The organism is Sphingobacterium sp. UT-1RO-CII-1, assembly GCF_026711005.1.
Classification (GTDB): Bacteria; Bacteroidota; Bacteroidia; order Sphingobacteriales; family Sphingobacteriaceae; genus Sphingobacterium.
This window is the reverse complement of the sequence record NZ_JAPPVJ010000002.1, coordinates 115,344-173,014: the sequence shown is the minus strand read 5'-3', so window position 1 is coordinate 173,014 and position 57,671 is coordinate 115,344. Positions and strand designations below refer to the sequence as shown.

Here is a 57,671-nt window from a genome sequence, read left to right as displayed (position 1 = left end):
AGCTTACAAAACTTAAAGACGAAGTTGAAGCTGAAGGAAGTGTGCTTAATCTATTGATCGCTAATCAAAAAATAAGTAATGAAGGTGGTTCTACTACCATGGATGCTATTTCTAAAATGGCTGATTTTCATCGCACAAAATATTTGGCATCTAAGGAAACTATAGCTAAACTGACAGAACAGGTAGAAAAACAGCAAATTAAAGTCGATCGTGAGAAAGAAATTCTTGACGAAATGGAAGGGCAAAATACCGCAGGTGCTGGTCAGTTGATCGTTCAGGTGATGAGCAGTCAAGCGGGCGAACAACCTTTTAATATTAGCTACGCTACTCCTTCTGCATCATGGGGAGCATCTTATGATTTGCGTGCGGCAGATGTTAGCAGTCCTTTAGATATTATCTATAAAGCTAATGTGACTCAGCAAACAGGGATCGACTGGCATAATGTTAATCTGACATTAGCTACCGGGAACCCATCGCAGTTTGGTTCTATTGCAGAATTGACACCCTGGAGTTTATATTTTCAGCAACCCAAAGCGCCTACAGCCAAACTTCATCGAGGTGCGCTCAGTGCGGATGTAGCTTATCTTGAGGAGGTCGTTGTGAGCGGCTACAATAGCAGTAGCTACACCACTATGGATGAAAATCAATTGAATAGTACATTTAAAATTGATATCCCGTACAATATAGCTTCCAATGGTGTTTCGCATGCTGTTACCTTACAAGAATATAGGCACCCTGCTACTTATACTTATCAGGCAGTACCTAAGTCCGACGAGCAGGTTTATCTTGTCGCCGAACTGATCGACTACGAAAAATTAAATTTATTGCCGGGTTCGGCAAATATTGTATTTGACAATATGCTCGTTGGAAAAACGTATGTTAATCCGCAAACTAGTAGCGATACTTTAAAATTAAGTATGGGCCGCGATAAAATGATTGCTGTTAAACGGGAGAAAGTAAACGACCTCTCGCAAACGAAAACATTTGGTAGTAGCAAAAGGCAAACCTTAGTCTATGAAATTACCGTTAAAAATAATAAAAAGTCAGCTGTTCATCTTCAGCTCAAAGATCAGTATCCACTTTCTACTGATAAGTCTATGGAAATTAATTTAGAAGAGTCTTCGGGAGCTACGGTCGATACGACTACAGGACTATTGACATGGGATGTAGATTTAAAAGCCGGTGAAACAAAAAAAATACGTTTCAGTTACTCTATAAAATATCCAAAAGATAAAACGATTCAGCTCTATTGATAAAATAGCTCTGTACAACGCAATAGCGTTTGCTCCATCACTTTTAATCAACCTATATGGTAATTAAAAGTGATGGAGTTTTTTTTGCTCATTTCTTCCCTTTTGCTATTGGTTTTTCATTTCTTGACCACTCGCTCCACGACCCTACATATAATGCAGGTAAAGGTAGGCCTGCTATTTTTAAAGCGAGTAAAGTGTGGCAGGCGGACACACCTGAGCCACAATGTACGGCGGTCTTGTTTATATTTTGGTTCTTAAAATAAGGCGTATAAAGTTTTCTCAGCTCCTCAGCTGTTTTAAATCTTCCATCAGCATCTAAATTCAGGGACAGTGGGATATTTATTGCTGTCGGTATATGTCCTGCTATCAAATCAATGGGTTCGTGCAAACCTTGGTATCGGTTTTCGTCGCGCACATCTATAATCACGCTACCTTGCTCTTGGGTATATTTTTCTATTGTACTTATATCCACCTGCGGTAAAGTCCACTGGTCTGCTTGGTAGCTACTGGGCGCTCTTGGGGTCTCCTGTCCGTTACTTATTGGGTAGTCTAATGCTTTTGCTATCTGAAAGCCACCATCTATTACCTGTACTTTTTCATGTCCTAAAGCCGATAGCATCCACCAAAAACGAGCTGCTGCATTTATGCCCTTAGCTCTGTCATAAACGATAACATGACTGGAGTTATTAATACCCAGTTTGTTTAATAGGCTTACAAAATTCCTCACTTCAGGTAAAGGGTGTCTGCCTCCTTTCGCAGGATTGCCGTGAACAGAAAGGTCGTTGTCCATATCTACGAAAAGAGCATCTGCTAAATGTTCTTTTCTATACGTTTCTAATGCTTGCTCACCTGTTGTAGCATCGACAAGTATAAGATTTGCTGTTTCTTGCAACTCTAATAATTCAGCTGTACTGATGATTGGTTTTATAGCGTTCATTCTGTATATCTTTAATTTCACACTAAAGATAGTTATAATTGAATAAGGTGGTCGTTATTCAATTATAGGCCCGGCCAAATATAGACGAGTATAGGATGTTTAGAATTAAGGTAGGTTAGGTCATAAAAAAACCGACTATCTTTTGTAGAATAGCCGGTTTTTTATTTATCTAATTAGCAAAATTAATTAGACTCTTGATTAAGAGCTTGTTTATAGATTGCTTTTTTTCTTTGTATACGATTTGCAACGGATTTCTTCTCGTATGCTTGACGAGAACGTAACTCACGTAATACGCCAGTTTTTTCGAATTTCTTTTTGAAACGTTTCAACGCTCTGTCTAAAGATTCACCTTCTTTTACATTTACGATAATCATGTTGTTTTGATACCCCCTTTCGTTGCTTTTATATTTTGTGTTGCAAAGGTACAGAAATTAATCAAAAAACAAAACCCTGCTGTGAAATAATTGAAATATTTTTAATTTACAATTGCCATTTCTCTATTATTGCTTCTAGCGGGAGTTCTTTTGTACAAAGTTCAGTATGGAAACCCAATATTTTTGCTGTTGCCAGGTGTTGAGGGCTATCGTCAACAAATAAAGTTTGCTGGGGCAGTATCCCTGTTTCTTCCACTACTTTTTCAAAAATCTCTTTATCGGGCTTACGCATTCCCATGAGGTGAGAATAAAATGTTTGTTCAAAGAAAACAGAATTGTCTTTTATGCCATAGTTCTCCTGTATATGCTGCATACATCTGTCGTAATGTATCTCATTATTGTTGCTAAGTAGAAAAGATCTATAGTTGGCATTTAATTTTTCTAAAATTTCATGCTTTCCTTCCGGAACTCCAATCAATAAAGCATTCCAAGCATCATCAATTTGTTGGTCTTTTAGTGTTGGCGAGTTGGTCCGCTGTCTAATTTCTTCACGAAATTCTATTCTATCAATTTTTCCCTTGTCAAAAGCGTCAAAAAGTGGATCTTGCCCAGCATGGCCAAAGAAATCATCTACGTTTTTGATACCCAATAACATAAAAGCTTCACGTGCTCTCAAAAAGTCAATCATGAAGATTACATTTCCATAATCAAGAATAATATTTTCAATTTTTTTCATCATAAATTTTGTTTTATCAGAACAAATATCGATGTTTGCATCGTCAAAAGGAAACAAACTTACTTTTTGACAGAGCAAAAAAGCTGCGCCTATAGCTCAGTTGGTTAGAGTAGAAGACTCATAATCTTTTGGTCCCTGGTTCGAGCCCAGGTGGGCGCACAAAAATCCTCATAGCAATATGAGGATTTTTTGTTTTAAAGCATTTTCCTTTCTTTCATTGTGCTGTTCGGAAATGAATAGTTAAATATTTTAAATACTTTGTTACATTGCTGTTTTTAATGCCTATTTTTAACTGTAAACAGTATTTTACTAAGCAACTATACAGTTAAACAGGCAATTGAGCAATTTCTTCTTATTGTTATACTGTTTTAAAGTTTTTAAGAGAGTCTTAAAAATTCACACAGCATACATTAATTAAGCCAAGAGCATGAATGCAATAAATTGTGAAGATGAAAAAATTCAATTCCTCGGATTGATTCAAAATCTTGGGTGTCTGATCGTTTTTAACAGGGAAGGTATTGTTGAAGCTGTCAGTGAAAATATAGACACCTATTTCCCCTCAGCTGGTTTTGTCATTGGGAGCAGGTTTTCTAAAATTAGCTTACCAGATTTTAATGGGTTTGATTTTCTGCAGAATGCATTAGAGACTTTTAATAAAACTAATACCTATAAAAAAACAACCCATATCGTAGAAGTCAATGGTTTTGCACATTACCTAACGTTATCCAGTTTCAACAATTTACTTTATGTCGAACTTGAAATATGTAGTAATAACGAAGCTGTGAATGTCGATATAAACAATAATAAATTGCTGGATCTACAACAAGCCGACGAAGATATCTGGACCGCACTAACAAGTATACTATCAGAAACATTAGCTATAGATCGCGTCATGGTCTATCAATTTAATGAAGATCAAAGCGGTGTAGTTATCGCCGAGAGCTTAAAGGATAACAAGCTAGACTCTTATTTAGGTATACATTACCCTGAGTTTGATATACCCCAGCAGGCCAGAGCTTTATATAAAAAGGTGCATTGCCGATATATAGCAGATATTCATGCAGACCCCATCCCTGTTGTCCATCAAAATGATAATCTTATTAATCTCGAAACTGTAGGTATACGCAACCTCTCTCCTATTCATTTACAATATTTAAGTAATGCAGGTTTTAAATCGAGCATTAGCTTCTCTATTCTGGTCAAAGGTGAACTCTGGGGACTTGTTTGCTGTCAGCACACTCAATCTAAACATGTTGATCTAGGTTTGCGCAATTTTTCCTTATTAGCGGTTCATGTTGCCGCCAATAAATTTCAGCAATTGGAAGAAGAGAAAAAAACAATATACCTGCAAGAAATTCAGGAGTTAGAACTGATGTTGCAAGAAAAGCTTCTTTTGAAATACAATTTTTTCCCAGAGCTAAAGACTTTCGCTCCCGAGCTCATGCATTTATTAGATGCCGACGGTATTGCTATCGGTTTTGAAGATGCTATTTACTTTGAGGGGTTACAACCTGAAAAAGAACATTTAAAAAAGGCATTGCCGGAGTTACGTAAACGATCTACTGACCGTATATTTACCAGTCATTCATTATCCGATCAAACAACACTTCATCAAGCTATGGGTAATAGTCCTATTGCGGGCATTGCGTTTGCAGAGATTGATCGAAAAAGTGATTTTTTCATTGCTTGGTTTCGTAGAGAAGTGATTACCGACCGTAATTGGGCGGGTAAACCTGAAAAATTGTATGAAGAAGATAAAGTACAGGGTTTGATCAAACCATCCCCACGTACTTCTTTTCAGATATGGCGTGAACAAATAAGTGGAACATCAAGCCAATGGAGCCAAAAACAGTTACATTTTATGGTGCGAATCCGCGAAGTCCTTCGTGACTCGCTTGTCAACAAAGCTGTAGAGATCGATAATCTCAACACACAATTGATCGAAATGAATACAGCACTGGATACCTATGCATATACCATCAGTCATGATCTGAAAAATCCTTTATCTGCGATCAAAATATCGTCTGAATTTCTCAAATATAAAAATGATCTAAAACCCGAACTCATCAAAAAAATGAGCACCAATATTCTTGATTCGGTGCATACCATTTTAAATATGCTCGAAAAGATACATTTATTCTCCAAAGCCAGTTCTTTTAATTTTGTTCCTGAACAGGTAGAACCTGAAAATTTCATTCATGAAATTATTGACACTAGTAAGCTTCGTTTTGGCGCTCCGGATATGGAGGTTCATGTTGATAGGCTTCTTCCTGTTATGGGTGAAAAAACCTTACTATATCAACTTTTTTTAAACTTAATAGGCAATGCCATTAAATATTCAGCTAAGGCTGATAACGCTGCGGTATATGTTAGTTCTATGCGTACCGAGCGTGGCATAAGCTACAGCATCAGCGACAATGGTATTGGCATTGACGAGCATGAATTAGCTTCTATCTATGAAATGTTTAAACGGATGTCTAATTCCTCTGGCTATGAAGGGTCTGGTGTCGGCATGGCTATCGTAAAACGTATTGTCGATAAACTTAACATCGATATTTCTATTCAAAGTATTATAAATAGAGGAACCACTGTTACATTGTTGTTTCTAGATACATAGATTTAATTGTACATAAAGGGTGTCAAAATTTGATCTAGGCGTTATACTGCAGCAACAAAAAATGCTCTCCCTAATTCAACTAATTAGCAATATAACATTGTCATGAATCAGCAAAAAAATAGTCCATAAACGAAATGATTATGAACTATTTTCTTGAAACAGATTAAAAAACTGTGGTCCGTATACTCTAATTAAGCACTACATCGGCAACAACAGGATAATGATCTGAAGGATACCGATTTTCTTTAGAATCAGTTAAAACACCATATTTTAAAACCTTTATATCTGATGAAACAAAAATATAATCTATCCTTGAATCAAAAGAAGAGTTCCACTTAAATGCATTAAATGTGCCTACAGGGCCATAAGGAGGTTCTTCACTATGCTTAAAAGCATCATTAAAGTTGTCTTGCAACAACTTGATTTGCTCGGTATCCGGTGTCGAATTAAAATCGCCCGTAATAATCACTTTTTCTCCTTTAGCGATTTCTTCTATTTTACTTACCAATAGCTTTCCAGACTCTTCCCTTGCTTTTACCCCTTGATGGTCGAAATGAGAATTAAATACGTAAAAAACGTGATCTTTAGCCTTATCTTTAAACTTAGCCCACGAACATATACGATTACAACAAGTAGCGTCCCAACCTAAGCCTGGTGTTTCCGGATTTTCACTAAACCAAAAATCTCCTTTATCCAATACTTCAAATTTTTCACTATTGTAAAATATTGCAGAATGCTCTCCAGCTTCTTTACCATCATCACGGCCTGCGCCTACATAATCTAAATAAGGAATCTTTGCTATGTCTTTTAATTGATGAATAAAGCCTTCTTGCGTGCCCATAATATCAAAATCATGGTATACAATTAAACTATTAACCATTTCTTTTCTATTTGGCCAAGCATTGATACTATCTCTTTCTGTATCCATCCTTAAGTTATAACTAGCTATTTTATAGGTAGTCTTTTCTTCTTTCTGAGGTGCAGTGCAACCTGTTACTAAAAACAGAGTTGCTATCAACAAATTAAAACAAATATTACGCATAACTTATTTTTTTAAAATTAACCATATTCGGCCCACTGGGCCTTTTTTTGAAAAATTACCAATCTTTATTTTGTCCTAGTGCAGGATTTCTTTCAAAGTCTGTTTTTGGTATAGGATATAAATATTTTTTATCCTGCCATTCTCTTTCCCCCGGATTCCAAATCAATTCACCATGGTCACCTTCAGAAAGCTGTACTTGCCCAGCAGAATTACCCGTAGAAATCTGCACATATGCAATATTCTTGGTTGTCGACTGTGGTTTTGTCCCCTGATAAAAACAAACATCCATTATCCCATCACCGTTTAAGTCATACTCGCCTAATGCAGGTATAAATATTCCATTAAATTTAACATTCTGAAACATGTCTCCTAGTCGCCAGCGAATAAGATCGTCTGTTCTTAAGCCTTCAAATATCATTTCCACGGCTCTCTCACGCATAACCTCTAGCATAATTGCATTTGTGAATTTCCCATTATAATACTTAACCAGGTAAGGGTCAGCAACAGTGGGTAGCGTATTTGCTATGTTTTGCGGTATGCCTGCTCTCTTTCGTAAAGCTCCTATAGTTACAGCCCATTCAGATGCGGTCATTTCATTAAGTTCTGCAAGAGCTTCTGCTTTGTTTAACAGCACTTCCGCCCAACGCATAATAATGTGTGCATTATCATTACGACTTTCATCATCAAAAGGAAACCTCTCATCATACGACCATTTTATAGGTTGATACCCTGTATATGTTTGACTAAAATTCGGAGGTGAAATAACCGGGACACCATTTTCTGTTCGGGCATAATCACCTGAGCGTATCGTTTGTTTTAAACGGAGGTCCCGTTGTTTTACTTCGTCTGAAAAAGTCTGCGTTTTATATCCCGGATTGTCCGTATAGCGCGAGCCATCAATATTCAAATACATATTTACAAAGTTTCTCGTTAAGCTCGGTCTATTACCAAAAGTCGGGCTAATAAAGCGTCTGTTTGCAGAGCTAAAAACTTGAAGGTTTGCATCAAGTGTGACAGCAAGAATTGTTTCATCAGCAAATGGTGCTTTTGTAATAAATAGTGATCGATAAGACTTTTCTATATCAGCCGACTCGTGTAAAAAGAAACCTTTAATAGCATTTGCCTCTTTTATCACCTCTTTATACCAAGTCTCTGCTGTACCTTCCTTTTGATAGCTCTTATGGTATTTTCTAAAAGATGCTTCATACAAACATATCCTTGTTTTATATGCACGTGCAACATTTGATGTAATTCTGGTCGAAGATGGGTCAGACTCTAATTCTATGTTATCGATAGCAAAATTAAGGTCGGCTAATACTTTGTCCATAATATCAAAACGACTATCCCGCCCGGCATACAAAACTGCATCATTGTCAATATCAATCGTTTTCTCTACCCACGGCACATCACCAAATCGTTTAACTTTTTCAAAATAGAATAATGCTCTAAAGAAACGCGCTAAACCAATAAAATTGTTTTTATTAGAGACTGTACTTTGTTCTGCATTTTCTAAAAAATAATTAATGTTTCTCAAATCTTTCCAGCTCCACCCTGTACTTGTAATAGGGCTTAGAGCTCCGGGTGCTAAAAGATTATCGACACCATTCCGTGCCACTAAATCAGACAAGTCGTCTTTAGTGAATACGCCTTCATCTGGAGAAGGTAAAATATCATAAAATGAGTTTGCATAAAGCTGCATTCCATTTTCACTATCAAACACGGCCTTCTTAGTAGCTGTATCAACAGGTATCTCATCCAGCTTACAACTTACTACTGTTGTCAGCAATAACAACACATATATATATTTAACTGTTTTCATGGTTCAACATTTTAAAAGCCTACAATAATTCCAAAAGAAAGTGCTTTTAGCATTGGGTAATTATAGCCATCCCCACTGCCGCCACCGCCCAAGTCACGATCTGATCCATAGATATTTGTTACATCGGTATCTTTTGTCCATTTGTACATAGGCGACCAAGTCCAAAGATTTTCCCCCGACACATATACTTTAAGCGCAGAAGCACTAATTTTAGAGGCTATTGAACTAGGTAAACTATAGCCTAGCTGAATATTCCTTAAACGAATGTATGATGCATTCTGCAAATAACGATCGTTGGGAACATTTAATACCCGACCGGATCCTTGAGCTATATACCCCACCAAGCGAGGTAAATAGGCATCATAATTACCGAGCTCTTCTCTAAACATATTGTTTTCGTGCCAGCTTGGATAAGCATTGTACGGCCTATTGTATTGTCCCCAAAAACGTGATTCGGGTGCTGGGTACCAATCTTGTTTTAATACTCCTTGAAAGAATGCGGAAGCAAAAATTCCATTCCAATCCCCTCCTAAATTAATCCCGAACGAATATCTACTTGTCGAATTACCAATAATAGATTTATCTCCCGAATTACCTGCCTGATTTAATCCGTGGTAAATTTCATCATCACCATCTAGATTTTTAAACTTTAAATCTCCAGGGTAATTTTTTCGGGTGTTTGTATTCGGAATATTCGACTGATTGGGAGAGTTTCTGATTTCGTCTTCCGACCTGAAAAGACCTTCTACCTGATACCCCCATATTTCGCCTATTTTTTGGCCAACGTAGTAATCCGTTAATAGCTTGTCTATGTTATTATATTTAGTTACTTCAGATGTATAATCAGATAGTACGATTTTCACATCGTAATTAAATGGCTTTTCTTTAAGCTGGAACTTATCTCTCCAAGTTGCAGTAAACTCCCAGCCTTTCGTGTCCATATCCGCATAGTTGCCTTTCGGAACATCTGTACCAAAAATAGCAGGAAGTGTTGGCCCCACAGTAAACATATCCGTTGTTGTCCGAATATAATAGTCGCCCACAAATTGCAAACGGTTATTCAGTAAGCCAAATTCAAGACCAATATTTTTGGTTGTAGACTTTTCCCAGGTTAAGCCTGATGGCACTACATTGGGCTGTCCAGTCTTTTGAGGTCTGGTACCATTTATAATCCTGCCTGATTGAGAAATAGCAAAGTTTTCCATAAAAGTGTATGGATCTATGTTTCCATTCCCAAGCATTCCGTAAGAAGCTCTAATTTTTACATTCGAGACATGCTTAGGATCTACCTTCCAGAAACTTTCTTCCGATAGTCTCCAGCCCATTGATGCAGAAGGGAAAAATGCCCACTGTTGGTCTGACGGAAACTTAGAAGAACCGTCGTATCTGCCATTTACTTCTAACAAATAACGTTCTTTATAATCATAATTTACCCGATAAAACCCACCAGCTATAGCCCACTTTTTATACCCCCCGGTCGTCACAATACTTTGCCCCAATGCTAAATTTATATCTCCGGCATCCGGGTAAACAATTCCATTCCTCCGTGCAGTTAAGTTTTTATATTTCGACTGCTCATAGTTATAGCCTAGCAATAATGATAGGTTATGATCTTCATTAATAGACGTCTTATAATCTGCATAGATATTTGTAGCTATATAATCTGTATTTCTTCTTCGCTCTTCCAAATCATTCGTATTAGTACCCGTATAACCTATCACGCCTTCATACCTACTGTAGGGCACTTGTACTCTATTTTGCTGGGAAGAGATATCCGTCGTCTGAAAGGTGAAATCGGCTCTAAAATTCAATGATTTATCTAAAAAACTCGCTACGGCACCTGTTCTGTTTTTTAAGAAACGCTGATCACTATCAACTCCATTGCGGCCGATATAATGATCACCCACTGTATAAGCAGAAGAAAAAGATAAAGTTCCGTCGGGGTTCAGTAACGGTGCCAAGGGGTGTCCTTCATCGGCCATATTACGCCATATACCACTGCCTTCGCCCACATTCAGTGGCTGGAAGTAACTCATTCTAGAATACTCCGTATTATTATCTACTTCGAGCCAGTTTGTCAATTTTATTGCACCTTTAGCTCTCAGGTTATACATACTGTACTTGTCGCTGTTATACCTAAAAAGACCATCCTGTCCGTTAAATCTACCACTGATATAAAAAACAGCTTTATCATTTCCGCCAGACAATGCTAAATTATGATCGTGGGAGGCAAAATTGCTTTTATAGAGTTCTCTATACCAATCTGTACTGTAGTAATACATGTATTCACCCGTAGATGGGTTAACTTCAACCCGTGGTAAAGTAGGATCTTCCCACCGGCGCTTTATTTCTGCTAAATATGCTGGTGAAAAAGGCAAAGTTTTATTGATCGCAGTAGGTGTAGTCCCGCTGTCATTCCAGTTGGACCAAGCGTCATTAAATGCTTGTGCCCAAGGGTAAGACTCTGTAATATTATCTGGTACAGCAGTGGGAGACTTAAAAGAAAGGTTGCTTGTATATGAAATTGATGTTCTTCCCTCTTTAGCAGATTTTGTGGTAATCAGTACGACCCCAAATGCTGCACGCGCACCATAAATTGACGCCGAAGCGGCATCTTTCAAAACAGAAATACTTTCCACATCATTCGGGTTAAGCATTTTAGGGTCGCCCTCTACCCCATCTATTAAAATCAGTGCACTACCGCCTTGGCCAATAGAAGTCGTTCCTCTGATATTAAAATTTGGAGATTGCGTGGGTTTACCATCAAAAAGTTGAATATTCAAATTAGGTACAGCCCCTACTAAGCCCTGTGCAATATTCGTAATGGGTCTGTTTTCAAAAACCTCCGATGTAACCTGATCAACCGCACCGGTGAGGTTAACTTTCTTTTGTGTGCCATAGCCCACTACAATCACTTCATCAACCTGTTCTATAGCAGATTCTAAAATTGTAGAAGTCCCTGTCGCATTATTTATAAGTTGTTCTAAGGTAACATAACCGACCAGACTAAACCTTAATCTTAGAGGAATCTTACTGACATTAAGCCTATAATTACCACTCTCGTCGGTTATAGTCCCCTTATCCGTGGATGGGTCTAATACTGTTACATTACTGAGCGGCTGATTGTTATTGTCCATAACTTTTCCGCTAATACTAAGCTGTTGACTGCTTGTATTTACCACTGTTTTTGGAGTAAGGGCAGCAACATTATTATCAAGTTTTATTAAAACGACATTGTTGTTATGTATTTTATAACCTATAGATAAAGGCTTTAATACGGTCTCCAGCACCTCCGACACGGCTGCTTCAGAAATAAACACATCTGTTCTTTGATTTTTCTTAAACAAAGACTGATCGTAAAATATATTGTAATCAGTATTTTTCTGTAAATCTCTAATCAAATCAGAGATCAACATATTTTTCTGCTTTATAGTGACCTTTTGACCAAATGTCAAGGCAAAACCCTGTAACGATACTAAAAAAGTCAAAATGATGGAAAGCTTCATTTTCAACGGTATTTTTTTAAACAGGAACAAAAACGCACCTGCTTCTAAATCGTATTTTTTTGTATACATTTGTAAATTGCTTGTGTTAATAAAATAGTTAGTTGTTCAGATTTACTACTGCATTGACCTTGCTTTACAGGGGTGCGCCAACACTCCTGTTTTTCTTTGCAGTTTGCTTTATTTCAATAATTAACGTTTTACTATAACCCTCCTTTCCTTTATTTCAAATTTTATAGCTTCTGTCCATTCAATAATCTGCAAAAGTTCTTTAATAGCCATAGTTTTAGACATGGATCCACTAAAAAACACGTCAGTAAACGGCTCATCATACTCCACTTCAATATCATACCACCTACTTATCTGATCCATCACCTCATAGATGGATGCTCCTTCAAAGGCAAATTTTCCTTGCTTCCAAGCCATACTATAATATGGATCTACTTTTTCTACTCTAAACTTGCCAATAGATTTATCAAATGTTGCTAATTGATTAGGGTAGAGTAATATTTTTTCATTGCTTGAATTATCTTTCAGCATTACCTCTCCGGTGACTAATGTTGTCGAAAAATTATCTTTATAAGTATTTACATTAAAACTTGTGCCCAGTACCGTAATTTGCTGATCGCCTGTATTTACAAGAAAGGAAGCCTTTTTATTGTTATGGTAGGCATGTGCAATTTCGAAAAAAGCCTCCCCTTTTAAAGAAACCTCGCGCGACTCTGCATCAAATTGAATAGGATATATCAATTCTGAATCGGAGTTTAGCCATACTTTACTTCCATCGGGCAGCGCTAGTTGATAGGCCCCTCCCTTAGGCGTTTTAATTTTATTGAGCCGTCTTGATAAAATATTTTTATTTTCTTTATTAAATAGATATTCAACCCTGCCATCATCCCCGACGTAGATATTAAAATCAGTATTGGCATAAATTGTATCTCCGCGGTGGGCATTTAAGTCAATTTCCTGTCCGTCTTCTAGGGTAATAATTGCTTTATCCTCTCCTGGCTTAATGATGCATGCTGCGCTTCTATGTTCATTTGTAGCATCTCTATTATTAATCATGAAAAACGATACGCCCAACACGACAATCAAAACTGCGGCAGCTGCGAATGATTGTTTTATATATTGCCTGTTTTTGGCACGTTTTATTTTACGATTAAAGGAGTTTAATGGAGCGGTTAAATCGGTGTTTAAAGCTTCATTATTTTCAATTGTAAAGTTTTCATCCCATATGTGTTCAAGCAAGGAGGCACCCTTTTGGGTCTCGATAAAAGAAAACAATCGATCTGCCTCATCTTCGGTAAGACGATTTTCCCTATGCGCTAGTAAGAGTTTTTGCAGTTCTTGTTTATCCACTTTTATATCGTTTAATTATATAAACGCTATAACTACATGAATATACCAATGAGAAGTAAAAAATAATATTTCCCCAATTTAAAACGTATCGTACGTGTTGCTAATGAAATGTGGTTTCTTACGGTATTGGGAGATAAGTCCATCTTTTCTGCTATTTTTTTCTGGCTTAAATCCTCTTCATTGAATAGCGAGTATGCTATTCGTTGTTGTTCGGGTAAGGTGCTAATAATCTGCTGGTAAATAGCAGATAGCTCTTTATAATCAATATAATCTTCTACTGCCGAAAACGAACAATCCATACTTTCGTCTGCCCTAGTGTCTTCTAAAGACTGTATTCTACGGTGCGTCGTTCTAAAATGAGAAATCGATAGCCTCTTGGCTATGACGAAAAGATAAGGATACAGTTTGGTAGGACAAGTCACTTTCTTTCTATTGTTGTATAATATAATAAATGCTTCCTGCGCTAACTCTTCTGCATCTTCTTTATTGCTGCAATGGAAAACCAGATACCGTAGAATAATAGGGTAATAATGTTTAAATACCTCATTAAACACCTTTTGATTTCCACATTGAAATTTTTTAAAATCATCAGCAGTTAAGAAATGCATAAGAGACCTTAAGTTTAAATTATTAAAAAAAATCAGATAAATAGTTTGTTTTGAAACATAAAAAAGAAGTTAAAAAACACATTAAATTATATTTTCTTTATTGCAGGTTTTAGTTTATAATCTTACTCTCTGACAATATATTACTTTTTCTTTAATGTCACAAAGTGACTTTCACTTTTGTGGTGTTAAAAGTATATTTTCATTATGTAGAAAACCTTAATCATGTATTATGGTTTTATTAAGTTTTATGATGCTGTCTGGATAACTGCAAACGAAGCTTTCTTGCCTTTAGTATTTTGTGCTACCCCATCCGAACCTCCAGAAACAGATAAACCCTGCATTTCCGCATAGCGATGATAAGCAGCCGCCACTAAGAAAGCCGCAGAGTCTGAGCGGAAAGGCCAGCAAGTATCAAGGAAAGTCCGGCAAGTCACAGCGGTGGTAACGACCACCGGGCCCGATAGCTACAAGTAGGAAGGAAAGTCAGCGAGGTCCATCGCCGAAAGCTACTACCCACAGGAGTTTATCAACGCCCCTCGAGGAAAGTCGACACAGTGCTGAAGATTGTTCAAGAAGTACAAGTGGATAAGCATCTTCCCTCAGGACTTTGCGAACAAGCCTAAGCGGAAGTTGTAAATGGCCACGTCGGCCGCTCTCTTCCACTAAGGGAAAATGACCCTCTTTAAAATATTTATAGTCGCTTGTCAGACGCAAAAAACATACACACTTCTTAGAAAGAATAACTAAGAGATTATTAATTCTCACCCTATTATCCGCATAAACAACAGAGACCTCTTATAGATAATTGTATTCAGTAAACTATAAATTTTACAAGTTTTAAATGGGAATATTACAACTTTTAAATAGGAAAATTACAACTCCAACTCGCCTTAAATGCCCGAACTTAGTATCAGCATTAAGAAACTAAATAAAAACAAATGGCGGCTCTAGATGCGATGATGCAAAGCCACTGCTACCAGTCGATCTTTAAAAAGATACGGAGTAAGTTTTCAGTATTCTCATGGTGGCACGGGGCAAAATTATCAATTTTGATAGTTATTTCTATCAAAATTGATAGTCTAAGCCGCTGATCTGTAACTAACTTAGTAGTATGAAAAAACAGTGCGTAAAATGAAGGTATAACATGGAGCATAGTAACAAAACATATCTGCCTGCTGAAAGGATACATCGGCTTGCCCGCTTTAGGCTACATGCCGGCTTCCCAACACGGGGCATTGGCAAGGCTATGTCTGCGGGGCATGGTTTGAAAAGTCTATGCACCAATCCGGCGTTATGGCGTTGGTATAAGTTTTCAGTATTCCCCTGGTAGCGCAGGATAAAATATTAAAAAGACTGCTGCCGCCCCATTCGTAAATGGAATTTCTGCCAGGCAGAGGCACAGCAGCCATTCCGCTTAAAAAACGGAAATGAACAGTAAAAGAGCATTACAACCGCAAGGGCTATAGCTACACAAATAAAATTAAAACTATATACACATGCATATCTACGATAACATATACCTCGGCAAAACATCCCGCTTCCTTCGTGCAGCCTATCAGCGTATACTGCGCTGGCTACCTATAGTGAGTATCTACGGCTATGCTTTGCTCTATATGTATACAGGATATGACAAGCTGAAGAACATAAAAAGCTTTATCAAAGGAAATGAATCTATCCCCTTTATAGGACAATATGCCCCGCTTATAGGCTGGGGCGTACCGATCGCAGAGATCGTACTGGCTATACTTTTAGTTTTTCCTTTCCTGAAGTTAAGGCTTCCGGCCCTATGGGCATCGGTGATCCTGATGGGCATCTTCACCTTGTATATGGCTTTAATGATAAAGTTCGTGCCCGACAGGCTATGCCACTGCGGCGGCGTAATCGAATCGATGAGCTGGACCCTGCACCTTATCTTTAATATAGCGTGGTTGGGCGCAGGGGTTTATGCCATCAAAAAATTGAATGTCAATTAAAATTGTATTATTATGAAGACAAAAATCAAAAATTCAGTAATGTCAGCCCTGTTGGGAGTAGCAGTGCTTGGCGGAGCAGTCCTTATGCAATCGTTTGGAGAAAAAACTACAGAGACCTTTACATTTGTAAGGGTTTCTGGAGACTCTAACTCAATTGATCCATTGGATTATGAATATCATCCAACAAATCAGTGTATAGCCAATAATCCACAAAACAATTGCAGTGCAGATTGGAGCGAAAGTTCCACTCCAAATATTGGAGACAACCCTACGGGTACACTACAACCAGCATCCTTAAAAAAGGGATCTAGATTGCAGTAAACCAAAAATGTGACCAGAGAGTTTTTCTCTGGTCATACTTTTTAATTCGAAACATTCAAGGCCTTCTCTATATTCTTCAATAATCCTTCAACTCCATCCATTTTTAGGTCTTTCGATGATGTACTAAATATATTTCCATCTCTGTCTAACAAAACAGGCTGTGGATAACTAACTACTCCAAAAGCTTTAATAATAGGTGAATGAATCCCATCCTGAGATTGAACATTAATCCCATGCTCCGAAGTATATCGCCCGCTTTTCACACTAGCTTTCCATCTATCCCGATCTGAATCGGCACTTACACTAACAAACACAACTTGATCTTTATCAACCTGTTGCTCAACAGGCTTTAAAACAGTTCGATAGTAACCCGAACATCCACCGCAACCTGTAAACCAAAAATCAATAAATACAATCTTTCCTTTAAAATCTGCAAGCGTAAATTCTTCATCATTCTGATCTATCAGCTTTATATGTAGATAAGCTTTTTCTTCTTTATCTTTCAATATAGAATTCGATAACTCTGAAAGATAGTTTGGAACAGTAATCAGATGCTTTACTTCTAACCTTGCTTCGTCTATTTCTTCAGTACTTAACAGATCCCCGTAGAGTAGATAATAGTTTGAGAGTATTTTTTGCATCAACTTTCCTTTATAAACAGTAGGTACCATATCTGGAATAGCCTGATCATTCAGTTTCGCTATTCCTCTAAATCTTGAAACGGCATATAACGAATAATACAAAGAGGACCATTTTTGCTTATCTGAGAATTCAAGATCTCTCTCTCTCTTATGGAAGATCTCCATTAAAACACTATCTTTCAAATTGCTATCTGGTTTATCAATAAAATATGACTGGGGACGATTCACTATTGATCCAATAAGATCTTGAAATAGGTCAAAATAATCTTTTGCCATAATTTCCAATTCCAGAAATTGATAATCAGTTTCACTAAGCTCTGCCTTAAAAAGACTTAAGACCTCCTTTTTTTTTGTATTTACATAAAAAAACTTATCCTCATACATCATAAAAGCTTCAGAGAATATCTTTCTATTAAATTCCTTAGCTCGCAACGCCCACCACCCAGATTGACTTTTCCTATCTACCAACATAATTTCGTGCCACGCCTCGTACTTTTTACTTCCTTCTCCAGTAAAAGTGAAATTTTGAGCTGAATCAATATAAATTGCGACCTCATCTCCTGTTGAAGCTTTCCACACACTGGGGATATGAGATGAGATTAACACTCCATTTTCATCTTTTTGCCACCCAAAGCGGAAATATGTCGTCTCATTAACAGGAATATTGAACTCGTACTTTCCACTATCAGATTTTATATTCAAAGTTTTCGTATTTGGTGATACAGCAAGCGTATAGATACAGAGCAATTCATCCCAAAACTCTACGGTCATTGTTTTTTCCTTTTCATTAAGGTCTGTTGATACGATAATCTTAGCTTCATTCTGAGTAAATCCTATACATTGCATCTCTGAAAGCAAATAGATTACCAAGACAATATATTTATAATAATTCATCTGTTATTCTGCTCTAAATTATTTAATTCTATTTCGTTATCTGGAATAGGGAGTACATATAATAAAGATCTGGGCTCAATGGAATACCTTTTACCATTTATGTACCTGACCATGGTCCTTTCAAAATCAGGCTCTTGATTTAGGCGTCTTAAATCGCTCCATCTCAGACCACGGTAAACTAATTCTTTCCTTCGCTCCTCCAATACAAAAGCCAAAGGAGCTTCAAAAAACTTTTGTTGATTCCAATCTCCTTGATACCGACAAGTCAATAGATCATTCAAATGCTTCCATCCTTTATCTATATCTCCATTTCTAATTTCACACTCTGCCAATATCAAAAGAAGCTCTCCGTAAGTAGGACCACAAAATGGACTAAACCTTGTCCCACTGTAATTACCTCTAAACTGTACACCAAGTGTATTCTCATCAAAATAAAGATTACGCCGCAAATCATTTTCATAATATGAGTTGTACAATACCGTATCAACAAGTCCAACGATATACGTATGATTAAAATACATTGCGTATTCTGCCTGCCACAGAATTTCTTGGTTAAGAGCAGGAATAGGATATGGTTCGGAAGCATCTAGTTCTCCAAACTTTAAGATGTTGACGGCTATATTACTTATTTCATTGGCCCATCGTCCTGCCTCGGCGTATTCTCCCATACTTAAGTTAATCCGCGCCAACATAGCACGTGCTGCCAATGCTGATGGGCGTGTTAAATATGGCTGTCTTTCAGGTAATAGGCCAACTGACTCTTTAAGATCAATGAGTATCTGCTCATAAGTTTCCTCCAATGTAGATCGCGGTGTTTTTTTTCCAACTTCGCTGTTTAGATTCAATGGCAACCCTAATTCCTGTTTATTATTTTGATTATAGGGGATACAGAACAAATCAGCCAACATCCAATAACATACTGCACGATAAAATAACGCTTGTCCTTTCAAATTATCGAACATTTCCTTTCGTCCTTTTTCTGCAACTGATAACTCTTCAATACCATCCAAAACGATATTTGCCTCAAATATCTGTTTGTATGCATTATTCCAATCCGCACTCTGCGTTCCTTCAAAAATATCGGATACCCAAATGTAGTTATTACGTTCTACTGGTGTTGTCAACGAATTCCATAAGGCATCGGTCAAGTAGTAATCGTCATTCGCTATTTCACTCATACCGGGCAGGTTGGTCCCGAAGGTATTCCGATTATTCAATAATAATTGATAATCTTCAAGAGTTGTTGGCACAGTCAAAGCCATATCTGGCTTTTGTTTTAACCAATCTTTGCTACAAGCCTGCAAACTATATATTACAGTAGCTATCATACAGTACAATACTATTCTCATAAGTCAGTCATTTATAGTTCAAATGAAATTCCAAAGGCTATACTTTTTGTCCTTGGAGCACCATTTCTCGGAAAATCAGGATCAAAGTCTTGCTTACTTTTTCTCCAGATTATTCCCAAGTTAGCTGCGTAAACATTTAATCGAACATTATTCAAAATGTTGTTTTTATTCTTACTATCTGAGAGGTTATAACTCAGATTAATATCTTGTAGTCTTATGTGACTACCACTCTCTACCAATACTTCTGATCGAGTGTAGAAATTGTTTCGACTGCTATTATCTGGATAGACCATTGAAGGGATCTGAGTCTTAACCTCGTCACCTGGTACCTGCCACCTTTTTTCAAAGTCTTCATGCATACGTGCAGATGAAAATAAAAGGCCATAGTCGATACTGCTCCTACGAACAAAATATCCCATTTTAAATAGTATATTAAAGGATAAATCAAAGCGTTGATATGAAAATGTATTACGCCAACCTCCAGTCCAAATGGGTCTTGCTGCCCCAGCAAAGGATAGCTCATTAAAAGATGAAGGCTGAACCAAAGCCGAATATGCTTTACTGGCTTTTCCTTCACTATCAACACCTACAGGGTCTCCATTCAATGGATCTAATCCGTGCCATCTTAAACTAAAAATACTATATACAGGTTTTCCGATTACAGGGGAAGGCTGCAAGCCTGCTCCTGCAACAGAAGAGGGCTGTGTTTCGGCACTATATTCCGTAACTCTATCTGTAGCCCAACTTAAAAGATAGCTTGTACTCCACTTCAGCTTTCTATTTATCAATAAAGCTTTTAAATCGATATCTATTCCATGCCCTTTCATCGCAGCATAATTCCCTCTAACATCTGTCAATCCCGAGGAAGGAGGTAAATATTCATCTCCCATCAGATCTTTTTCCGATTTTTGGAAATAATCTAAGCTAATACTGAATCTTTTTCTTGAAAACTCCATATCGATACCAGCGTTGAGCATAGCCACTTTTTCCCATCGTAAACCTATATTTCCATAGTTTGAAACCCACGAATAGGGCAAGTTTGTTAGCATATCTGTTGCCTGCGCATATAAAAAAGTTGTGACGGCTGTTGAAGACCGATCTAGATTCCCGTTCCATCCATACGTTAATCGTGCATTAAATAGTGTTAGTTGATTCTGCCATTTCCAAAACGGTTCATCTGAAATGATCCACTTAGCCCCCACAGACCATAATGGCACAGATTTCTGATTGGATTTTACACCAAAGAAGTTTGATTGATCGATTCGTGCACTAGATGAAAAAATATATCGCTGATTGTAGCTATATCCTGTATTAATATAATACGACCTGAATCTATCCCAGCGAGCACCTGAACTCAAGCCAGAGGTTATAGTAGAGTTACCTGTCGGTACAGTATTGAACATTTTCTGATGATTAACAGCACTGGACACTCCTGTTTCCTCATTATAGCCATAAAAACGAAACCCTTTCGTTCTCATGGACTGACCACGAATCTCCATACCTGCCAAAGCATTAATAGAAGACTTACCAAAGCTCAAATTATAATTTAATTGCATTCGGCCTTGATGAGACTTGCTTGTTGAATAACTATCCGTTTTTTGCGCTCCTAATGGCATATTATAACCAGTTACCATATCGTCGGCTCCCAAAACAGAAAATCTATTAATCTGATTACGTGAATAAAAACTCTCTGCTCTTGCTAGATCTTCTGTCTGGCTAAAGTTTCCAAGATATTGGTACTGCACTTTCAGATTCAGGTTTTCGGAAAATCTGTAAGCAATTTCCGGATTAATACGAAGTAGTGTACTGTTTTCCATTCTTGTCTGAAGATTATTGTTTAACTCCTCTAACGGATAAAACTTCCAATTTTGAAATCCTCGATCTACTATATTTTCTACATATAATGGTGAAAGTCCATTAACTATACTTTCCCCTTCACGTATGGAGGCATAGGGATATATTGTTCCCTTAAAGGCAGAAAGTGTATTATCCAAAGCATGATTGTTCTGTTTGCCTGAATTTGCCAGAGAGACATGAGTTTCCACATTTAAGTTATTTCCAAATTTGAATCTATTATTAAATGAAAATGTAATTCTATCGGTACTATTTTTCACCTTTTCAGATTTTTGTCCATCATAACCTAATGACATGTAATAGCTATGTCGCTCAGTTCCTCCTTTGACAGATAGGTAATGCTGCTGTCGCAATTCGTTCTGATAAAAATGATCTAAAAGTTCTTTTCTAACGTCTATTTTTTGAAACCGATCGATCATGTCAGCAAGACCATCTGCAGAAAGATTATTGGTTTCAAACTGATAACGGCCAGCGACATAGGGAGAGACAACAGGAGCTGATGCATTAAGAAGTGTTTTCTCGTAATAATCGTTATTATAGAGAAAATCTTCCATATCCAAATAACCCTCGCTACTCATAAAGTCTGGTGAATAATATATATCAGGTTTCTCAAACATTGTCACATTTGAATGCAGGGATACAACAGGTTTTACGCTCATTCCCTGCTTTTTAGTTGTAATAACTATTACCCCGTTCCCTGCTCTTACGCCCCATATCGATGCGGCGGCGGCATCTTTCAATATGGTTACATTTTCCACATCATTCGGATTAAGCGCATTGATGTCTCCTTCAAAAGGAAAATTATCCACTACAATTAAAGGCTGTGTATTTGCATAAATTGTACTTAATCCCCTAATATTTATAATTTCATTGTTCCCACTTATTCGAGTACCAGGTGCATTAAATACTAATCCACTTGTAATACCTTCTAACTTATCAAGCAGATTTGTCTGGATACGGCTTTCTAACATCTTCTTATCCGGTGTAGAAAATGATCCCGTAGCCCGTTCCTTGGGTATCTTCTGGTATCCTGTAGACACGACCTCGACTTCTTCAATCTGCTTCTCGCTGATCTTTAGGTTAATTTTCAATACTGTAGCGATATTTTCATAAGCAATCTTTTGTTCGTTATAGCCTATATGTTTAATGGTGAGTACGCCTGTAGTTTTTTTTACGTTGATTGTAAACTTTCCCTCCTTATCGGTGCGTGCATGCTTCTTATCCACTATGATCGAAGCCCCTTCAATAGGCTGCCCATCAGCAGCCGAGCGCACCTCTCCACGAAGTACAAGCTCGGTCTGCGTCTGAGCGGACGCCTGCGTATACACAAGCGAACTAAACAACACACAAAATATCGCTATAAGCTGTAAGCCATAAGTCATAGGCTTTTTAATATCGTCAGCTCTTTCTTTATCAAGCAGGAAACCATCCGCTTCATTTAAGCCGTTTTGAGAGCTCCTTTTATTTTTAATTAACATAGACCCCACCTTACCCCTAACCCCTTCACAAAACGACTCAAACCACCTTAAAATCAATCGATTCATATAGAGATCATTCTCCACCTTCCCCTCCTTGCAAGTAAAACGTAGTGGTCTATTCGCCAGTTCTTCGACTCGGCTTCGGGAGTTGTTCGACAATCCTTCGAGTGCTCTTCGACAGTCCTTCGACTGGGCTTCGAGTCGGCTTCGACACTTGTTCGACAATCCTTCGGGTGCTCTTCGACTCGCCTTCGACTGGGCTTCGACTCGCACTCGAACAGCACTCGAACAACACTCGAACAGCAGTCGAACACCAGTCGAACAAATGTGCACCAAAGTACGACCTAATCTCGAAGCCAGACCGAACACCCCGGCTACCCTAGCCGAAGCGGTCTTAGTGTATGGCCTAAGTATTCTCCAAGTATGCGTGAAGTAGTAACAGTGTATAAGGAGTGTATTAAAACACATTACACTAACCATGCTCCATGATAGCTTCATGCCTGCCTGGTTCGTGCCTCTCCCACCTTTGCCAGTTGTCCCGCGGGCGCGGGACTTCTGAACATAACAACTAAACTGATAATAAATTGTGCTGAGAGACAGCAATAAACATTGAAAGCTATTTAGAGATAAGTAATATCTTTTCCTTATAGGTTTTTCTAGGGCATAACAATCCCCTTTGCGTAAAAATCGCATCATAATTATTCGGTTTTTAAATCATTATTTAAAAAATTAGGAAAAAACCGACCTTCCTACCCATGCAAAAAGCACAGATAATGGTATATATTTTGGAATAATAGAAAATCAAGCTATCTTTAAGTGCTAACATAAAATACAACCGATTTTTATTAACCAAAAAACAAGGTATACCATGTTTTAGTTGGAAAGTCGGTAAACAGGTCTATCAGGACAGTTCAAACACCTTTTGGCTTTTGAGCTGACAATTGGGTATTATTTAATACCGCAAGCTGTGGAAACGGCTTACGCCCCCTCCCCTTTTATACCTGTATTATTTTAGCACAGCTTAGTCCGGAGGACAGCAAACGTTCTTTAAGAGTAGATGTTGGGAATACCATGACGACCGATGGAATATCGGTGATAGATGGCTTTTGTTGGTTTTAAAATTCGTTCTCATAATTTTTAAAGTTTATGATGAACGAGTCTATAAATACTAATGGGGTACCCCCTATCTTCACTTTTATCGAGGCACGGCAAAGAGCCTTTGACGAAGTTCCGATAGGATAGCGACCCCATATTATTGCAAAGATACAAAATTATGAGGTAGCAACTATCCTATGGCCTTGCGTCGTTGAAAATTTGCCGTTTTCGATAACAAGACTCGTTTTAATCAAGTTGCAAACCAATATGTCATTAGTTCAAAACAAAGATACAAATAAAAAACAAAACATGCAATATATAGCATGATTTATATTATGGAAAAACTTGTTTCAAAAAAGAAAATTACAGAACTAGAGTTTCGAATCATTGAAAAGGTGAAAGAAGTTAGAACGAAAAAAGGTGTTTCGAGGATGCAATTAAGTAACGATATTAGAGTCGATAAGGGCTTCGTCGGTAAGGTGGAAAGCTATGCTCATCCTGATAAATACAATTTCAGTCATCTTTTTAGAATTGCTAAAATTCTAAAAATAAAATCTATACGAGATCTTATTCCGAATGATATGCCTAAGTACGAAGATATTGAAATTGTTTACGAGATGGTTCCATTAGTTCAAAACAAAGATACAAATAAAAAACAAAACATGCAATATATAGCATGATTTATATTATGGAAAAACTTGTTTCAAAAAAGAAAATTACAGAACTAGAGTTTCGAATCATTGAAAAGGTGAAAGAAGTTAGAACGAAAAAAGGTGTTTCGAGGATGCAATTAAGTAACGATATTAGAGTCGATAAGGGCTTCGTCGGTAAGGTGGAAAGCTATGCTCATCCTGATAAATACAATTTCAGTCATCTTTTTAGAATTGCTAAAATTCTAAAAATAAAATCTATACGAGATCTTATTCCGAATGATATGCCTAAGTACGAAGATATTGAAATTGTTTACGAGATGGTTCCTAAAATCAATAAAGATGGTTCTCAATCAAAACAGCTTGAAAGTAGCGTATTGGAAATTAGACCGAAAACTGAAAGATAAGTCTCCACAGAGGCAGTTTACTATTTTATTACTGACCCTAAACACACAAAGCATGATTTTAAAACCAATACAAATTAAACTAAAAGTAAATCATGGAGTTAAATAGACTTTCTGAGGTTTTCAAAAAGCACAAGGTTCAAAACCGAGTTCTTGCTAAGCACTTCAATAAAGGTGAAGATGTTATTTCAAAATGGAGAAATAACAAAAGACAACCTACCATTTCTGAACTGCATGAAATCGCAAAATTATTAAGAGTTGACATCAGAACCTTGTTAAATAAGAGCGATTGGAAAGATTCAGAAGCAGAAACGTACAAGCAGCTTGAGGCTAGAGTCAAGGATAAATAAGTCCTATTTTATTTTTAAATATGTTTAAAACACAGTATAGAGATCAAAGCTACTTAATCCTTTTAGGTCAACGACTGGATTCAATTAGAGTTAAGAGTGGCAAATCAAAAGAAGATTTTGCAGAATTATGCGGCATAGACACTCGCCAATTAAGACGCATAGTGAAGGCGGAATCAAACTCATCCATTTCACTCCTAAAAAAATAGCCGACAATTTACAACTAACTCTATCAGATCTTTTAAGTTTTTAAAGGAAATATACAGAGTGATAAATTGTATAAGCACCTCTCAACCAAAGAGGTAACCGAAAGAGCTGAGATAAAAAACGTTTGAGAGGAGTTTGGAAAATAATTTGTAAATTTGAGGATAAACGAAGAAAGTGAGGTACAATATGGTATCAGAAGCAAGGAAACTACATATCATCGAAGAGATATTGAAGTTAAATAGCGAATCTACTTTAGCTGCTATTGAGAACTTTTTGAAAAAAGAAAAAAAAGAAGATGCTAAAGTAACAAAGACAAAATCTGCTTTCCGCGAGTTTTCAGGTATATGGAGTAAGGAAGAAGCTGCCGAAATAGAGAGCATCATAGAAGAATCCTGCGAAACCATCAACCCAGATGACTGGAAATAATATCCTTTTGGACACGAATATAGTCATTGAACTATTCAAGGGCAATAACGTTGTAGTAGCTCACCTAGAGGATAGGGATATGGTCGACATTCCTTATGCCGTACTTGGAGAATTGTTGCTAGGTGCCTATCGTTCAGCAAACCTGAAAAAACACAAATCAGAAATAAATAGTTTTCTGAAACGGTGTAATGTAATAGGTGCCAATGCAGAGACATCGGACACCTACGGCGCGATCAAGGCCGAATTGTTGGAAAAGGGAAAGCCGATTCCCGAAAATGACATCTGGATAGCTGCTGTCGCAAAACAGTATGACTATACCTTGGTCACAAGAGACAAGCATTTCAATGAAGTCGATGGATTACGAGTAGTGAATTGGTTTTAGTTTAAGTCTCAACGAACTCCAAGGAATAAATGGTGAGAGCGGTAATGGAAGATCGCTTTGTTCGATTGGGTATGAAACAAATCGTAGGAAGAGCAGCGCGCATGGAAAATACGGCTTCTATACGAGTTTTTGACAAACTAAATATGGAGTTTGTAGAAGAGTTTGTTGAGGAAGGTCAGTACTGGGTGCTGTATCAGGTTGGTAGATAGGTTTGCTTGCTCCCTATATGATATCATTTACCATGTATTACTAACCTTGGCTTTCCAATCATAAGGCAACAGATCTAAAATAGTCAAAGTAGTGTGGCTGTCTACCATCACAAGTGCATTGTGGTTATCTTGACTCAACTGTGTGATAAACTCTCTACAACGCCCACAAGGAGGTACAATATCACCCGATTCAGTAACTGCGATTAGTTTTTCAATTTTAACTTCTTGATTCTTTAACATCTCAGCTATTGCAGCATGTTCAGCACAGAACCCCATTGAACAAGCAGTATCAATACTAACACCTACATACACATTACCTTTTGATGTTAAAATAGCAGCGGCAACAGAACCAAATGAAATAAACTTATTTAATTCTCGGTGCTTTGCATAGGTCAATGCTTGTTGTTTTAATTCTCTAAAATCCATGTGTAAATGTAACTATTTATCTCCCAAACGGCTTTTCAATTATTTTATAAAATTATTTCAAGACTTAAATCGTGTCCTTCATTTTTATCCTATTATTGCTAGCAGCAGCTTCCTTCCCCCAATCTGCGATGGACATCAACAGGGGTATTAAAGTCTTTCCAAATTCTGTAAGCTCGTAATCGACTTTTAGAGGAGCCTTATGGGTATGCACAGTCCTAATGATCAAACCATCTTGCTCTAATTCTTTCAACTGAAGGCTTAATGTACGTTCGGTAATAGCAGGACACTCTCTTCTCAGTTCACTATAACGTTTCTTTTCAATCAAATGCAGAAGAATTACAGCTTTCCACTTACCTCCTATATACCTCATAGTCAAACTGGTGCTACAAGGAAAATCTTTATCATCTATACAATACATCTGTTACTATCTATCTTGACCGTTATTGCAAATATAGTACACTATACATAGTTTTGCAACTATAAAAAATATAGTATGAAAATTATGAACAGATCTCGATTATCTTTATTACCATTATTCGCCCTGATCGGCTTATCACTGTCGGTTTTACTTTTTAGTTTTAAACCGGCTAATAGTTCCGGAACAACTGACCGCCCGCGTTCGGGGTTAAAATTGCTTATCGGCAACTTGGAAACATACATACTATCCGATGGTGTTATATCTTTGCCGTCCATCCAGCCAATTTTTGCCCCATTTATAGCGGAACAGCAATTAATTTCTAAGCTAGAAAAACTACACCTTCCTAAAGATAGACTGGAAGTGAGTTCGAATATCATGTTGATTAAAAAGAACAATAAACTTATTCTGATAGACTCTGGCAGTGGTTATCATATGGGTAAAAATGGTGGCCAACTTTCTACCTCTTTGCAGACAATTGGCATCGAGCCCGAAGATATTACTGATATCGTCATCACGCACGCCCATATAGACCATATTGGCGGCATTCTAGATGAAAAAGATGGTTTTATATTTCCGAGCGCACGATATCACATTGCTCAGAAAGAATACGATTTTTGGATGTCGGACAATCCGATATTTCCTAATTCTAAGGATAATATTTCCAACATCAATTCGGGTATATTATTTGCCCAAAGAACACTCGCTAAAATCAGCGACCGTTTGCAGTTCTTTGAATATGGACAACATCTTTTTGGTTGTTTAATACCTGAGTTAGCAGAGGGACATTCTCCGGGGCAAACTGTATTTACGATATATGATAATGAAAAATCATTGAAGCATATAGTAGATGTAATACATACACCATTTTTAGTTTCAAATCCGGAATGGGGTACACTGTGGGACGGAGATTTTGAAAAGGCAGTGAAGACGAGAAAAAAGATAATAGCTGAGGGCGTGGAAAAGGGGACTCTTTTCATGACTAGTCACTTACCATGGCCAGGTCTAGGGTTTATAGATAGAAGCGGTACAGAATACCAATGGATGATTCTCCCTTATTCGGATCCTATAAATATAGTGATAAATTAATTTTAGTGAAATTGCCAATCAAAGTTCCATACTATATACTAGACATTCATCTCGTCAAACTCTACCAGAAGTAACTCAAATTATTATGGCGTGCTGACCAACAGTTGCTAGAGAAAGATCCTGTTGTTGGTGTATTGAAGTATGGGAAAATGTACTGAAAAATAAAAACATAAAAATAGCCATTCAGCAAGCTGAATGGCTATGTATATTTTTTGCTTATGCTATCGCTAGAGCTTTTCTATCTCTTCTACAGATAAGCCCGTACCTTTAGCGATATCCGCTATGGGCAAACCCATTTTCTTAAATTCTAACGCGATAGCGATAGCTTTTTTACTTTCGCCATCAGCTTTACCTTTTTCCAGTCCGGTCTGTAGGCCTTTTTCTCTTTCCTGTCTTTTGATTGTTTCTATTACACCCATTTGTATTGTGCCTCCTGTCACTTGATAAATGTATTGATCAAAATTACTATTTAAATCCTTATCTCGTATAAAAAGAAAACTTTTTAAAAACACTAAAAAACTCATTATACGATCTTTACTATACTTATTGGTCTCAATTAGCGCACGCGCTATCGTACTCCGCTGCTCGGCAAGCTCCTCTTCAGCAATCTTATTTTCCGAAAGCGCTTTCTGATAAGCCAGTACAATATACGCAAAAATATTATCCATAACAAGAAGCTCATCTTCCTGATGGTCAAAGATCTGGTAGGTAAGATAACGGAACGTCAGCGAAGTACCGAATACAAAATAACCATATTCGCCAGGCCGGCCTTGCGTATGTCCGCCTGTAAATACAGCAATGGTCTCCACCGGTACACGATACCGATCCAACAGGCGGTAATGGTACTGAAACATGCGGTATGGAAAACCATCATCATTGCCTCTTTCGATCTCGGTATGCGCTAAGATCCACTTCTGGCTTCCGTCTTTCAGATACACTTTCACTAAAAGATCAGCGATACGCCTCCCCTTTTTACGTTCTCGATCAGGCATGATCTCAAGCAGCTCTTTGTCCATAAAGGTAAGCCCTTTTTCGAAATCAAACATAGTATCTGCTTCAGGATACATAAAGCGGAGAAAGTCGGGAAAGTTCTCTTCAAAAATAGCTTTGAGAAGCTCATCGCTTTTCCTAAACGGCACACTTCTTTTGGTTAACTCACTCATAATTAAGCTTATTTAATTAAATAAAGATAGTAAAAAAAGAAGTCAATTACCTTAAGTAGCTAAAAGCTAGATAAATTATATATTTACACAATACATTTTAGATAATAATGATTCCAGACCTTTCAACTTTAATGATATAATCCGACATATAAATTAAATCTATTCCAAAATAGAGCGAATACATCTCTTGGATTAACTAATATGTTTTCTCTTTGCGGAACATTTATTGTAGCTTACATATGTAAACAGCACTGACAATTAACATTTTATCCTTAATAAAATTACTAATCATGAAAAATTATTTAAGTTTATCACCTTTTTTTTTGATGTTTTTATTTTTTTCTTCATGCTTTCCATCATACATGGCAAGAAATTCAGATCCAAACCAAGTAATTGAGAGCAGGTTCCTAGAAGCTAAATCTGTAGGTATGACCAAAAAAGAAATAATTGAAAAATTTGGAATGCCAATTTCCACTTCTCTTAAAAAAGAAAGTGATGTTACAATAGAAGTGCTACATTATTTAGAAAATTTTGGTACAATTAGAATAGTTACTTCTATAACACTTCATAACGGTATAGCCATAAAACAACATGTGGACAACATCACATCGAATTATGATGAACGTTTTGACGCAATTGATTATGATCTAAAAATTTTAATGACATCTTAATCTAGATATTACAACTGCTGAGTATACATTAATTATTATAAAAGAAAAAATATCTGTTTTGGCAAATTCATTAAGTATCAATATTGCCAAAGCAAGAGCAAATAATGCTATAAATCAACACAGTACTATTCGATTGAACAAAACTGGTAATTTAAAACCTGACAAAAATCATTAATAGTTAAATCATTATAAAGAGAAAGAAAATGACGAACTACTACTGTTTGCAAATCGTTCTCTAAACCAGAAGTATAAAAATAATTTCAAGATTGAGATAGAGTGCAGGAAAGCGATCGGAAGATAGATCTAGATGACAGTTGACTTCCTTCTTAAGTTTAGCTTTAATCGAATGACTTTCATACCATATATAGCCCCTGCGGACGCAAGGGCTATAATTTGCTAATTATAATACCGCCGGGTGGCGGAAACTGAATTATGAATATTTAAAGATAAGCCTTATGCAACTATAATACAACAGCTTACCAGGTAATATGTATAAATAAGCAATGATGTCATTTCAAATCGATCGGTAAGCATACTTTTAAAGTCGTCTAGAAACTATTACCTATATTGGACTACTTCTTAGCAATTTAAACCCGAACATCCATAACCATAGCTACAGTTGTCTCGGCGATACTGCTAAGAGCTAAACCCTAACTCTACATTAGACCACAGTATGACTAAAAGAACTGCAACTAAAAATCTTACTAGAAAAGAACCATACAAGAAAAAGCTATCGGGGAAATATTGGTTTGTCGTAGAAGTAGATGGATCGTTCGGTAAAAAATAAAAACATAAAAATAGCCATTCAGCAAGCTGAATGGCTATTTTTATGTTTTGCTTATGCTTTCATGAGAGCTTCTCGATTTCTTCTACAGATAAGCCCGTACCTTTAGCGATATCCGCTATGGGCAAGCCCATTTTCTTAAATTCTAACGCGATAGCGATAGCTTCTTCTCTTTTACCATCAGCTTTACCTTTTTCTAGTCCGGTCTGCAGACCTTTTTGCAGGCCCTTTTCTCTTTCCTGTCTTTTGATTGTCTCTATTACACCCATTTGTATTGTGCCTCCTGTCACTTGATAAATGTATTGATCAAAATTACTATTTAAATCCTTATCTCGTATAAAAAGAAAACTTTTTAAAAACACTAAAAAACTCATTATACGATCTTTACTATATTTATTGGTCTCAATTAGCGCACGCACTATCGTACTCCGCTGCTCGGCAAGCTCCTCTTCAGCAATCTTATTTTCCGAAAGTGCTTTCTGACAAGCCAGTAAGCAATGGTCTCCACCGGTACCCGGTATTATTATTAGTCTACAATGAGCTTCAGCTTATGATTTGTCCTGTTAGCAAACCTATCAGTTGCTGTTAAAGTGATTTCATAATCTCCCTTTGCAGATGCTACTCCTGATATTTTCATTTGCTCGCTATCAAACTTTATCCATTCAGATTGGCCAACATTAACACTGTATATCAATCTGCTACTATCTATGTTTTTAAAATAATCATGAGGAACGAATATTTCGAAATGTTTCCCTTGTTGGAGCTTTATATCAGAAAGCGGATGATAGACAAATGGTTTAAACAGTTTACCAGTATTAACCCAATATATATCGGACTCTGCTATGCCACTTGCTTCGATTTTTAATCGAGTGAAAAACAAAAAATTATTATCAATACTTACAAATGGTCTACGATCCCAATCAGTAGAATTTATTGTTGAATCAGCGATCCGAGGTTCAGTCCACTTATCGTTAATGTCACGATAACTGATATATAAATCTACTCCCGTTTCCTCGCCCGTATATCTGCAAAAAACTATATAGTCTTCCTTTGGAGAAATGAAGACACTTTCCTCATCATTTGGTGATATAAGCTCAGGAATAACACTTGCACTTTGGTATTGATTGTTATTCAATTTTGAGCAGAACAAATCAGCCGTGTAACAGTCTTTCTTTCCATCACATCTTCTAGTAGAAGAAAAATACATTGTACCATTATAAGTCATAGAAGCGTTAGCTTCTCTACTTGACGAGCTTATGGGAGCAGGCACTAATTTTGGAGAGCTCCACGCACCGTTAATCTTCTCCAGCATCCAAATATCGGTATAGACATTTTCTTTCTCTACTTTGCTTTGAGCATAAAGTATGGACGTGCCATCTGGCGAAAAATAAGGTAAATAAACACTCTTATTTCTTAATGGTTCAAAAACTGAGGGTTCTGTCCATTTTGTACTAATCTTCTTTGAGTAAAATATTTCTCCGTTGAAATTATCCTTGTTAAGTACTCCAAATGCTAATTCTCGTGTATCGGGTGTAAATGAAATACCATGTTCTAGTCGACCTTCCATAGAGACTATACCTGGTGCGAAAATGATAGGGATAGAATCTGGATAATTTTGTCCAAAATAATCAGTCGCCTCAATAGACGATTTACAACCAATTAGTAAAAACAGTAAAATAGATACTGCTATTTTAATTATTGAGGACTGCATGTACTAACCTTATAAAATCAACAACCCGTCAATCATTTCTTTTACCTTGTCATTTCCTGGAAAGCCTGTGAATTTATTCACTAGCGCGCCTTCTTTATTAAATAATAGATAAGATGGAATCCCTTCGAAGTCAAAATGATCCATCATGTAATACCACTGATCAGAGGTCAGATAATAATGTTCACTGCCAATTCCTTGTATCTTGGATTCCCATAGTTTTTGGGGTGATGATCCGTTTGTGATATATACAAATACCACATCCTTATCTCGATAATCGTCTTTTGTATCCCGGAATCGTTTCATTGCATCCAGGCAAGGTGCACACCATGTTGCCCAAAGATCAATAAAAATCACCTTGTTCTTATGCTTCGAGATAATATTTTCGATTACCTTTTCTTCTGCTATGGTTGAGACATCATTAACGACAACAGGTGATTTTACGCTATCCAGTTCAATTATCTGTTCATTTTTTCGGAACAATACTTTTGCGATTTCACCATCCCCCCAATATTTAGTGATATTCTCTTTCTGTTTTTCGCTTAGTGGCTTTAAATGCTCATTGAATTGCCTACCGTAGGCATTAGCAGCTAAAATATCATAATATGGACCATCATCAAACCCTACCAAATCGGACAATATAGCTTTTACACTTACCAACCAAGATGCGATATCACTTTCTCCGATTGAAGGCAACCCCAATACTTCATTATTGAGAATAGAGTCTTGCAATTCAGGAAATGTAAATGTGTGCAGGTATTGTGGATCGTTGAGATTGAAATCTTTCAAAAAACGAAAATAAGATCTGTCAATCTTTTGGATTTCAGGCTCACCAATAGTATCACGAGTTGAGTTATAATAATTAAGTTTCATTTGTCGTTCGTAATTGAAGACAAGTCCTGTATATATAAACATACGATAATCTTTTGCGATAAGGTCTTTAAACTCTTGGGAGAACAAATTATCGTTATCTACAAACTGCACCAATCTTTTAGCTACGCTACTTTTAGCATAATCTAAAAACTCGTCTATACTTTTATCAAAGAGCTGCGGATACTTCCATTCGGGATCAGTGGGTTTATAATCAATCATTTTACCCAACACCGATATGGCTTGTCTCATATCATATTTATTAATGGCAGGCATAACATCTACATTTTTGATATTCAGGCTTGCATCATAAGTTATATCAACATGCGTAGAGTCGTTGTTTACAGCTTGCACAACAAGCATCTTATGGGGACCGACATTAGTGAATAAATTTAATAAGGCAGTCTCGGTTTCAATATCAAAATCTAGCGAGAAGTTTCCCGACGAATCAACAGGAATATCATATCTAACATCTTCTCCTGAAATTGGATGTGTAATACCAATAGTTATCATCACACTATTCTTAATTTTACCATCAGGGACGATGATTCGGCCTGTTATTTTGGAAGTGCCAGCGACTATGTTTATTTGGTTGGTGTTGGTTTGGTTTCCTCTATTACAGGAATAGAACAAGAAAAGAGTACATATAAAAATAAGCTTTATTTTAATCATTCTTATTGTAGTTTAAGGTCAGTCAGAAAATACTACTCTTTAGCTATTATTTAACATCTGTTCGTATTGATTAATGAATAAATAAATAGTCTATTACTGGGTTTGTATTCTAATAAAAACGTGAGCTATAATTGCAGTTTTTATTCGTATTAGTTTATGATACTGCTAAATATCGGAAATATATTTATTATAAAAAAATATTAAACTCTGATTATGAGATGTAATAAAGCTACATGTAATGTGCATAAGTACGATTTATGATGATATTAATAACAACAAAAAAAGATGGTTTATTTCATCTTTTAGCATAAAAAATGTAGTTTCGAATATAAACAACTTAAATACTATGTTTTACTTAAATAGACTATTCCTCTTGGCATTTCTCCTGGGGACCACACTAATTACTTATGGCCAAACACTTAATATTGCGAGTTATAATTTGCGCTATGACAATAAAGACGATGCCGCAAAAGGAAATGCATGGACAGAGCGCGCCCCTATTATCGCTAATTTAGTTGCATTTCATGGATTTGACATATTCGGAACACAGGAAGGACTTTATCATCAATTGCAAGATTTGAAAAATGGTTTGCCTGATTATGAATATGTAGGTGTAGGCCGTGATGATGGAAAGCAAGCGGGCGAGCATTCTGCTATATTTTATAACACAACTAAATTTGATTTAGTAGAGCATGGTGACTTTTGGCTCTCGCAGGACATATCTAAACCAAATAAGGGCTGGGATGCGGTTTTGCCAAGAATTTGTACATGGGCGAAGCTAAAGATAAAAGAAAATGGCAAAGAGCTTTATTTTTTCAATATTCATTTCGACCACGTAGGGACGAAAGCACGAAGCGAAAGTGCAAAACTTATTTTAGAGAAAGTAAAAGATATGGCAGCAAACCATACGGCCATACTAACAGGCGACTTTAACGTAGACCAAAACAGCGATAGTTATAAAGTGCTGAATACGTCTGGAATTTTAAGAGATGCTTATGAGCTTTCACCTATTAAGTATGCTAATACAGGAACGTTTAATAACTTTAATCCAAATACAAAAACAGAGAGTAGAATAGACCATATTTTTTTAACTAACGATTTTCAGGTAACTCGATATGGAGTATTGACAGATACTTACCGCTCGCCAAATAATGTTGAGGCTTATCAATCAGGAAATTTTCCTAAAGAAGTTTCTTTAAAAGATTATACGGCTCGACTTCCGTCAGATCATTTCCCGGTTCTTATTTCTATTATTATGCCCAATAAGTAGACTTAAAATAGTTGAGTTATTGCAACAAGAATAAAATATAAATGCGTGTTGTTTAGACGATACGCATTTATTTTAGGAATAGCTGCTATTTACATTTTGTTCGGAAGTACATTGGGCTCTCCTATAATTCGTATCAATATTCTTCTTCCTTCGCTTTGATCAAAGCTTTTGTTCCGTCACTATTCATAAAGTATCGCCACCCTTTCTCAGTAACTATAAGAGGCCAAGTATTATCTTTACCCGAATAATTTCTCCTCAAAGCCTCGTATTGAGGCGTTATAATGATTTCTCCTGTTATATCAGCTAAGCCATACTTATCGTCCTTGCGTACAATAATATAGGGGTAATTGGAATTATAATCAATGTATGTGTAAATAGGATCGAGCAGGATAGCTCCGTGCCTATTGACTAAGCCACTTAGCTTGCCTTTTTTGAATTGTAAAAATTCGCTTTCTGCCCCCATTGCATTGACTGCATCAAATTCGAAAGGAACAATAACATTACCTTTTAAATCTATCATCCCATATTTATAAGCTTCTTCACCCTTTTTAGCCGCTAAGGCATATCCTTCGTAAAAAGCATCTACTTGATCGACCTCCTCAAATCGCTGCTCCTGCCCTTTTTCATTAACAAAGAGATTGGCTTCGCTGGTATAAATCTTTTTTAAACCATGGTAAAAATCACCGTGGTTTTTACTGCCATAACTGGGAAAACGAAGTAAATCATAGTATTCTTTACTAGACCATTTTGAGTTTTCATAAACTATGTTTCCTGCCGAATCTATTAGTTTGTAGGTTTTATCTTGCATCTCTGCGATCCAAAAACCATTGGCAAGTAAGTGGTACTCCAAAGCCGGGCCAGGAAGTTTATTGTGTTTATTTTCTTTTATATTGTAATCATAAAATTCATAGTCATAAGTGGACAACTCTTTCCTGATTTTTATATGCTCTGTATTTACAATTTCTATGTTTTGCTCGGCAATGGGAATAATTAGTTTTTGCAAATCCAAATCAAAAAGACCAATCTCCTCCCTGTAGCTGTTCTCCTTTTTTCCATTAGAAAAAGAAAAAAAACGATCGAAGATTAAATTGTCATCATTTACAGCGACTTTGGAGAACTGATAAGACTCATCGAATGCGTATAGAAGTGGTAAAATTTCTTTTCCCTGATCATTAATTATTCCCCATTTATTATCATTTTCCACCCAATAAAATGTTTTACCCTTAAAATAACGGAGATCAATATTGTTATATTTACCAATTGGAACTATTGGTTCTCCTTGCCACTTAAAGACACCTTTAGAATCGCCCTTAGCAGCTGCTATCAGATAGGGCTGTGCGTCAATTTCCTGTTCATAATCCCAGCGTGCTTTTAGCTTATTAATGTCTACGCCCTTGATGTTTCGAGCATTGAACGGAGCTACTGGTGCAGATTCGCTCCGGTATCTACCTGCGGCAGTCAAAAAACTTATTTCATCATATTCAAAATTAAGAACCTGTTGTCCGTCGCTGCTAATAACCCCGTATTTTCCATTTTTCTTAGCAACAGCTAAGTTTCTTACAAAACCATTAATAAGCTCTAAATTGGGTTCTAAAATAACTTTCTTTGTTAAAGGATCAAAAATACCAAATTGACTATTTTCTTTAAAAACAAGATTATTAGATCCTGAGATATACTGGTATAAGCTGTGCCCGGATATCAGTTCCGTGCCCGTAGTATCAAAAACATGGACTCTATCAGCAATTTTGCCTTCAAAACGGACTTCTTTACCATAATATAAAATGCGCATATAATCGTCGTATTCGACAGGGATGATAAGTTCTCCATTGGCCTTAGCAACCCCCGCAAAGTCATCGTTTCTCACCTCTACATACCCTTCATTATAGTATTTACTGAGATACTCAAACTCAGGTTTATGTACTAATTCTCCTGTTGCTGCGGATACCCACCCCCACAGCCCATCGATTGCTACGCCAATAACAGCTTTATTTATCACTTTTGCTTCACTATACTCAAAAGGTACAATCAATTCTCCTCGTTCGTTGGCTACACCTACTTTGTTATTTTGCTGCAACACGGCAAACTTATAACGGTAGTCTATACCCTCGTACCATTGCCCTTCGTAGTCTGTTTCTAATTTTATATGATCATATATTATAGGAATTAACAGTTCACCATCATCACGTAACATACCGTATTTACCATCCTTAATAACAACCAATAGATCTGCTGCATATTCATCAACATCATCGACCCAAATATTGCTGGCAGCGTGATAATAATAGGTTTTACCAGCTTTTTTTACGGATACCATAGGTGATATGTAGTTGTCAAAATCGATGGATTCTACTACTTCATATACTTGCGAAAAAGCTAAAGGAATATAAAATAACGGCAGGAAAATAAATAGGTATTTCATCTATGAAAGTCATTACAACAAAAAGCAAACCTACGTAAATTCATTATTACAGTCAATCAGAAGAGAAAAAAGTTAACTGTTTGTTAATATATAAGTCACAAAAAACCTTTATTTTTATTTAAATAAACTATTGTATCATAACATATTAAACTTCTTTTTATGAAAACTATAATTTATTACTTCCAAAACCTAATAGTGAGACTATTTGTTACACAGTTTAATTCATTTTATTCTCCTCTTCGATCAGTAAAAAACTAAACAATGCACAAGAAAGCCTATGGATAGATGTAAAAAAGACTTCGGGGATGATTTTATATGGGGTGTTTCGACAGCAGCATACCAAATAGAGGGAGCCCATAATACAGATGGTAAGGGGGCATCTATTTGGGATACTTTTGTCCAGAAAAAAAATAAAATATTCGGAAAGCAAGATGCTAACGTAGCATGTGATTTTTATAATCGCTACGCAGCAGATCTCGCACTGATGCGTCGTATGAATATTCCCAATTATAGATTCTCAATTGCTTGGAGTCGGATATTACCACAAGGCACTGGTGAAATAAATGGACTGGGGATAGATTTTTATAATAGAATTATTGACTTGGCGTTGGAGCTGGGGATAACGCCCTGGGTGACATTATATCATTGGGATCTTCCGCAAGCATTAGAAGATAAAGGAGGTTGGACTAATAGGGACGTTAAAGATTGGTTTGCGGATTATGTAGCTATTTGTGTCAAACATTTTGGAGATCGGGTAAAGAATTGGATAGTTATTAATGAACCGACCGTATTTACGGGTGCAGGTTATTTTTTTGGTGTACATGCCCCCGGAAAAAAGGGCTTTAATAACTTTCTTGCAGCCGCACACCATACAGCCTTAGCACAAGCAGGCGGAGCACGTATCATAAAATCTCTACAAACGGGTAGTAACGTAGGAACTAGCTTTTCCTGCTCGCACATAGAGCCTTATACTGCACGGAATAAGGATAAAATTGCGGCAGCAAAAGCAGACGCTTTACTGAATCGCTTTTTTATAGAACCTTTATTGGGTATGGGCTACCCTACTCAAGAAATTAAAGCCCTTCGAAAAATAGAAAAGTATATGCAGCAAAACGATGAAGCCAACCTGCAATTTAATATGGATTTTATAGGGATACAAAATTATACGCGCGAAATTATACGCCATACTTTATTTGTTCCTTTCTTACAGGCTAAAATAGTAAGTGCACAAAAACGAAAAGTAGAAACTACGGCCATGAACTGGGAGGTTTATCCCGAATCTATCTATGAGGTTTTAAAGAAGTATTCTAGTTATGCCAATATACCTCCTTTGATTATTACAGAAAACGGGGCGGCATTTACAGACGAACTAGTGGATTGCAAGGTGCATGACCCTAAGAGGAAAGCTTATCTGCAACAGGCAATTGAGCAAGTATACCGAGCAAAAAACAAAGGTCTGAATGTCCATGGTTATTTTGTATGGACCTTTTTAGATAATTTTGAGTGGGCAGAGGGTTATCGACCGCGGTTCGGATTAGTGCATGTCGATTTTGAAAATCAAAAACGGATTGTAAAATCATCGGGCAAATGGTATGCGGATTTTTTGAAATAACAGTTAAAGATCGAGCTTATAAAAGACTTCATTATCCAGTTTCCCATCTGGCCATACAGTTGTTTCAAGATGTGTGAAGCTGAATCCAAAGCGTTGGTTAGCTGCCTTGGACGCATCATTTCATGCACAAAGAGAAACAAATGATGCATGAACATTGCATATCATAAGCGCTGCCAAACTTATCAGGCTCTGCTAACAGTGCTTCTAGCCTGATACTTTTATAGTCTGCCCATTGCTTTTGCGACAATCTATTTAATGAATATTTTTTCCTGTTATTTTCCATTTTTAAAGATAATTAGCTAAACATTTTATAAAACTATATGTTTTTAGAACTAAAGTCTACATCCACTAAAATTATGGTTTGTTATTAAATATTATTTTACGATTTTTATTTAACCAAAATAGTATGGGTACTTATAGTCTGAAAGTGTAATTAAATATGAAAAAACTCTTATCTCTTCCCTTTTATATAAAACTAGCCTGTATATTAATCAGCATCATTGCTGTAGTGTATATAGCTAGCGTAGGGCAAACTATTATTGTTCCTTTCATTTTGGGGAGTTTATTTGCTTTGCTCTTGACACCATTTGCTACATGGATGGAGCGAAAGTTAAGAATGCCCAGAATTTTAGCCTCATTGATATCGTTGCTACTGTTCTTTACATTATTAACAGGTATAGTTGTATTGCTAGGCTCACAAATGACCAACCTAAAGGAGGATTGGCCAGCCTTTGAAAAACAAGTTGTAGCAGGCTTAGAGTCTTTTCAAGATTGGATAGCTGCGACCTTTAATATAGATTATTCCGATCAAATGGAGTATGTGACAGATACTTTAACAAAATCAGTCAGTAGAGGTACTGCCATACTGGGGGTAGCTATATTGTCGATGTCGTCTACATTTATTTTACTGGTCTTTACTTTTTTATATACATTTTTCATATTGGTTTATCGCAGACATATTGTACGTTTTCTTCTACTTTTGAACCACAGCAATCATCACAATACGGTATTGGACATCGTTTCCCAGATACAATATGTCGTAAAAAGATATTTGATAGGCTTATTTTTACAAATGATTATTGTGGCTACTATGACTTTTATAGCGCTTACTATTATAGGTGTTAAGTACAGTTTAATGCTAGCCATATTTACAGGTTTTTTTAATGTTCTTCCATATGTTGGAATATTTCTTTCTATGTTGGTGATTTCACTAATTACTTTTGCAACTTCTTCTCTTCTGCATGTTGTATTTGTTTTAGTAGCCTTGGCGGTAATTCATTTTATTGATAGCAATTTTGTAGTACCTAAAATTGTAGGATCAAAAGTTCAGGTTAACTCCATGGTAGCTATGATGGCTATTTTTTTTGGAGAACTTCTATGGGGTATATCCGGAATGTTTTTGGCCATTCCTATTTTAGCAATCTGTAAAATCGTGTTCGACCGTGTGTTAGAACTTAAACCTTGGGGGTTTTTACTCGGAGAGGAGGATGACTCAGAGCACTTTATGGAACTAAAAAAAGAAATATGTGAAGAGAAAAACTCTGTATCCAGAAGTAATAGTTGATTTAGATAGTAACTGCCCCTTTAGGGGCAGAACCAAATAGGTTGAAATGCTAGTCCTCGACTATTACTTTCGTTCCTGAGTCGTATATGAGATTTTTAGCTAAGGGGAATAAATGAGCTTCGGATTCATAAAAGTGCATCATGTAGCCTGCTGTATTGACAAAAACAAATAGATCACCTACTTGTGGCATGCTTTTAAAAAGTATTTTTCGCTTTAGTATATGCTCCTGTTCTAAACAATAGGCGCCCACTAAATAGCCTTCTACTTGTCCGTCACCAGGGGCATCGCTATTTGTTAAATGTAGCGGATCAACCAAAAAATCAGCGCTGGAACTTCGAAGCTGCGTTCTATTCATTTCTAAACCTATTAGTAAATTGTTTTCTGTATCTCTTTTTCGAAAAGCTACTTTCGCTACAGTAATACCGCATTGATCTAATAACGAACGTCCCGGTTCCATACGGATTTCCAGATTTAAATTTTTTAAAAAATGATATAGCGGTTGGTCATTAAATCGTGTTTCAAGTATTGTTTTGAGCAAATTTTCCTTATTTACTTTATTGTAATAGGGGTATACGTCTATCTTCCCTAGCAATTTGCCTTCGTTTAAAATCAATCCTAAACCATCATTGCCGTAGGTAATGGGGTTTAAATCTCCTAATACAGCTTCTTTGAGAGCATCATTAAAGTTGTTCCACTCCTGTTCATTGGCTAAATAATTCATTAAAAAACCTCCTCCCATATCGAGAGATTTTGTTTTTATACCCACTTGGTGTAAGCGCTCAACCAGTTCGCCACTCTGATAGAGTGCAATAGCCCGCTCTTCAGCGTCATAACCATTAAGGTGGAAATGTAAACCGTAATATCGGAAATAAGAGAATTCTTTTCCCTTGCCTATTCTTTCTGTGATTATTGAATAAGCATCATCAAGTCTAAACCCAAATCTGCTTTTTAATAGTTTATTCTGCTTTACAAAGCCAGAAAGTCGCAATATAACATTCGCTTCTATCGCTAAGTTTTCACATACTTCTTGTAAAAGCTTCATTTCATCCTCATTATCTAAAACTATTTCTACCTGATTCTGCACCAGCATTTCTAATAGCTTCCTATTTTTTACTGCTGCAGTACATACTATACTATCAGCAGGAATGCCTGCATCTAGACATTGTTTCACTTCGCGATAACTAGCAGTATCTATTCCTTGATTGATTTGCCAGCTTGTTAGAGGAAATACTAAACATTTATTGGCCTTTCGCGCGTAGTAAATTTTATGGCGAAGTCCGTAAGAGCTAAGAACATGACTATAGCTGTGTACATTGGATTGAAAATTATTTATACAATGAATATTGATAGGTGACTCATATTGTTTCAAAGCCCTGTTTAATAGCTCTTTATTATTTACAAGATCCTCTATCCACCCCGCCATTAGGGGGGTCAAGTAATAATGTTTTGTTTTTTCCATACTATGATTTACCCTCTATTTTATTTATTTTCTCTATTACAAATTCAGTCCAGTCTTCTGCATAATTATGTACCCGTCGGGATAAACTATCGTTATCAAGCACATTACTTTCTGTAGGTGTGCCGTAGGCAAAAAGAGCGAGTTTATTTACTCCCTTCCCCATAACCCTTCCCCTATCATTTATCTTTATAGCTCCCGTTTCATAAGGTCCGTTACAATATATTTTTGCTATTCCTTTTATAATCAAAGGGCTATATAGCGAATGTGGAGTGGTTGGTAAATTTGCTTTTGGAATATGTGCATATATTAAGGCGTCGCATTTAATGGTTTCATGCGCTTCATTTTCCAATAAAACATGACCTTCATTTATTTTCACCTGTGGCGGGCTACTAAAATTGAACTGTAATTTCCCAGATCTCATCAATTCAACCAGTTTCTCAGCATTGATCACAGGAGGACCGAAACAAACCCTCGATATTGCAGGGTACCAATAATTATCAAATTTCTTCTGGCTTTCAGGATTTAACCCTCCATGTGCATATATGTTTTCCATAATTGGTCGAAATTCTCTAAGCTTATGGAGCGCAGATGTAATCGGATCAATCTCGTTTGACTTGCAGCGGGCAATTGCTTCTTGTAAGTATTTCAAAATCCAACTGTTGTAATGTGTTCGATCTTTTTCACTTAGGTACTCATTGGGAAATAGTAAGCGATGAAGTGAAAAAGGCTCATTATCTGAAGGAATATTTTCTTTTCCATACTTGGCATTACAACTGCTTAGGTTATCTTTTATTGTATAATAAGCGAAGCAAATTTCATCATCTAATAGCGGTAGCACCTCTGTGTCAAAATCGATGTTTTTTTTATTTATTAACCCCTGCCAATAGTCATGATGTAAAAATGCGCTGCTGTCTATTTCACTTGCAACATGGGGGACACGCGGAAGCATAGGAAGATTAGTGCGTGAGTAAGGCAACATTTTCGGAATATTACAGGGATCGCCAGAGCTTGATAATGTTATTACGGTATCTATAAAGGATAAACCCATGCCTTGGATAGCAATATTTTTCAAGCCTTTAAGGTTTTGTAGAGCTTTTACAGGGTAAGCTTCGTAGACAGGACTATTAGCTGACCTTTTATTTACAAATTTACTTGCGTAGGAATGTCCTGTACACAAAATCACAGAATCATATCGATTGCTATGCACATATATGCTTTGGTCTGAACATTCAATATCAGTGACATCGCAAACAACCCTATTTAATGTTACGTATTGTGGCAATTGTTCGATTAGGAGGTTACAGCAGTCTTTTAAGTAATAACCAACAACAGCCCGGGATGCAAAATCTAGCGCTGTCGGTTTCTCTCCTAATGCGGTATGTTGGGTTAACCAATTGAGTAGAGAAAGACGGCTATCATCATTGCATTCCCATGCATTGATATTGCCAATGGCATAGTTTATAAGTAGATTGTCCGGTTGATCTGTATCATAGTTTGGACCGGCACCAAAATCAGCGGCTTTATTGTACCAATCTATTGTTATAGGGAAATCGACACGAAACTTTAATACTGTACTAACCAAGGTATCCAAAGCATACATTCCTTTAGGTCCCCCTCCTACAATGCCCACTCGAAAATTTTCTTTACCTGTTTCAGTAGACTCTTTATAGGGCGTTTTTTTATTTAACAGTAGTTTAAAATCATGGGATAAATGAGTCGTTTTCCAAATCATTTCTTATCTATTTTTCTTTTAACCCACTCTGTATCGTAAATGGTGTCTAAATACCGTTCACCATCATCGGCTACAATCATACAAACATCAGCACCCGGCTCTAATGTGGGTGCTCTTTTCATTAAAGCAGCTACTTGAGCACCTGTCGATCCGCCGGCTAAAATGCACTCAAGCTTAAGTAATTGATAGCAACCTGCGATAGTCTCTTGTTCAGAAACTAACTGATGCGCATATAAACTCTGAGTAATGTCAAAATCAGGCTTTCTACTTGCTCCCATTCCTGGGATGTAACGGGTTTTAACTTGGTCGCTAAAAATTAAACTTCCTTCGGCGTCAACAGCTATAACTTTTGTTTTGTCTTGATTTACTGCAATTTCATCTAAGATCCCTCGAACAGAGCCACACGTACTTACTGCTGTAAATAGATAATCAGGACTATGGCCTAAATCAGCTTTTATCTCCTTAAATATGTGTCTGTGTGCTTGAGGGTTATCGGGGTTGCTGTACTGATTGGTCGTATAACTATTGGGAATAGATGACAATAGTGTTTGAACCCTTTTTAAACGTGTATTTAGATAACTCCCTGTTCCATCTGTTACTGAAACCATTTCTATGTGAGCCCCATACAATTGCAGTATTTTTAATGTCTGGCTATTTATATTGGGATCAACCACAGCTATAAATTTTAAACCTAATAAACTACATACTCTTGCTAAACCAATGGCCATATTTCCTGAAGATGATTCGATGACTGTGGTTTTGGTATTAATAAGCTTTCGTTTCAATGCTTGCAGTAAAATATTTTTAGAACTCCTATCTTTTAAACTTTTGCCCGGATTCATGGATTCCATTTTAGCGTAGACGTTTATTTTGAGCTCTTGTGACAAATTGTCCAAATGTACCAGCGGTGTTTTTCCAATATGATTCAAAATGTTATCCATAAACATACTATCTGCCTAAATGAACTACTTTCATAACTATCCTCTATTTAAAAACACGAACCCTTTCCTTTTTGTTTTCCAAAAGGTGAGTAGCTATTAGAAATCTTATGAATAAAGTCTATGATTAAAACTCTAAATACTCTTTTTATTTTAGCTAATTATTTTAGTATTTTTGTTTTTATAATACTAAAAATATGCAAAATAAGCTTTTGGAAAAACTGTCGATTTTAGCGGACGCCGCAAAATATGATGTCAGTTGTAGTTCAAGTGGTAGTAATCGAAAAAACAAAAATAAAGGTTTAGGCAATGCCGGTGCAGGGATTTGTCATACCTATACAGAGGACGGCCGTTGTGTATCGCTTTTAAAAATATTATTGACCAATCATTGCATTTTCGATTGCGCATATTGTGTTTCTCGGCGAAGCAATGATGTCAAACGTGCCGCATTTACAGTGCAAGAAGTGGTGGATCTGACAATAAATTTCTACCGAAGAAATTATATTGAAGGATTGTTTTTGAGCTCTGGTATTTTTAAAAATGCAGACTATACCATGGAACGTCTTGTGCTAATCGCTAAAAAATTGCGCAAAGAACATAATTTTAATGGTTATATTCATTTAAAAACAATTCCTGGCGCATCCCCAGAGTTATTGGACGAAGCAGGCCTATATGCAGATCGATTAAGTATCAATTTAGAGATCCCAACAGAAGATGGCTTAAAATTGTTGGCTCCCGAAAAAAATCGAAAAGACATGATCGAACCCATGCAACATTTAAAGGATCGAATAATAGAACGTAAAGACGAGCGCAAAGTGATTAAAAGCTCACCTATTTTTGCACCAGCGGGGCAAAGTACACAAATGATAATCGGGGCAAGCGGTGAAACCGATCGTCAAATTATAAGTCTTGCACAAAACTACTATCAAAACTATAAGTTAAAGCGTGTCTATTATTCAGGATATGTACCAATATCTATGGATAAGCGCTTGCCAAATATTGGCACACAGGTGCCTACTGTTCGTGAAAACAGACTCTATCAATCGGACTGGCTCATGCGTTTTTATGGATTTGAAGCTAACGAAATTGTCAATGAAACTAACCCTTTGCTGGACTTAGATGTAGACCCGAAGTTGGGTTGGGCATTGCGTAATATGGACCAGTTTCCAATCGATATTAACCGAGCTGCATATAGCTTGATTTTACGAATTCCAGGGATTGGCGTCGGTTCAGCGAAAAAGATTATAGCTGCACGCCGTTTCGGTTCTTTAAATATAGAGCATCTTAAAAAATTAGGAATAGCCATTAACCGGGCAAAGTACTTCATTATATGCAAAGGATTCCAGCAACTTTACGCAGATAAACAAGCCGATGTGATCAAAAGTTATATACTAAATTCTTCAGCGAGTAAATATAAATCTATCGTAGGAAGCCAGTTAAATTTATTCTAGCAATTCAAAGTTTGTATATGAAAGATAGTGTTATCCTTTTTGATGGGTCGTGGGCAGGTTTATTGAGTACAGTATTTGATGTTTTCGACTATAGGCTGAACGCTGTCGATATAGGTGTTGTAGGTATTTACCAAACGGCTTTATTTACTACAGCACATGAGGTACAGACTACAGCAAAAAAGGCAGAGCGTGTACAAAGAGCGTTATTGAGTAAATTGAATAAACAAGCTTATCTAGACTTATATTACGTTTATCTAATAGAAAAACCAATAGCTTACAAACTCGTTGTACGCACCATATGCTATTACCTTAAAGCACAAAGTGATCATTCGCGAAATTTCACAAATGATAGCATCTTAGAAATCAGGCATCAAGCCCGATCCGTTTGGCGAGAGCGGCACCGTATGAAGGCTTTCGTACGCTTCAAATTGTTAAAAGGCGGACTTTATTTAGCATTAATAGAACCTGATTTTAATGTCTTACCACTAATAGTTAAACATTTTAGAGAACGTTATGCTGATCAGGTATGGTTAATTTATGATGTAAAAAGAGAATATGGTATTTATTATGACCTAACAAATACAAGTGAAGTAAAGTTTGCAAAAGACGAACAGCCCTCTGGCAAATCCATTGCTTTGCAGGTAGATGATGATGAAAGAAAATATGATGAACTTTGGCGTCGGTATTTCAAAGCTGTAAATATTGTTGAACGAAAGAATACTAAACTTCATATCCAACATGTACCACGACGATATTGGAAGTACTTGAATGAGAAGTTGTAGTTTGTCCTAAACAAGAAAAACTTCAACATAGTAAAGTAACATTTTTAACGCAATTAATTTATAGGGAAATATACCTAATGCTAGGTATATATATTACCCTTTTATAGTGCTATTTTTGCTTCCATAACAATAAACACTTAACTTATACTGAACCATGAAAAGACATTTACTTTTTAGTTTAGCCTTAGCTTCATGTGCACTTATGCATTCGTGTAGCAAGGATAAAACTCCCGCTGATGAAGGCGAAATAGACTTCGAGCTACCTTATAGTAAGGAGGGAATTGCAGCGGACAAAGATTTTTTAGAAACCGAAGGACGGGCAACTGTGAAAAAGATGGAGGCTTTGGCCAGTGAACCAGCTATTGAGGCATTGCAAACCTTAGCAGACTTAGGTACTCTTGACATATCCGTAATGGATATTAATAAATTTGGACGCTCGGGCCAAACCGTATCAGGTATTCAAAAAATGTTAAGTACGGTGGTAAGTATCAATAGCTCGGCACAGGAACTTCAAAAGTTCAGTGATAGTTTTGGTATTTACACGTATAATGCGAAAACAGGAAATTTTGATAAAACATCATCAAATGATAAAATAGAGGTTTTATTTCCTGCTAAAAAGGGAGCTAAAAGCAATACAGCTAAATTTACGGTAACTTATCAAACAAACGGCAAAACGATTGATTTGGACGGTGATCTGTATGAAATCCCCACCGCTATAGCCGCGGGGATGCTAGTAGACGGAAAATCTGCTATGGAGCTAAAAGCAGTATTGGAAACACATGGAGATAACATGCCTAAGTTGGCGCAGGCAGACTTATCTATTGGGCAATATAAAGCTACAACGAATGTAAGCAATGAAAGTAGCGTTGTTAAAGCTAATTTTGCCTTATTACTAGGAAGCGACGAAATATTAAGCGTGTCAGCTGATTCAAAGCACGATAACCTTACGTATAAAAAACTACAAGACCTTAATAAAGAATATACGGAAACTTGGGACGGTGGCTCCTATACGTATACTGAGTTTGATGGTCATGGTTTTTTAGAGCTTGTTAAAGGTTCAAACCTGTCATTCAAAATCGCAGGCGTACAATTTCTTGGGTCTACAGACTTTAGTAAACTTGTAAACGCTTTACCTGCTGATCCTGATTATCCGGAATACCCTCAACATCAGTATTACGTTAGGATGTATGAACTACATAAAAAATTCAATGAAGAGGGCTCTATAACCCTGAACGACTATCAGAAAGAGTTAGCAAAGCTAGAGCAAGAAAGAGAAAAGCTTGAGGCAGATTACAAGGTGGCACAAGCTACTTACAGGCAGGAAGTTAGTGCTATCGAGAAAAAATATGTAGAGGGTGAAGTGGCTGCTTTTAATAATAATATGCAATTGGCTATATTTAATACGGTAAAAAGCACAAAACTAGCTACAGTGAAATTCCAAGTAGCGGAATCCAGTTATAGTTACGATAATAATGAAATTGTTCAATATTACTATGATGCGGAACCTGTTCTTGTATTTGGAGATAAATCGCAACAGTCTTTCGATGAATTTGGAGATAAAGGCTTTGGTAACCTTATCACGGATATTGAAAGTTTATTGAAAAAATTTGAACGGTAACAGTAGTCAAATGATATAATGGAGGGAGAGTAAGCATTTACTCTCCCTTTTATTTGGGTTCTAGATTAACTTAATAAAAGTGCTAACAGTAATTAATGACCAGTCTTTAGGTACAAAAACTATTTTAATTTGGTGTGATGAGCTGGCTGTGCGATGCTGTACCATACCAAATGCCAATACATGGCCCTGATACATTGCCTTGCAACAACTTATTTCCTCCGAAAAGAGGAATGTTTGCACTGAGTTCTTGGTATTTATTCCAGAAGTCATTGGCTTGCTTATTCATATTGCTCACTTTTACGATGATTGGGACATCCCGCAGGAACAAAGTACTCCCAGGTTCTTCAAAGTTAGAAAGACGATTTCTGTATAAAGAACTCTCAAAATATTGGTTGATAAACTTACTGTCATCTGTAAATTTAGGTGTCGTAGGAGAAAACTCCATAATAGAATCCGGTCGTGTATAAAAGCGATAATAATCAAGCTGAGGCGTATCATCGAAAAGACGGATGTAAAGCTCCTTACGCATAGTGTCCACCTTATTATCTTTAAACCAAAGGGAATCTATTTCAGGTCGATGATCTGGGATATACGTTTCACCTTCCATTATGATATCGTTATACGTGACTTTTAATTTATAGCTCTCGCCGAGTTTTCCTTTCAAGCGTCTTGCCTTATAATAATAGTAAGGAAATACTTTTTTATCATGTATAAGAGTTAACACCTCAGTATCATCTTTTGATACAACTTCAACCTTTGCCCAGCGAATTATAATCTGCTCAAGCAAGGCTGAATCAATTTTTGCATTTATAGGTATATTATGTGTGATCTTCACTACAGGAAAATCATCTACTTCAATATTTCCGTCAATAATAAATTTAGGTGTATACGATAAGCCATCGTCTAGATCTTTATTATTACAACTTAGGAATAAAGTCAATAGGGATAATAATAAAATTACTCTCATAAACGTACAGAATAACTAAACATAGGAATAAATGGTAAAACAGCTAGATCCTTTTGCGAGGTATGAATATATTGCCCTCCTTCATCAAGGGATCCCTCATAGTGAGAGAGTCTAAATAATGGGTTGGCCCGATTGTAGACATTAATAATATGTAAACCTATTTCATGTTTTATTCGGTTTCCTGTTGTGAAATTTCGGCTTACACCCAGGTCCAATCGATGATACAAAGGCATTCTTACGCTATTATAAGGGCCATATTCAGATAGGATATTATTATTTAAAAAATAGCGTCCTACTTCAGGTGTGTAATTTAGCCCACTCTCTAGATTGAAATTACTGGACAATTTCCAAAACTCAGAAATCTGATAGAGCACGTTCATATTCAATTGATGAGGCCTGTCATATTTAAAAGGAAATTTATTCCCATCATTAAGATCATCAAACCAACGAAAAGCCCTCGAATATGTATAAGCTGTGGTGCTCTGCAAACGCTCACTAACATACTTTGCATAAATCTCAACACCATAACTTTTCGCGCGGCCTTGATAGAGGGAATGTACAACGTTGTTTTTTTCAACGATACTATTTATATCGCCATTAAATTCATAAACGTTTTTGAGGTCGCGATAAAAAGCTTCAGCAGAAAGCTCCCATCCTCTTTGTTTATTATTTAAGAAATAAAAGCCCATGGTATACTGATCTTGTGTACTCGGACTGATCTCAGCACCTCCTCCTATCCAAAAATCAAGCGGTAAGCTGGTTGCACTCATAGCAATATTCTGTATATGCTGTCCTGCTCTGTTCCACCCCAATTTGAACGAGTAGTTGTCTTTAAACAGATACGAAAACGTTATTGTGGGCTCCCAGCTATTCCATACTGATTGAACCTTTTGGTCGTTATAATCATTATTTTGGTACTTGACAAAAGCCAGACCAGCCTGGGCACTCCAATGCTCAGCTATATTAAGTTGTGTTTGTAAAAAGAGGTGGTGTTGCAATATACGTTGTTTTAAATGATTTAATTGCTGCCCGCTCTCTGCCATTTGTAGGTGAATATCCACCGGATTTATGCGATGAAAACTACCTATATAACCGACCTCTAAACCATGTTGTCTTTTAAACTTATATTTTAGGTCGTATTGAAGACTGCTGACATTGTTTTTTAAAAAAATATTACTTCCTGACGAATTGTAGTCAAAGTCGAGTTTATAATTATACGCTGTTTGGGAGAGTCCAGCCTTTAGCTCATGCCCCTCGCCTAACTGTTGCTGATGGTACAGACCTACAAGCCGATTTCCCCAATCCATTTTTTGATAAACTGTCTTCTTGTTAAATTGCATTTTAAACCTGTCTTCTCCTTGGTAGCTTGTCAATTGTGTGAATCCATTTTTCCAGCGGTAGTAAAGGTTAATATTTAGGTCGTAAATATCATATCCTGTCGGATTCTTTTTATTAATAAATGGCCAGACTAAAAGGTTTAAAAAAGATTTACGGGCCTGCCCTTCTAAGTAAAAACGTGGAGTTATTTTTTTCTTGATCGCAAAATCTGCATTCAGTATGCTAGCATGGAAGGCTATTTCGTTACTTAACGAATCAAAACGCTCTTGAGCACTTTGCATTTGAATATAGGCACTTAACCTGCCCGATAAAAACGCTGGAGGTGCACCATTATAAAACCGAATATGATTAACCATTTCCGGATTAATAAGTGGGAAAAGACCAAATAAGTGATGAGGGTTATAAATTGTAATGCCGTTATACTGAATAAGATTGTGTCCATTATCTCCACCACGAACATATAACCCTGAATTTAAATCACCGCCTGAAGCTACCCCTGGCAAAACGCGTACTGCATTCAAAGGGTCAAGATTTCCCAAGAATTTAAAAGTCTGTTGGATCTCTGCTTTGCCCATGCGAATACTCTGATCACTATGGTTTCTTCTTGGAATGGATTTCAATAATTGGATTTCCTCAAGTTGAACAGCTTTTCTATTGCTCAAAGAGTCGGTCAATCGTTCTTTGGAATGCTGGCCAAACGACTGAAGTACAGAGAATAACATTATAATAATAAGTCTATACATTGGTGTGTCTAAAGTACGATTATTTACTATAATATACACTGATAATATTCTTTAAATATTATAGTAGAATCAAAAAATAGAACTGTTTTTATAAAGCTATTTTATCATCCAATAAACGTCTAAATGGTAGCTATAACTTAATATTTAAAGCAGAACTAAACACAGAATACGGGCATAAACTAGAACTTATAGTCCTCTATAACACCTTCTCAAATGCTTTACGCACACCGTCCCTCAAGATAACTTCACCACAATATGTATATCCTAATTTTTCTAAAATCCGAAGCATCCCGGCATTATCGAAATTGGTATCCACCTTAACGCTATGAATATTGTTTTTCATTGCAAAGTTTTCAATGTGTTTCATAATCGTTTGTGCTAGTCCCTTACCTAAATAATTTTCTGAAACAGCAACCCGATGACAAACAACAAAATCACCATCAGTTAGCCATTTACCGTCTATATTCGCATAAGCAGGTTCGTCATTTATCAAAATAGCCGTATAACCAATGATCACATCGCCAATAGTTAACACGTAACCATGGCCTTGGACAATATCATTTTCAACTACTGAAAGATTAGGGTAACCATCTTGCCATTGCTGACTGCCATCCTCCCTCCTTCTTTGAATAGCTTTTTCTAATATGCTCCATACTTGAAGACCATCTTCTTTAGTAGCCTGTCTAAAAGAATATTCCATAATATTAATTTTTTGATACTATAATAATACGCTGTGTTTCATAAAAAACACATTTAATAAATATACTACATCATCTCTAAATGATCTACAGTTAGAAGGATGAAAATAAAGGTTTAATATTTTATTCACAGAATTATAATACAAATTTAAAATAACCAACAAGCAGGATTTAGCTTTGTGCTAATCTTACTTATATTCCTCCGATAGCCATAAAATTGCTATATTACCATTTATCATAGCAAGACTAGTCTTGTTTTTATTTTTATATTAAATTCTATTAATTAGTTTATGGCTGGACACAGTAAATGGGCTAACATAAAACATCGAAAAGGAGCTCAGGATAAGAAAAGAAGTAAGATTTTTACGAAAATTATAAAGGAAATTGCTGTCGCAATTAAAGAAAACAACAGCAACGGTGACCCAGATACAAACCCCGCACTGCGGAATGCTATAGCCAATGCTCGAGGGGTAAATATGCCGAAAGACAATATAGATAGAGCTATAAAAAAAGCTACAGGAACTGATGCGGATAATTATGAACAGATGAGTTTTGAAGGTTATGGTCCGCACGGGATAGCGATATTTGTGGAATGTATGACCAACAATACCAATCGAACTGTGGCTAATGTACGTTCTATATTTAATAAAAATAACGGATCTTTAGGGACTAATGGGTCTTTGGAGTTCATTTTTGAAAGAAAAGGCGTTTTTACTATCGAAAAATCAAATCTGAATTGGGACATGGATGATCTACAGTTGGAACTGATAGAGGCAGGAGCTACAGATTTTGAAGATGAAGAAGATATTTTTGTAATTTATTCTGCATTCACAGAATTCGGAAGCATGAATAACAAATTGGAAGAGTTAAAAATAGAAGTACAGAATGCTGAATTACAACGAATACCTCTTAGTACTTCCAAGTTAGAGTTGGAACAAGCTAAAGATATTCTTAAAATAATTGATGCATTTGAAGAGGATGATGACGTGCAAAACGTGTTTCATAACCTTGAATTGACAGATGACTTGCTAGAACTCCTCGCCTAACATTATTTCCTCCCTAAATTTCTTATACTTTAGGGAAGGAATATTTTTTTACCATACACCACTTAACGATTACACTAAAAAAAAATAGTTTTTTCAGAACCGGCTTCTTAGCTCAATAAAATTGCTTTATCTTTGTGCAGATTAAGGTATAGATGTTTGAACATATTTTTTCCATTGACAACGAGAAAACTTTTAATAATGTTTGCCTAGAAGTTTTTGACATTCAAAAAAACGATTGTGCAGTATATGCAAAATACCTATCCGCTTTAGATCAAAAGCATAGCCATCCCAAACATTATACAGAAATTCCTTTTCTACCTATACAATTTTTTAAATCGCAGGATGTAGTATCATCAAGTCAAAATGCGCAGATCACATTCACTAGTTCTGGTACAACAGGTATGCTAAATAGTAAACATATAGTGACTGATTTAGCTTATTATGAGAAAAGCTTCCGCAAGTGTTTCTATGAATTTTATGGGGATGCAACTGACATTGCTATACTTGCTTTGCTTCCGAACTATTTAGAACGTGAAGGCTCTTCTCTTATCTATATGATAGACGATTTGATTAAACAAAGTAATCATATAGAGTCAGGGTACTTTTTATACAACCATGAAGATTTATATCAACGGTTAATAAACTTGAAGAGCAAGGGGACTAGAACATTGCTAATTGGAGTGACTTACGCCCTATTGGATTTTTGTGAAAATTACACTGTTGATTTTCCAGAGTTAATCGTTATGGAGACAGGAGGCATGAAAGGAAAACGAAAAGAACTGATTCGTGAAGAATTGCACACAATTTTATGTGACGCTTTTAGTGTTACGACTATTCATTCTGAGTATGGAATGACCGAACTATTGTCTCAAGCATATTCTTATGGTAAAGGCTTATTTAAAACACCAAATTGGATGAAAGCACTTTGCAGAGATACGAACGACCCGTTGAGCTTAGTACCTTTTGGGAGAACAGGAGCTCTAAATATAATCGATTTAGCTAATTTTAACTCCTGCTCATTTATTGCTACAGATGATTTGGCTAAAAACTATGAAAATGGAACTTTTGAAGTAATAGGTCGTTTTGACCAAAGTGAAATACGCGGTTGTAATTTACTTGTACAATAGGTTACCTTAATGTCGGATCATTAAATGTATTTCCTAAATTAATATCTCCTGTCTCATAACCTTTCTTAAACCAATATACACGTTGCTCAGATGTGCCATGTGTAAAAGATTCAGGGTTTACCTTTCCGTAAGCTTGCTTTTGTAAATGATCATCTCCTACAGCAGCAGCAGCTCGCATACCATCAATAATATCTTGATATGTAAGTTCTATGTCGCTGTATTTCTTTAAATTATGAGCCCAAACACCAGCGTAAAAATCGGCCTGCAGTTCGGTCATTACAGAAATCTTATTATATTCTTTCTCTGATAAACGTTTTCGCATTTCATTGGTTTCTTTTAAAGTGCCCAAGACGTTCTGAACATGATGACCAACTTCATGTGCTATAACATACGCTAAGGCAAACTCACCCTTTGCACCATATTTCTCTGCTAGCTCTTTGTTAAAACTTAAATCTAAATAAATTTTTTGATCAGCAGGACAGTAAAACGGTCCAAAATGAGATTCACCATAACCACAACCTGCAGTTTGAGTCCCTTCTTGATAAATTATCGTTGTTGGTATGGGGTATTCTAAACCTCCTTTACGAAATATAGCTTGCCAAACGTCCTCTGTGCTGCGAACAACAACATCAGTAAATTCAAAAAGCTTTTCTTCTTCAGGAGTGGAGACATACTCGGTATCTGTCGACGCATTTAATGTGCCTTCTTGCAGTTGGTTTAATATTTGGTTAGGATCTCCACCCATCATCAAACCTATAATTAAAACAATTATACCACCTATACCTCCCAAAGCAAGTTTCTTCCCTCCCTTCATTCCCCTACGATCTTCTATATTACCGCCTCTACGAGCTCCTTGCCATTTCATATCTCTAAGTTAAAGTTTGTTCAAAATTACTGAATTATAGTCATAATAATAAATCTAAAAAAACTCCTCTACGATCAATAATGTATTTGTAGAAAAAAAACTATACGAAAAAACATTTATTTTCAGTATGCGATATTATAAAGTCAAACCATTAGGATAGAGCAGTCGTATTACTATGTATTGCGCCTAAACAGAAGGTTATAAAAGTGTTCTTCGTTTCGGTCCTTTTATTTCAGAACATGTAAAAGCTGATACGATTGCCGATAATTAATATTCTCAGAAAAAAAACGTATTTTCGCAGTTAAATCAGTTACTTATGTCAATAGAATTACAACTCCAAGAAAGAAGTGGAAACAAATGTGAATTATGTAATGCAACGGAGCAGTTAAAAGTATATGAGGTTCCCCCAGTAGAGCAACTGACCATTGACAACGTAATTCTCGTGTGTAACACTTGTTTTGATCAAATTGAGAAAAACGAACAATTAAACCCAGATCACTGGAAAATTCTTTCCGAAACTATGTGGTCTGAATATGCAGCTGTGCAAGTAGTGGCTTGGCGAATGCTTAGTCGCCTACGTGGCGAAGCCTGGGCTGCTGATAATCTAGAAATCTTATACTTAGATGAAGACAACTTAGAATGGGCTAAGAAAACAGGAGATCACGAGCAAGATGGAACTGTCGAATTTCATGTAGATAGTAATGGTACTCGCTTATATGAAGGAGATACGGTGGTGCTAATTCGTACATTAGATGTGAAGGGGTCGACGCTATCTGCTAAACTAGGAACAGTGGTTAAAAATATTCGTTTAGATCCTAACAATGTAGAGCAAATAGAAGGTCGCGTTGAAGGTCAAATGATTGTTATTTTAACAAAATTTTTGAGAAAAGGCTAATTAAACTTATAGGCATACAACACTTACCGAGTGTTGTATGTTTCATAGATATGGCGTACATGCTCCTGTTCGGCAGCACCTTTCTGAATAGCTCGAATTCGGTCATCGTCATTATGTATTTGATTTTCTTGGCGTTTTGTTTTCCAAATATGTGTAATAGCAAAACGACCGATCGTCGTTTTTTCCAAGCCTAGCAGTTCACAAGAATATCCACCTAAAAGATAATGATTGTAAAAAAGATGAATTTCTCGCATCATCTGACGCATTAAGCCTGATTTGGGATACTTCGCTAAAACAGGTTGCTCCTGTAAGGCTTTTGCAAGCTTTTTGCTGTCGTCATCACCAGCTCGTTGTGTCATCGTCCAATAATAAAGTGCTTCTATAGCTTCTTCTTCGCTATTGGGTAAAAGATGTACCGGAATTCCCAAGATGTAACCAATATATTTCCAAAAATGAAAAAGCCCGTCAATTTCTTGCTTACTGGGACGAATGCCCATGAGACGTAAACCTACTAGAAAAACAAGTGAAAACCCCAAATTGGTAGCTAACATATCCCAGATATTGATAGGGAGTCCCCACCTTTTACTATCCCAGTCTGTCTTATCCAGTATATTAACCCTTGCATAGGAATGGATAAGCCTCGTTCTTATCAACTCGACAAAACCAGCTTTACCCCATGATAAATTTCCTGGTTTAGTAACTTGCACCCAAAATTCCACCGTATCTACCAAGCGCTTAACCGCACCTTTACTGAGGGCTCCTGTATAAATCAAAGGTTTATTAATAGCTGCTGATTCATACCCTCCCATTAAACAATAATCCCGCAAAACAATCATGGACGTCAATCCGGGACGTTGACAGAATTCTTGGC

General features: G+C 36.6%; 49 protein-coding genes and 1 tRNA gene (2 of these 50 cut by a window edge). 23 read left to right on the top strand and 27 right to left on the bottom strand.

The annotated features are described in order from the left end of the window. A protein-coding gene (locus ORI89_RS04625; RefSeq protein WP_268229274.1) for a DUF4139 domain-containing protein crosses the window boundary here: on the top strand, positions 1-1,253 show its 3' portion. 343 nt of this gene lie to the left of the window's left edge; the window shows 1,253 of its 1,596 coding nt (coding positions 344-1,596); its start codon lies beyond the left edge, outside the window; the stop codon is at positions 1,251-1,253. An 88-nt stretch (positions 1,254-1,341) separates the two neighbouring features. On the opposite strand, the gene ORI89_RS04620 is transcribed toward ORI89_RS04625, so the two are convergent. From ORI89_RS04620 to ORI89_RS04610, 3 genes are all read right to left on the bottom strand, one after another. Next, the gene (locus ORI89_RS04620) at positions 1,342-2,190 is read right to left on the bottom strand and encodes a sulfurtransferase (protein ID WP_268229273.1); all 849 of its coding nucleotides are present in this window, start codon (positions 2,188-2,190) and stop codon (positions 1,342-1,344) included. A gap of 182 nt (positions 2,191-2,372) precedes the next feature. After that, positions 2,373-2,564: a 30S ribosomal protein S21 gene (rpsU, locus tag ORI89_RS04615; RefSeq protein ID WP_268229272.1), complete on the bottom strand. Its 192-nt coding sequence runs from the start codon at positions 2,562-2,564 to the stop codon at positions 2,373-2,375. Between the two features lie 106 nt (positions 2,565-2,670). After that, positions 2,671-3,303 (bottom strand): HAD family hydrolase, encoded by a 633-nt coding sequence (locus ORI89_RS04610; RefSeq protein ID WP_268229271.1) that lies wholly within the window; start codon positions 3,301-3,303, stop codon positions 2,671-2,673. Between the two features lie 82 nt (positions 3,304-3,385). Here ORI89_RS04610 and ORI89_RS04605 point away from each other — a divergent pair. Beyond that, a tRNA-Ile gene (locus tag ORI89_RS04605) sits at positions 3,386-3,459 on the top strand. A gap of 268 nt (positions 3,460-3,727) precedes the next feature. Continuing rightward, positions 3,728-5,917, top strand: coding sequence for an ATP-binding protein (locus ORI89_RS04600; RefSeq protein WP_268229270.1), 2,190 nt, complete (start codon positions 3,728-3,730; stop codon positions 5,915-5,917). 187 nt (positions 5,918-6,104) lie between these two features. On the opposite strand, the gene ORI89_RS04595 is transcribed toward ORI89_RS04600, so the two are convergent. The 6 genes from ORI89_RS04595 to ORI89_RS04570 form a co-directional block, all read right to left on the bottom strand. Further along, positions 6,105-6,959, bottom strand: a complete 855-nt coding sequence (locus ORI89_RS04595) for an endonuclease/exonuclease/phosphatase family protein (protein ID WP_268229269.1) — start codon at positions 6,957-6,959, stop codon at positions 6,105-6,107. A 55-nt stretch (positions 6,960-7,014) separates the two neighbouring features. Next, on the bottom strand, positions 7,015-8,778 hold the full coding sequence (locus ORI89_RS04590; RefSeq protein WP_268229268.1) for a RagB/SusD family nutrient uptake outer membrane protein: 1,764 nt from the start codon (positions 8,776-8,778) through the stop codon (positions 7,015-7,017). Between the two features lie 11 nt (positions 8,779-8,789). Further along, on the bottom strand, positions 8,790-12,353 hold the full coding sequence (locus tag ORI89_RS04585) for a TonB-dependent receptor (protein WP_268229267.1): 3,564 nt from the start codon (positions 12,351-12,353) through the stop codon (positions 8,790-8,792). A 120-nt stretch (positions 12,354-12,473) separates the two neighbouring features. Continuing rightward, the gene (locus ORI89_RS04580) at positions 12,474-13,640 is read right to left on the bottom strand and encodes a FecR family protein (RefSeq protein WP_268229266.1); all 1,167 of its coding nucleotides are present in this window, start codon (positions 13,638-13,640) and stop codon (positions 12,474-12,476) included. Between the two features lie 32 nt (positions 13,641-13,672). Beyond that, positions 13,673-14,248, bottom strand: a complete 576-nt coding sequence (locus tag ORI89_RS04575) for an RNA polymerase sigma factor (RefSeq protein WP_268229265.1) — start codon at positions 14,246-14,248, stop codon at positions 13,673-13,675. A gap of 245 nt (positions 14,249-14,493) precedes the next feature. Continuing rightward, positions 14,494-14,700 carry a hypothetical protein gene (locus ORI89_RS04570; RefSeq protein ID WP_268229264.1) on the bottom strand — a complete coding sequence of 69 codons (207 nt, stop codon included), beginning with the start codon at positions 14,698-14,700 and terminating at the stop codon, positions 14,494-14,496. 1,044 nt (positions 14,701-15,744) lie between these two features. On the opposite strand from ORI89_RS04570, the gene ORI89_RS04565 reads away from it, so the two are divergent. Together ORI89_RS04565 and ORI89_RS04560 are read left to right on the top strand one after the other, a co-directional pair. Further along, positions 15,745-16,221, top strand: coding sequence for a MauE/DoxX family redox-associated membrane protein (locus ORI89_RS04565; protein WP_268229263.1), 477 nt, complete (start codon positions 15,745-15,747; stop codon positions 16,219-16,221). A gap of 12 nt (positions 16,222-16,233) precedes the next feature. Beyond that, the gene (locus tag ORI89_RS04560; protein ID WP_268229262.1) at positions 16,234-16,542 is read left to right on the top strand and encodes a hypothetical protein; all 309 of its coding nucleotides are present in this window, start codon (positions 16,234-16,236) and stop codon (positions 16,540-16,542) included. Positions 16,543-16,583: 41 nt separating this feature from the next. Here the strand turns inward: ORI89_RS04560 and ORI89_RS04555 are convergent, their stop codons facing one another. From ORI89_RS04555 to ORI89_RS04545, 3 genes are read right to left on the bottom strand one after another with little or no spacing between them, the layout of a single operon-like run. Next, the gene (locus ORI89_RS04555) at positions 16,584-18,077 is read right to left on the bottom strand and encodes a TlpA family protein disulfide reductase (RefSeq protein WP_268229261.1); all 1,494 of its coding nucleotides are present in this window, start codon (positions 18,075-18,077) and stop codon (positions 16,584-16,586) included. Further along, positions 18,074-19,426, bottom strand: a complete 1,353-nt coding sequence (locus ORI89_RS04550; protein WP_268229259.1) for a RagB/SusD family nutrient uptake outer membrane protein — start codon at positions 19,424-19,426, stop codon at positions 18,074-18,076. Before ORI89_RS04550 ends, ORI89_RS04555 begins: the two co-directional genes overlap by 4 nt. Before the next feature lie 11 nt (positions 19,427-19,437). Then, on the bottom strand, positions 19,438-23,454 hold the full coding sequence (locus tag ORI89_RS04545; protein WP_268229258.1) for a SusC/RagA family TonB-linked outer membrane protein: 4,017 nt from the start codon (positions 23,452-23,454) through the stop codon (positions 19,438-19,440). Between the two features lie 734 nt (positions 23,455-24,188). Between ORI89_RS04545 and ORI89_RS04540 the strand changes: the two genes are divergently transcribed. The 7 genes from ORI89_RS04540 (at position 24,189) to ORI89_RS04515 (ending at position 26,478) form a co-directional block, all read left to right on the top strand. Next, positions 24,189-24,533: an XRE family transcriptional regulator gene (locus tag ORI89_RS04540; RefSeq protein WP_268229256.1), complete on the top strand. Its 345-nt coding sequence runs from the start codon at positions 24,189-24,191 to the stop codon at positions 24,531-24,533. A gap of 8 nt (positions 24,534-24,541) precedes the next feature. Then, the gene (locus ORI89_RS04535; RefSeq protein WP_268229254.1) at positions 24,542-24,910 is read left to right on the top strand and encodes an XRE family transcriptional regulator; all 369 of its coding nucleotides are present in this window, start codon (positions 24,542-24,544) and stop codon (positions 24,908-24,910) included. A 92-nt stretch (positions 24,911-25,002) separates the two neighbouring features. Beyond that, positions 25,003-25,257: a helix-turn-helix domain-containing protein gene (locus tag ORI89_RS04530; protein ID WP_268229253.1), complete on the top strand. Its 255-nt coding sequence runs from the start codon at positions 25,003-25,005 to the stop codon at positions 25,255-25,257. 20 nt (positions 25,258-25,277) lie between these two features. After that, positions 25,278-25,463, top strand: a complete 186-nt coding sequence (locus ORI89_RS19235) for a helix-turn-helix domain-containing protein (RefSeq protein WP_442800868.1) — start codon at positions 25,278-25,280, stop codon at positions 25,461-25,463. Between the two features lie 184 nt (positions 25,464-25,647). Beyond that, the gene (locus tag ORI89_RS04525; RefSeq protein ID WP_268229252.1) at positions 25,648-25,887 is read left to right on the top strand and encodes a hypothetical protein; all 240 of its coding nucleotides are present in this window, start codon (positions 25,648-25,650) and stop codon (positions 25,885-25,887) included. A 7-nt stretch (positions 25,888-25,894) separates the two neighbouring features. After that, positions 25,895-26,269 carry a type II toxin-antitoxin system VapC family toxin gene (locus ORI89_RS04520; protein ID WP_268229251.1) on the top strand — a complete coding sequence of 125 codons (375 nt, stop codon included), beginning with the start codon at positions 25,895-25,897 and terminating at the stop codon, positions 26,267-26,269. Positions 26,270-26,298: 29 nt separating this feature from the next. Beyond that, entirely contained in the window at positions 26,299-26,478 is a 180-nt protein-coding gene (locus ORI89_RS04515) for a hypothetical protein (protein WP_268229250.1), read from the top strand. Between the two features lie 27 nt (positions 26,479-26,505). On the opposite strand, the gene ORI89_RS04510 is transcribed toward ORI89_RS04515, so the two are convergent. Together ORI89_RS04510 and ORI89_RS04505 are read right to left on the bottom strand one after the other, a co-directional pair. Further along, positions 26,506-26,904, bottom strand: coding sequence for a cytidine deaminase family protein (locus ORI89_RS04510; protein WP_268229249.1), 399 nt, complete (start codon positions 26,902-26,904; stop codon positions 26,506-26,508). 64 nt (positions 26,905-26,968) lie between these two features. Beyond that, positions 26,969-27,274, bottom strand: coding sequence for a winged helix-turn-helix transcriptional regulator (locus ORI89_RS04505; RefSeq protein ID WP_268229248.1), 306 nt, complete (start codon positions 27,272-27,274; stop codon positions 26,969-26,971). A gap of 132 nt (positions 27,275-27,406) precedes the next feature. On the opposite strand from ORI89_RS04505, the gene ORI89_RS04500 reads away from it, so the two are divergent. Further along, a complete protein-coding gene (locus ORI89_RS04500) occupies positions 27,407-28,408 on the top strand; it encodes an MBL fold metallo-hydrolase (RefSeq protein ID WP_268229247.1) in 1,002 nt (333 codons plus the stop codon). 227 nt (positions 28,409-28,635) lie between these two features. On the opposite strand, the gene ORI89_RS04495 is transcribed toward ORI89_RS04500, so the two are convergent. After that, positions 28,636-29,571 carry a hypothetical protein gene (locus ORI89_RS04495; RefSeq protein WP_268229246.1) on the bottom strand — a complete coding sequence of 312 codons (936 nt, stop codon included), beginning with the start codon at positions 29,569-29,571 and terminating at the stop codon, positions 28,636-28,638. A 290-nt stretch (positions 29,572-29,861) separates the two neighbouring features. Here ORI89_RS04495 and ORI89_RS04490 point away from each other — a divergent pair, with 290 nt between their 5' ends. Then, a complete protein-coding gene (locus tag ORI89_RS04490; RefSeq protein ID WP_268229245.1) occupies positions 29,862-30,242 on the top strand; it encodes a hypothetical protein in 381 nt (126 codons plus the stop codon). Between the two features lie 846 nt (positions 30,243-31,088). On the opposite strand, the gene ORI89_RS04485 is transcribed toward ORI89_RS04490, so the two are convergent. The 3 genes from ORI89_RS04485 to ORI89_RS04475 all read right to left on the bottom strand — a co-directional run bounded on the left by ORI89_RS04485 (position 31,089) and on the right by ORI89_RS04475 (position 34,276). Further along, on the bottom strand, positions 31,089-31,400 hold the full coding sequence (locus ORI89_RS04485; protein ID WP_268229244.1) for a hypothetical protein: 312 nt from the start codon (positions 31,398-31,400) through the stop codon (positions 31,089-31,091). 152 nt (positions 31,401-31,552) lie between these two features. Then, positions 31,553-32,737 (bottom strand): putative Ig domain-containing protein, encoded by a 1,185-nt coding sequence (locus ORI89_RS04480; RefSeq protein ID WP_268229243.1) that lies wholly within the window; start codon positions 32,735-32,737, stop codon positions 31,553-31,555. 9 nt (positions 32,738-32,746) lie between these two features. After that, entirely contained in the window at positions 32,747-34,276 is a 1,530-nt protein-coding gene (locus ORI89_RS04475; RefSeq protein WP_268229242.1) for a TlpA family protein disulfide reductase, read from the bottom strand. Between the two features lie 346 nt (positions 34,277-34,622). Here ORI89_RS04475 and ORI89_RS04470 point away from each other — a divergent pair, with 346 nt between their 5' ends. Beyond that, the gene (locus ORI89_RS04470) at positions 34,623-35,546 is read left to right on the top strand and encodes an endonuclease/exonuclease/phosphatase family protein (protein WP_268229241.1); all 924 of its coding nucleotides are present in this window, start codon (positions 34,623-34,625) and stop codon (positions 35,544-35,546) included. 133 nt (positions 35,547-35,679) lie between these two features. Here ORI89_RS04470 and ORI89_RS04465 read toward each other — a convergent pair whose 3' ends face one another. Then, entirely contained in the window at positions 35,680-37,965 is a 2,286-nt protein-coding gene (locus ORI89_RS04465) for a WG repeat-containing protein (protein ID WP_268229240.1), read from the bottom strand. Between the two features lie 277 nt (positions 37,966-38,242). Here ORI89_RS04465 and ORI89_RS04460 point away from each other — a divergent pair, with 277 nt between their 5' ends. Continuing rightward, complete coding sequence (locus tag ORI89_RS04460) at positions 38,243-39,577, top strand: GH1 family beta-glucosidase (protein WP_268229239.1); 1,335 nt, start codon at positions 38,243-38,245, stop codon at positions 39,575-39,577. Positions 39,578-40,016: 439 nt separating this feature from the next. Continuing rightward, positions 40,017-41,141 (top strand): AI-2E family transporter, encoded by a 1,125-nt coding sequence (locus tag ORI89_RS04455; protein WP_268229238.1) that lies wholly within the window; start codon positions 40,017-40,019, stop codon positions 41,139-41,141. Positions 41,142-41,190: 49 nt separating this feature from the next. Here ORI89_RS04455 and ORI89_RS04450 read toward each other — a convergent pair whose 3' ends face one another. Genes ORI89_RS04450 through sbnA form a run of 3 tightly spaced genes read right to left on the bottom strand, consistent with a single transcriptional unit; the run spans position 41,191 to position 45,273 of the window. Further along, a complete protein-coding gene (locus tag ORI89_RS04450; protein ID WP_268229237.1) occupies positions 41,191-42,600 on the bottom strand; it encodes a hypothetical protein in 1,410 nt (469 codons plus the stop codon). Between the two features lies 1 nt (position 42,601). Then, positions 42,602-44,332, bottom strand: a complete 1,731-nt coding sequence (locus ORI89_RS04445; RefSeq protein ID WP_268229236.1) for an FAD/NAD(P)-binding protein — start codon at positions 44,330-44,332, stop codon at positions 42,602-42,604. Beyond that, complete coding sequence (gene sbnA / locus ORI89_RS04440; protein ID WP_268229235.1) at positions 44,329-45,273, bottom strand: 2,3-diaminopropionate biosynthesis protein SbnA; 945 nt, start codon at positions 45,271-45,273, stop codon at positions 44,329-44,331. Before sbnA ends, ORI89_RS04445 begins: the two co-directional genes overlap by 4 nt. A 194-nt stretch (positions 45,274-45,467) precedes the next feature. Between sbnA and ORI89_RS04435 the strand changes: the two genes are divergently transcribed. The 3 genes from ORI89_RS04435 to ORI89_RS04425 all read left to right on the top strand — a co-directional run bounded on the left by ORI89_RS04435 (position 45,468) and on the right by ORI89_RS04425 (position 49,121). After that, positions 45,468-46,721, top strand: a complete 1,254-nt coding sequence (locus tag ORI89_RS04435; protein WP_268229234.1) for a putative DNA modification/repair radical SAM protein — start codon at positions 45,468-45,470, stop codon at positions 46,719-46,721. Positions 46,722-46,738: 17 nt separating this feature from the next. Beyond that, on the top strand, positions 46,739-47,503 hold the full coding sequence (locus ORI89_RS04430) for a TIGR03915 family putative DNA repair protein (RefSeq protein ID WP_268229233.1): 765 nt from the start codon (positions 46,739-46,741) through the stop codon (positions 47,501-47,503). 154 nt (positions 47,504-47,657) lie between these two features. Then, a complete protein-coding gene (locus ORI89_RS04425) occupies positions 47,658-49,121 on the top strand; it encodes a hypothetical protein (protein WP_268229232.1) in 1,464 nt (487 codons plus the stop codon). 124 nt (positions 49,122-49,245) lie between these two features. Here ORI89_RS04425 and ORI89_RS04420 read toward each other — a convergent pair whose 3' ends face one another. The 3 genes from ORI89_RS04420 to ORI89_RS04410 form a co-directional block, all read right to left on the bottom strand. Beyond that, entirely contained in the window at positions 49,246-50,088 is an 843-nt protein-coding gene (locus ORI89_RS04420) for a hypothetical protein (protein ID WP_268229231.1), read from the bottom strand. Further along, positions 50,085-52,208 (bottom strand): TonB-dependent receptor plug domain-containing protein, encoded by a 2,124-nt coding sequence (locus ORI89_RS04415; RefSeq protein ID WP_268229230.1) that lies wholly within the window; start codon positions 52,206-52,208, stop codon positions 50,085-50,087. Before ORI89_RS04415 ends, ORI89_RS04420 begins: the two co-directional genes overlap by 4 nt. 157 nt (positions 52,209-52,365) lie before the next feature. Next, the gene (locus ORI89_RS04410) at positions 52,366-52,869 is read right to left on the bottom strand and encodes a GNAT family N-acetyltransferase (protein ID WP_268229229.1); all 504 of its coding nucleotides are present in this window, start codon (positions 52,867-52,869) and stop codon (positions 52,366-52,368) included. 288 nt (positions 52,870-53,157) lie between these two features. Here ORI89_RS04410 and ORI89_RS04405 point away from each other — a divergent pair, with 288 nt between their 5' ends. Beyond that, a complete protein-coding gene (locus ORI89_RS04405; protein WP_268229228.1) occupies positions 53,158-53,913 on the top strand; it encodes a YebC/PmpR family DNA-binding transcriptional regulator in 756 nt (251 codons plus the stop codon). A gap of 152 nt (positions 53,914-54,065) precedes the next feature. After that, a complete protein-coding gene (locus ORI89_RS04400) occupies positions 54,066-55,040 on the top strand; it encodes an acyl transferase (protein WP_268229227.1) in 975 nt (324 codons plus the stop codon). A gap of 1 nt (position 55,041) precedes the next feature. On the opposite strand, the gene ypfJ is transcribed toward ORI89_RS04400, so the two are convergent. After that, the gene (ypfJ, locus tag ORI89_RS04395; protein WP_268229226.1) at positions 55,042-55,905 is read right to left on the bottom strand and encodes a KPN_02809 family neutral zinc metallopeptidase; all 864 of its coding nucleotides are present in this window, start codon (positions 55,903-55,905) and stop codon (positions 55,042-55,044) included. A 316-nt stretch (positions 55,906-56,221) separates the two neighbouring features. Between ypfJ and ORI89_RS04390 the strand changes: the two genes are divergently transcribed. Continuing rightward, a complete protein-coding gene (locus ORI89_RS04390) occupies positions 56,222-56,800 on the top strand; it encodes a PhnA domain-containing protein (protein WP_268229225.1) in 579 nt (192 codons plus the stop codon). 23 nt (positions 56,801-56,823) lie between these two features. Here ORI89_RS04390 and ORI89_RS04385 read toward each other — a convergent pair whose 3' ends face one another. Next, positions 56,824-57,671, bottom strand: partial view of an oxygenase MpaB family protein gene (locus ORI89_RS04385; RefSeq protein WP_268229224.1) — the 3' portion only. It continues 334 nt past the right edge of the window; only the last 848 of its 1,182 coding nucleotides appear in the window; its start codon lies off the right edge, out of view — the gene reads right to left on this strand; its stop codon occupies positions 56,824-56,826.

Excerpts from the sequence above, each read along its gene's own strand:
- ORI89_RS04620 (WP_268229273.1), bottom strand. The coding sequence starts at position 2,190 with ATGAACGCTATAAAACCAATCATCAGTACAGCTGAATTATTAGAGTTG.
- rpsU (WP_268229272.1), bottom strand. The coding sequence starts at position 2,564 with ATGATTATCGTAAATGTAAAAGAAGGTGAATCTTTAGACAGAGCGTTG.
- ORI89_RS04610 (WP_268229271.1), bottom strand. The coding sequence starts at position 3,303 with ATGATGAAAAAAATTGAAAATATTATTCTTGATTATGGAAATGTAATC.
- ORI89_RS04600 (WP_268229270.1), top strand. The coding sequence starts at position 3,728 with ATGAATGCAATAAATTGTGAAGATGAAAAAATTCAATTCCTCGGATTG.
- ORI89_RS04595 (WP_268229269.1), bottom strand. The coding sequence starts at position 6,959 with ATGCGTAATATTTGTTTTAATTTGTTGATAGCAACTCTGTTTTTAGTA.
- ORI89_RS04590 (WP_268229268.1), bottom strand. The coding sequence starts at position 8,778 with ATGAAAACAGTTAAATATATATATGTGTTGTTATTGCTGACAACAGTA.
- ORI89_RS04585 (WP_268229267.1), bottom strand. The coding sequence starts at position 12,353 with ATGTATACAAAAAAATACGATTTAGAAGCAGGTGCGTTTTTGTTCCTG.
- ORI89_RS04575 (WP_268229265.1), bottom strand. The coding sequence starts at position 14,248 with ATGCATTTCTTAACTGCTGATGATTTTAAAAAATTTCAATGTGGAAAT.
- ORI89_RS04565 (WP_268229263.1), top strand. The coding sequence starts at position 15,745 with ATGCATATCTACGATAACATATACCTCGGCAAAACATCCCGCTTCCTT.
- ORI89_RS04560 (WP_268229262.1), top strand. The coding sequence starts at position 16,234 with ATGAAGACAAAAATCAAAAATTCAGTAATGTCAGCCCTGTTGGGAGTA.
- ORI89_RS04555 (WP_268229261.1), bottom strand. The coding sequence starts at position 18,077 with ATGAATTATTATAAATATATTGTCTTGGTAATCTATTTGCTTTCAGAG.
- ORI89_RS04550 (WP_268229259.1), bottom strand. The coding sequence starts at position 19,426 with ATGAGAATAGTATTGTACTGTATGATAGCTACTGTAATATATAGTTTG.
- ORI89_RS04545 (WP_268229258.1), bottom strand. The coding sequence starts at position 23,454 with ATGATGCGATTTTTACGCAAAGGGGATTGTTATGCCCTAGAAAAACCT.
- ORI89_RS04540 (WP_268229256.1), top strand. The coding sequence starts at position 24,189 with ATGGAAAAACTTGTTTCAAAAAAGAAAATTACAGAACTAGAGTTTCGA.
- ORI89_RS04535 (WP_268229254.1), top strand. The coding sequence starts at position 24,542 with ATGGAAAAACTTGTTTCAAAAAAGAAAATTACAGAACTAGAGTTTCGA.
- ORI89_RS04530 (WP_268229253.1), top strand. The coding sequence starts at position 25,003 with ATGGAGTTAAATAGACTTTCTGAGGTTTTCAAAAAGCACAAGGTTCAA.
- ORI89_RS19235 (WP_442800868.1), top strand. The coding sequence starts at position 25,278 with ATGTTTAAAACACAGTATAGAGATCAAAGCTACTTAATCCTTTTAGGT.
- ORI89_RS04525 (WP_268229252.1), top strand. The coding sequence starts at position 25,648 with ATGGTATCAGAAGCAAGGAAACTACATATCATCGAAGAGATATTGAAG.
- ORI89_RS04515 (WP_268229250.1), top strand. The coding sequence starts at position 26,299 with ATGGTGAGAGCGGTAATGGAAGATCGCTTTGTTCGATTGGGTATGAAA.
- ORI89_RS04510 (WP_268229249.1), bottom strand. The coding sequence starts at position 26,904 with ATGGATTTTAGAGAATTAAAACAACAAGCATTGACCTATGCAAAGCAC.
- ORI89_RS04505 (WP_268229248.1), bottom strand. The coding sequence starts at position 27,274 with ATGAGGTATATAGGAGGTAAGTGGAAAGCTGTAATTCTTCTGCATTTG.
- ORI89_RS04500 (WP_268229247.1), top strand. The coding sequence starts at position 27,407 with ATGAACAGATCTCGATTATCTTTATTACCATTATTCGCCCTGATCGGC.
- ORI89_RS04495 (WP_268229246.1), bottom strand. The coding sequence starts at position 29,571 with ATGAGTGAGTTAACCAAAAGAAGTGTGCCGTTTAGGAAAAGCGATGAG.
- ORI89_RS04490 (WP_268229245.1), top strand. The coding sequence starts at position 29,862 with ATGAAAAATTATTTAAGTTTATCACCTTTTTTTTTGATGTTTTTATTT.
- ORI89_RS04485 (WP_268229244.1), bottom strand. The coding sequence starts at position 31,400 with ATGAGTTTTTTAGTGTTTTTAAAAAGTTTTCTTTTTATACGAGATAAG.
- ORI89_RS04480 (WP_268229243.1), bottom strand. The coding sequence starts at position 32,737 with ATGCAGTCCTCAATAATTAAAATAGCAGTATCTATTTTACTGTTTTTA.
- ORI89_RS04475 (WP_268229242.1), bottom strand. The coding sequence starts at position 34,276 with ATGATTAAAATAAAGCTTATTTTTATATGTACTCTTTTCTTGTTCTAT.
- ORI89_RS04470 (WP_268229241.1), top strand. The coding sequence starts at position 34,623 with ATGTTTTACTTAAATAGACTATTCCTCTTGGCATTTCTCCTGGGGACC.
- ORI89_RS04465 (WP_268229240.1), bottom strand. The coding sequence starts at position 37,965 with ATGAAATACCTATTTATTTTCCTGCCGTTATTTTATATTCCTTTAGCT.
- ORI89_RS04460 (WP_268229239.1), top strand. The coding sequence starts at position 38,243 with ATGGATAGATGTAAAAAAGACTTCGGGGATGATTTTATATGGGGTGTT.
- ORI89_RS04455 (WP_268229238.1), top strand. The coding sequence starts at position 40,017 with ATGAAAAAACTCTTATCTCTTCCCTTTTATATAAAACTAGCCTGTATA.
- ORI89_RS04450 (WP_268229237.1), bottom strand. The coding sequence starts at position 42,600 with ATGGAAAAAACAAAACATTATTACTTGACCCCCCTAATGGCGGGGTGG.
- ORI89_RS04445 (WP_268229236.1), bottom strand. The coding sequence starts at position 44,332 with ATGATTTGGAAAACGACTCATTTATCCCATGATTTTAAACTACTGTTA.
- sbnA (WP_268229235.1), bottom strand. The coding sequence starts at position 45,273 with ATGGATAACATTTTGAATCATATTGGAAAAACACCGCTGGTACATTTG.
- ORI89_RS04435 (WP_268229234.1), top strand. The coding sequence starts at position 45,468 with ATGCAAAATAAGCTTTTGGAAAAACTGTCGATTTTAGCGGACGCCGCA.
- ORI89_RS04430 (WP_268229233.1), top strand. The coding sequence starts at position 46,739 with ATGAAAGATAGTGTTATCCTTTTTGATGGGTCGTGGGCAGGTTTATTG.
- ORI89_RS04425 (WP_268229232.1), top strand. The coding sequence starts at position 47,658 with ATGAAAAGACATTTACTTTTTAGTTTAGCCTTAGCTTCATGTGCACTT.
- ORI89_RS04420 (WP_268229231.1), bottom strand. The coding sequence starts at position 50,088 with ATGAGAGTAATTTTATTATTATCCCTATTGACTTTATTCCTAAGTTGT.
- ORI89_RS04410 (WP_268229229.1), bottom strand. The coding sequence starts at position 52,869 with ATGGAATATTCTTTTAGACAGGCTACTAAAGAAGATGGTCTTCAAGTA.
- ORI89_RS04405 (WP_268229228.1), top strand. The coding sequence starts at position 53,158 with ATGGCTGGACACAGTAAATGGGCTAACATAAAACATCGAAAAGGAGCT.
- ORI89_RS04400 (WP_268229227.1), top strand. The coding sequence starts at position 54,066 with ATGTTTGAACATATTTTTTCCATTGACAACGAGAAAACTTTTAATAAT.
- ypfJ (WP_268229226.1), bottom strand. The coding sequence starts at position 55,905 with ATGAAATGGCAAGGAGCTCGTAGAGGCGGTAATATAGAAGATCGTAGG.
- ORI89_RS04390 (WP_268229225.1), top strand. The coding sequence starts at position 56,222 with ATGTCAATAGAATTACAACTCCAAGAAAGAAGTGGAAACAAATGTGAA.